59 protein-coding genes, 1 pseudogene and 1 riboswitch (2 of these 61 cut by a window edge) are annotated in these 57,671 nt (G+C 26.1%); of the genes and pseudogenes, 13 read left to right on the top strand and 47 right to left on the bottom strand.

Annotation, left to right across the window (positions count from 1 at the left end; translation table 11 throughout):
* The 6 genes from J2Z25_RS12835 to J2Z25_RS12810 all read right to left on the bottom strand — a co-directional run.
* Nucleotides 1–482 carry the 5' portion of a hypothetical protein gene (locus J2Z25_RS12835; protein WP_008677783.1) on the bottom strand. 175 nt of this gene lie to the left of the window's left edge, so only the first 482 of its 657 coding nucleotides appear in the window; its start codon is at nucleotides 480–482; its stop codon lies beyond the left edge, outside the window.
* A 150-nt stretch (nucleotides 483–632) separates the two neighbouring features.
* The gene (locus J2Z25_RS12830; RefSeq protein WP_209740888.1) at nucleotides 633–1,976 is read right to left on the bottom strand and encodes a vWA domain-containing protein; all 1,344 of its coding nucleotides are present in this window, start codon (nucleotides 1,974–1,976) and stop codon (nucleotides 633–635) included.
* A gap of 13 nt (nucleotides 1,977–1,989) precedes the next feature.
* On the bottom strand, nucleotides 1,990–3,075 hold the full coding sequence (locus tag J2Z25_RS12825; RefSeq protein ID WP_008677779.1) for an AAA family ATPase: 1,086 nt from the start codon (nucleotides 3,073–3,075) through the stop codon (nucleotides 1,990–1,992).
* 19 nt (nucleotides 3,076–3,094) lie between these two features.
* Nucleotides 3,095–3,868 carry a hypothetical protein gene (locus J2Z25_RS12820; protein ID WP_195624127.1) on the bottom strand — a complete coding sequence of 258 codons (774 nt, stop codon included), beginning with the start codon at nucleotides 3,866–3,868 and terminating at the stop codon, nucleotides 3,095–3,097.
* A 222-nt stretch (nucleotides 3,869–4,090) separates the two neighbouring features.
* Nucleotides 4,091–4,885, bottom strand: coding sequence for a rhomboid family intramembrane serine protease (locus J2Z25_RS12815; RefSeq protein ID WP_142691045.1), 795 nt, complete (start codon nucleotides 4,883–4,885; stop codon nucleotides 4,091–4,093).
* 19 nt (nucleotides 4,886–4,904) lie between these two features.
* Nucleotides 4,905–5,465, bottom strand: coding sequence for a TetR/AcrR family transcriptional regulator (locus tag J2Z25_RS12810; RefSeq protein WP_099346849.1), 561 nt, complete (start codon nucleotides 5,463–5,465; stop codon nucleotides 4,905–4,907).
* Between the two features lie 231 nt (nucleotides 5,466–5,696).
* Between J2Z25_RS12810 and J2Z25_RS12805 the strand changes: the two genes are divergently transcribed.
* Nucleotides 5,697–6,518, top strand: a complete 822-nt coding sequence (locus J2Z25_RS12805; RefSeq protein WP_209740887.1) for an N-acetylmuramoyl-L-alanine amidase family protein — start codon at nucleotides 5,697–5,699, stop codon at nucleotides 6,516–6,518.
* A 176-nt stretch (nucleotides 6,519–6,694) separates the two neighbouring features.
* On the opposite strand, the gene J2Z25_RS12800 is transcribed toward J2Z25_RS12805, so the two are convergent.
* The 7 genes from J2Z25_RS12800 to J2Z25_RS12770 all read right to left on the bottom strand — a co-directional run bounded on the left by J2Z25_RS12800 (nucleotide 6,695) and on the right by J2Z25_RS12770 (nucleotide 14,888).
* Entirely contained in the window at nucleotides 6,695–8,257 is a 1,563-nt protein-coding gene (locus J2Z25_RS12800) for a ClC family H(+)/Cl(-) exchange transporter (RefSeq protein WP_425340184.1), read from the bottom strand.
* A 2-nt stretch (nucleotides 8,258–8,259) separates the two neighbouring features.
* Nucleotides 8,260–9,024, bottom strand: coding sequence for a 5'/3'-nucleotidase SurE (gene surE, locus J2Z25_RS12795; RefSeq protein ID WP_209740886.1), 765 nt, complete (start codon nucleotides 9,022–9,024; stop codon nucleotides 8,260–8,262).
* A 173-nt stretch (nucleotides 9,025–9,197) separates the two neighbouring features.
* Complete coding sequence (locus tag J2Z25_RS12790; protein ID WP_209740885.1) at nucleotides 9,198–10,196, bottom strand: LLM class flavin-dependent oxidoreductase; 999 nt, start codon at nucleotides 10,194–10,196, stop codon at nucleotides 9,198–9,200.
* Between the two features lie 137 nt (nucleotides 10,197–10,333).
* Nucleotides 10,334–12,325, bottom strand: coding sequence for an ABC transporter permease (locus tag J2Z25_RS12785; protein ID WP_209740884.1), 1,992 nt, complete (start codon nucleotides 12,323–12,325; stop codon nucleotides 10,334–10,336).
* Nucleotides 12,315–13,085, bottom strand: a complete 771-nt coding sequence (locus J2Z25_RS12780) for an ABC transporter ATP-binding protein (RefSeq protein WP_209740883.1) — start codon at nucleotides 13,083–13,085, stop codon at nucleotides 12,315–12,317. The genes J2Z25_RS12785 and J2Z25_RS12780 overlap by 11 nt, the downstream gene beginning before the upstream one ends.
* A gap of 115 nt (nucleotides 13,086–13,200) precedes the next feature.
* Nucleotides 13,201–14,217: a sensor histidine kinase gene (locus tag J2Z25_RS12775; RefSeq protein ID WP_209740882.1), complete on the bottom strand. Its 1,017-nt coding sequence runs from the start codon at nucleotides 14,215–14,217 to the stop codon at nucleotides 13,201–13,203.
* Nucleotides 14,208–14,888: a response regulator transcription factor gene (locus tag J2Z25_RS12770; protein ID WP_209740881.1), complete on the bottom strand. Its 681-nt coding sequence runs from the start codon at nucleotides 14,886–14,888 to the stop codon at nucleotides 14,208–14,210. Before J2Z25_RS12770 ends, J2Z25_RS12775 begins: the two co-directional genes overlap by 10 nt.
* A gap of 317 nt (nucleotides 14,889–15,205) precedes the next feature.
* Between J2Z25_RS12770 and J2Z25_RS18820 the strand changes: the two genes are divergently transcribed.
* Nucleotides 15,206–15,337, top strand: coding sequence for a hypothetical protein (locus J2Z25_RS18820; RefSeq protein WP_280916474.1), 132 nt, complete (start codon nucleotides 15,206–15,208; stop codon nucleotides 15,335–15,337).
* 90 nt (nucleotides 15,338–15,427) lie between these two features.
* On the opposite strand, the gene J2Z25_RS12765 is transcribed toward J2Z25_RS18820, so the two are convergent.
* From J2Z25_RS12765 to J2Z25_RS12755, 3 genes are all read right to left on the bottom strand, one after another.
* Nucleotides 15,428–16,192, bottom strand: a complete 765-nt coding sequence (locus J2Z25_RS12765) for a hypothetical protein (protein ID WP_209740880.1) — start codon at nucleotides 16,190–16,192, stop codon at nucleotides 15,428–15,430.
* Between the two features lie 177 nt (nucleotides 16,193–16,369).
* A complete protein-coding gene (locus tag J2Z25_RS12760) occupies nucleotides 16,370–16,585 on the bottom strand; it encodes a metallophosphoesterase family protein (protein WP_209740879.1) in 216 nt (71 codons plus the stop codon).
* Nucleotides 16,586–16,619: 34 nt separating this feature from the next.
* Complete coding sequence (locus tag J2Z25_RS12755; RefSeq protein WP_209740878.1) at nucleotides 16,620–16,820, bottom strand: metallophosphoesterase family protein; 201 nt, start codon at nucleotides 16,818–16,820, stop codon at nucleotides 16,620–16,622.
* 116 nt (nucleotides 16,821–16,936) lie between these two features.
* Here J2Z25_RS12755 and J2Z25_RS12750 point away from each other — a divergent pair, with 116 nt between their 5' ends.
* The gene (locus J2Z25_RS12750; protein ID WP_035285684.1) at nucleotides 16,937–17,350 is read left to right on the top strand and encodes an EamA family transporter; all 414 of its coding nucleotides are present in this window, start codon (nucleotides 16,937–16,939) and stop codon (nucleotides 17,348–17,350) included.
* Nucleotides 17,351–17,479: 129 nt separating this feature from the next.
* Here the strand turns inward: J2Z25_RS12750 and J2Z25_RS12745 are convergent, their stop codons facing one another.
* From J2Z25_RS12745 to J2Z25_RS12735, 3 genes are read right to left on the bottom strand one after another with little or no spacing between them, the layout of a single operon-like run.
* Entirely contained in the window at nucleotides 17,480–17,698 is a 219-nt protein-coding gene (locus J2Z25_RS12745) for a hypothetical protein (RefSeq protein WP_209740877.1), read from the bottom strand.
* A gap of 31 nt (nucleotides 17,699–17,729) precedes the next feature.
* Nucleotides 17,730–18,938 carry a sensor histidine kinase gene (locus tag J2Z25_RS12740; RefSeq protein WP_209740876.1) on the bottom strand — a complete coding sequence of 403 codons (1,209 nt, stop codon included), beginning with the start codon at nucleotides 18,936–18,938 and terminating at the stop codon, nucleotides 17,730–17,732.
* Nucleotides 18,931–19,611, bottom strand: coding sequence for a response regulator transcription factor (locus J2Z25_RS12735; protein ID WP_209740875.1), 681 nt, complete (start codon nucleotides 19,609–19,611; stop codon nucleotides 18,931–18,933). Before J2Z25_RS12735 ends, J2Z25_RS12740 begins: the two co-directional genes overlap by 8 nt.
* Before the next feature lie 521 nt (nucleotides 19,612–20,132).
* Here J2Z25_RS12735 and J2Z25_RS12730 point away from each other — a divergent pair.
* Nucleotides 20,133–20,495, top strand: coding sequence for a multicopper oxidase domain-containing protein (locus tag J2Z25_RS12730; protein WP_209740874.1), 363 nt, complete (start codon nucleotides 20,133–20,135; stop codon nucleotides 20,493–20,495).
* A 146-nt stretch (nucleotides 20,496–20,641) separates the two neighbouring features.
* Here the strand turns inward: J2Z25_RS12730 and J2Z25_RS12725 are convergent, their stop codons facing one another.
* The 10 genes from J2Z25_RS12725 to J2Z25_RS12685 all read right to left on the bottom strand — a co-directional run bounded on the left by J2Z25_RS12725 (nucleotide 20,642) and on the right by J2Z25_RS12685 (nucleotide 29,674).
* Nucleotides 20,642–21,388, bottom strand: coding sequence for an ABC transporter permease (locus tag J2Z25_RS12725; RefSeq protein WP_209740873.1), 747 nt, complete (start codon nucleotides 21,386–21,388; stop codon nucleotides 20,642–20,644).
* Entirely contained in the window at nucleotides 21,381–22,079 is a 699-nt protein-coding gene (locus J2Z25_RS12720) for an ABC transporter ATP-binding protein (RefSeq protein ID WP_209740872.1), read from the bottom strand. Before J2Z25_RS12720 ends, J2Z25_RS12725 begins: the two co-directional genes overlap by 8 nt.
* Before the next feature lies 1 nt (nucleotide 22,080).
* A complete protein-coding gene (locus J2Z25_RS12715) occupies nucleotides 22,081–23,010 on the bottom strand; it encodes an ABC transporter substrate-binding protein (protein WP_209740871.1) in 930 nt (309 codons plus the stop codon).
* Nucleotides 23,011–23,146: 136 nt separating this feature from the next.
* Entirely contained in the window at nucleotides 23,147–25,321 is a 2,175-nt protein-coding gene (locus J2Z25_RS12710) for a HAMP domain-containing sensor histidine kinase (protein WP_209740870.1), read from the bottom strand.
* Nucleotides 25,296–26,000 carry a response regulator transcription factor gene (locus tag J2Z25_RS12705; RefSeq protein WP_097034048.1) on the bottom strand — a complete coding sequence of 235 codons (705 nt, stop codon included), beginning with the start codon at nucleotides 25,998–26,000 and terminating at the stop codon, nucleotides 25,296–25,298. The genes J2Z25_RS12710 and J2Z25_RS12705 overlap by 26 nt, the downstream gene beginning before the upstream one ends.
* A 124-nt stretch (nucleotides 26,001–26,124) precedes the next feature.
* On the bottom strand, nucleotides 26,125–26,739 hold the full coding sequence (locus J2Z25_RS12700; RefSeq protein ID WP_209740869.1) for a lysophospholipid acyltransferase family protein: 615 nt from the start codon (nucleotides 26,737–26,739) through the stop codon (nucleotides 26,125–26,127).
* Nucleotides 26,720–27,970 (bottom strand): glycosyltransferase, encoded by a 1,251-nt coding sequence (locus J2Z25_RS12695; RefSeq protein ID WP_209740868.1) that lies wholly within the window; start codon nucleotides 27,968–27,970, stop codon nucleotides 26,720–26,722. Before J2Z25_RS12695 ends, J2Z25_RS12700 begins: the two co-directional genes overlap by 20 nt.
* An 11-nt stretch (nucleotides 27,971–27,981) precedes the next feature.
* On the bottom strand, nucleotides 27,982–28,497 hold the full coding sequence (locus J2Z25_RS12690) for a DedA family protein (protein WP_209740867.1): 516 nt from the start codon (nucleotides 28,495–28,497) through the stop codon (nucleotides 27,982–27,984).
* A gap of 242 nt (nucleotides 28,498–28,739) precedes the next feature.
* A complete protein-coding gene (locus J2Z25_RS18815) occupies nucleotides 28,740–28,862 on the bottom strand; it encodes a hypothetical protein (RefSeq protein WP_268875695.1) in 123 nt (40 codons plus the stop codon).
* Between the two features lie 134 nt (nucleotides 28,863–28,996).
* A complete protein-coding gene (locus tag J2Z25_RS12685) occupies nucleotides 28,997–29,674 on the bottom strand; it encodes a TVP38/TMEM64 family protein (protein WP_209740866.1) in 678 nt (225 codons plus the stop codon).
* 415 nt (nucleotides 29,675–30,089) lie between these two features.
* On the opposite strand from J2Z25_RS12685, the gene J2Z25_RS12680 reads away from it, so the two are divergent.
* The gene (locus tag J2Z25_RS12680) at nucleotides 30,090–31,202 is read left to right on the top strand and encodes a DEAD/DEAH box helicase (RefSeq protein ID WP_209740865.1); all 1,113 of its coding nucleotides are present in this window, start codon (nucleotides 30,090–30,092) and stop codon (nucleotides 31,200–31,202) included.
* Nucleotides 31,203–31,616: 414 nt separating this feature from the next.
* Here J2Z25_RS12680 and J2Z25_RS12675 read toward each other — a convergent pair whose 3' ends face one another.
* The 13 genes from J2Z25_RS12675 to mgtA form a co-directional block, all read right to left on the bottom strand.
* A complete protein-coding gene (locus J2Z25_RS12675; RefSeq protein WP_209740864.1) occupies nucleotides 31,617–33,878 on the bottom strand; it encodes a glycogen/starch/alpha-glucan phosphorylase in 2,262 nt (753 codons plus the stop codon).
* A gap of 314 nt (nucleotides 33,879–34,192) precedes the next feature.
* The gene (locus tag J2Z25_RS12670) at nucleotides 34,193–35,005 is read right to left on the bottom strand and encodes a nitroreductase family protein (protein ID WP_209740863.1); all 813 of its coding nucleotides are present in this window, start codon (nucleotides 35,003–35,005) and stop codon (nucleotides 34,193–34,195) included.
* 156 nt (nucleotides 35,006–35,161) lie between these two features.
* On the bottom strand, nucleotides 35,162–35,875 hold the full coding sequence (locus J2Z25_RS12665) for a Crp/Fnr family transcriptional regulator (protein WP_209740862.1): 714 nt from the start codon (nucleotides 35,873–35,875) through the stop codon (nucleotides 35,162–35,164).
* 169 nt (nucleotides 35,876–36,044) lie between these two features.
* Nucleotides 36,045–36,851: a DUF438 domain-containing protein gene (locus tag J2Z25_RS12660; RefSeq protein WP_209740861.1), complete on the bottom strand. Its 807-nt coding sequence runs from the start codon at nucleotides 36,849–36,851 to the stop codon at nucleotides 36,045–36,047.
* A gap of 32 nt (nucleotides 36,852–36,883) precedes the next feature.
* The gene (gene ric / locus J2Z25_RS12655) at nucleotides 36,884–37,585 is read right to left on the bottom strand and encodes an iron-sulfur cluster repair di-iron protein (RefSeq protein ID WP_209740860.1); all 702 of its coding nucleotides are present in this window, start codon (nucleotides 37,583–37,585) and stop codon (nucleotides 36,884–36,886) included.
* A gap of 262 nt (nucleotides 37,586–37,847) precedes the next feature.
* The gene (hcp, locus tag J2Z25_RS12650; RefSeq protein ID WP_209740859.1) at nucleotides 37,848–39,500 is read right to left on the bottom strand and encodes a hydroxylamine reductase; all 1,653 of its coding nucleotides are present in this window, start codon (nucleotides 39,498–39,500) and stop codon (nucleotides 37,848–37,850) included.
* A gap of 143 nt (nucleotides 39,501–39,643) precedes the next feature.
* Entirely contained in the window at nucleotides 39,644–41,542 is a 1,899-nt protein-coding gene (locus tag J2Z25_RS12645) for an FtsX-like permease family protein (protein ID WP_209740858.1), read from the bottom strand.
* The gene (locus J2Z25_RS12640; protein ID WP_209740857.1) at nucleotides 41,542–42,294 is read right to left on the bottom strand and encodes an ABC transporter ATP-binding protein; all 753 of its coding nucleotides are present in this window, start codon (nucleotides 42,292–42,294) and stop codon (nucleotides 41,542–41,544) included. Before J2Z25_RS12640 ends, J2Z25_RS12645 begins: the two co-directional genes overlap by 1 nt.
* Nucleotides 42,295–42,390: 96 nt before the next feature.
* On the bottom strand, nucleotides 42,391–43,407 hold the full coding sequence (locus tag J2Z25_RS12635) for a sensor histidine kinase (RefSeq protein ID WP_245173344.1): 1,017 nt from the start codon (nucleotides 43,405–43,407) through the stop codon (nucleotides 42,391–42,393).
* A gap of 8 nt (nucleotides 43,408–43,415) precedes the next feature.
* Nucleotides 43,416–44,087: a response regulator transcription factor gene (locus J2Z25_RS12630; protein ID WP_209740855.1), complete on the bottom strand. Its 672-nt coding sequence runs from the start codon at nucleotides 44,085–44,087 to the stop codon at nucleotides 43,416–43,418.
* A gap of 179 nt (nucleotides 44,088–44,266) precedes the next feature.
* Nucleotides 44,267–45,289 carry an ROK family protein gene (locus J2Z25_RS12625; RefSeq protein WP_209740854.1) on the bottom strand — a complete coding sequence of 341 codons (1,023 nt, stop codon included), beginning with the start codon at nucleotides 45,287–45,289 and terminating at the stop codon, nucleotides 44,267–44,269.
* Nucleotides 45,289–45,921: an HAD family hydrolase gene (locus J2Z25_RS12620; protein ID WP_245173335.1), complete on the bottom strand. Its 633-nt coding sequence runs from the start codon at nucleotides 45,919–45,921 to the stop codon at nucleotides 45,289–45,291. Before J2Z25_RS12620 ends, J2Z25_RS12625 begins: the two co-directional genes overlap by 1 nt.
* A gap of 149 nt (nucleotides 45,922–46,070) precedes the next feature.
* Nucleotides 46,071–48,761, bottom strand: a complete 2,691-nt coding sequence (gene mgtA / locus J2Z25_RS12615; protein ID WP_209740852.1) for a magnesium-translocating P-type ATPase — start codon at nucleotides 48,759–48,761, stop codon at nucleotides 46,071–46,073.
* 359 nt (nucleotides 48,762–49,120) lie between these two features.
* Nucleotides 49,121–49,279, bottom strand: a riboswitch (M-box (ykoK) riboswitch).
* 267 nt (nucleotides 49,280–49,546) lie between these two features.
* Here mgtA and J2Z25_RS12610 point away from each other — a divergent pair.
* Together J2Z25_RS12610 and J2Z25_RS12605 are read left to right on the top strand one after the other, a co-directional pair.
* Nucleotides 49,547–50,497 (top strand): alpha/beta hydrolase, encoded by a 951-nt coding sequence (locus J2Z25_RS12610; RefSeq protein ID WP_209740851.1) that lies wholly within the window; start codon nucleotides 49,547–49,549, stop codon nucleotides 50,495–50,497.
* A 181-nt stretch (nucleotides 50,498–50,678) separates the two neighbouring features.
* Nucleotides 50,679–50,822 (top strand): hypothetical protein, encoded by a 144-nt coding sequence (locus tag J2Z25_RS12605; protein ID WP_209740850.1) that lies wholly within the window; start codon nucleotides 50,679–50,681, stop codon nucleotides 50,820–50,822.
* A gap of 51 nt (nucleotides 50,823–50,873) precedes the next feature.
* Here the strand turns inward: J2Z25_RS12605 and J2Z25_RS12600 are convergent, their stop codons facing one another.
* Both J2Z25_RS12600 and cplR read right to left on the bottom strand, forming a co-directional pair.
* Nucleotides 50,874–51,437 (bottom strand): beta-class carbonic anhydrase, encoded by a 564-nt coding sequence (locus J2Z25_RS12600; RefSeq protein ID WP_209740849.1) that lies wholly within the window; start codon nucleotides 51,435–51,437, stop codon nucleotides 50,874–50,876.
* Between the two features lie 76 nt (nucleotides 51,438–51,513).
* Nucleotides 51,514–53,160, bottom strand: a complete 1,647-nt coding sequence (gene cplR / locus J2Z25_RS12595) for an ABC-F type ribosomal protection protein CplR (RefSeq protein WP_209740848.1) — start codon at nucleotides 53,158–53,160, stop codon at nucleotides 51,514–51,516.
* Nucleotides 53,161–53,389: 229 nt separating this feature from the next.
* Between cplR and J2Z25_RS12590 the strand changes: the two genes are divergently transcribed.
* On the top strand, nucleotides 53,390–53,710 hold the full coding sequence (locus tag J2Z25_RS12590) for a hypothetical protein (protein ID WP_008677695.1): 321 nt from the start codon (nucleotides 53,390–53,392) through the stop codon (nucleotides 53,708–53,710).
* A gap of 181 nt (nucleotides 53,711–53,891) precedes the next feature.
* On the opposite strand, the gene J2Z25_RS12585 is transcribed toward J2Z25_RS12590, so the two are convergent.
* Both J2Z25_RS12585 and J2Z25_RS18810 read right to left on the bottom strand, forming a co-directional pair.
* On the bottom strand, nucleotides 53,892–54,035 hold the full coding sequence (locus J2Z25_RS12585) for a hypothetical protein (RefSeq protein WP_209740847.1): 144 nt from the start codon (nucleotides 54,033–54,035) through the stop codon (nucleotides 53,892–53,894).
* A 31-nt stretch (nucleotides 54,036–54,066) separates the two neighbouring features.
* A complete protein-coding gene (locus J2Z25_RS18810; protein ID WP_008677692.1) occupies nucleotides 54,067–54,195 on the bottom strand; it encodes a hypothetical protein in 129 nt (42 codons plus the stop codon).
* Nucleotides 54,196–54,489: 294 nt separating this feature from the next.
* On the opposite strand from J2Z25_RS18810, the gene J2Z25_RS12580 reads away from it, so the two are divergent.
* A complete protein-coding gene (locus J2Z25_RS12580; RefSeq protein ID WP_008677691.1) occupies nucleotides 54,490–55,005 on the top strand; it encodes a DUF5698 domain-containing protein in 516 nt (171 codons plus the stop codon).
* A gap of 427 nt (nucleotides 55,006–55,432) precedes the next feature.
* Here the strand turns inward: J2Z25_RS12580 and J2Z25_RS12575 are convergent.
* Nucleotides 55,433–56,059 (bottom strand): annotated as a pseudogene (locus tag J2Z25_RS12575) (pyridoxal phosphate-dependent aminotransferase).
* A gap of 22 nt (nucleotides 56,060–56,081) precedes the next feature.
* Here J2Z25_RS12575 and J2Z25_RS12565 point away from each other — a divergent pair.
* The 4 genes from J2Z25_RS12565 to J2Z25_RS12550 all read left to right on the top strand — a co-directional run.
* Nucleotides 56,082–56,303, top strand: coding sequence for a PDC sensor domain-containing protein (locus J2Z25_RS12565; RefSeq protein ID WP_209740846.1), 222 nt, complete (start codon nucleotides 56,082–56,084; stop codon nucleotides 56,301–56,303).
* Nucleotides 56,303–56,551 (top strand): PDC sensor domain-containing protein, encoded by a 249-nt coding sequence (locus J2Z25_RS12560; protein ID WP_209740845.1) that lies wholly within the window; start codon nucleotides 56,303–56,305, stop codon nucleotides 56,549–56,551. The genes J2Z25_RS12565 and J2Z25_RS12560 overlap by 1 nt, the downstream gene beginning before the upstream one ends.
* A 3-nt stretch (nucleotides 56,552–56,554) precedes the next feature.
* Nucleotides 56,555–56,839, top strand: a complete 285-nt coding sequence (locus J2Z25_RS12555) for a PDC sensor domain-containing protein (protein WP_209740844.1) — start codon at nucleotides 56,555–56,557, stop codon at nucleotides 56,837–56,839.
* Between the two features lie 87 nt (nucleotides 56,840–56,926).
* Nucleotides 56,927–57,671, top strand: the 5' portion of a protein-coding gene (locus J2Z25_RS12550; protein ID WP_209740843.1) for a methyl-accepting chemotaxis protein. 125 nt of this gene lie beyond the right edge of the window; only the first 745 of its 870 coding nucleotides appear in the window; the start codon lies at nucleotides 56,927–56,929; its stop codon lies off the right edge, out of view.

The following is a 57,671-nucleotide window of genomic DNA, read 5'->3' as shown; positions in this document are numbered from 1 at the left end:
ATATTACTCATAGCTTCAAAATTATCTAATGTTTCACCGTCTAAGATAATCTTCTCATTATGATTTTTCATTTCAAAACTTAAGTATTCAAATAGTAAACTTTCAATTCTAGAATAAACTTCATTAGGTATTTCTTTTGATATCTTTGATTTTTTCTTTATAGATATAATTTCTTCTTTTCCATAATCTCTATAGTTTGCCCATAAACTTGTAAACTCTTCAGATATTGAACTATAGCTTTTATATAATGTTAATAATTCTTCATTACTAATGCTTCTTGCTTTAATACATTGATTTAATGTATTTAATACGCCTTCATTTCTACTTCTTATCTCTTCAACACTTTTATAAGTTTCTTTTCCTATTAATACTTTGTAACGTGAATTCATTATCGATGTGTAAACGTTTATCAAAAGGCTTACAACCAATACAAATACTATCAAAAGAATACTATTATTTTTACTTATTTTATAAGATTTCATAATGCACCCCCACAAATTTGTATTATATCATAAATTATTGACTAATACCAGTACTAGGAGCTTTTTGCCAAGCAAAATAATGTAAAATGAAAATTGGAGTAAGTCTCTCTTCATTCTCCACAATTTTCATTTTACATTTCACTTCTTCATTTAAAAGTATCTTCCATGTTCTTGTTGATACTCCTTAATCATATCTAATCCAGCAGTACCACCTTCACCTTTTTCTACTATACCTTCTATTCTCTTTATTTGTCCATAAGGATTTGATAAAGATAATTCTTCATCTCCTATTAATACCCAAATTGTATTTGGATTTAAAGGCTTAATTTCTAACTCCTTTTCACCTACCCCATCGGTAAAATATATAAGTACATGATTTCGTAGTTTATTATCTCTTATATATTTAAATACTGGTGAAAATCTAGTTGATCCAATATTAGATACCCTTTTCTTAATATCATTCTTAGACCTCATTTCATATACACGTCTAATTTCATTATCACATTCTATTACAGTAATTTTATTAGTTCTAGTTTTAGTTATTTCTAATATTTCAATCATTACTTTATAAACTTCTTCTTCACTCATAGATGCACTTATATCAATTGCTACTATAACCTCTGGAATATTATTGGGAAGAGTTCCTCTTATATCCAACCTTTCTGGCTGCCTTCTATTTCTTCTTGTTATTGTCTTCTTTTCTCCAGCTCTAAGAGATGGTATCAATTTTTTTAATAATTGTTGCCATGATATTTCTGCTTTTTCTGTATATGATTTAATAATTGCTTCTATATCCTTTGGAGCTTTGCCCTTAAAAGAGCTTATTGCTACTTTTTTAGTCATATCCTTTATTGAATCATAATTTAAAGTACTTTCTTCCCAGACATCATGTGCCTTTGAAATATCTATTATATCTCCAATAACATCACTTTTATCAGCTTTTGTACTTTTAGATAACTTTGACTTTATTGCTTCTTCAATTTTTTCAGCATATACTTCAATTGCATTATCTTCTTTAAGACTTAAATTATATTCCCTATTAACTGTTTCAATCTTAAAACTATCTGTAGGTAAATTTTTTATAAATTGATTTATAGAAATATCTAATGCTAAATTAACAGCTGTAGTAGTATATTTATTTTTTAGCTCTCTTTCTCTTTGATGATGACCATACATTATATGATATATTTCATGTTTAAAAAGAGCCTGCATTTCTTTTTTATCACACAACAAAAATAGTACTGGATTAAAATACATTTTAAAGCCTTGCATTTTGGGAATAGTAGCTAATGGCCATGTAATATTAAATCTTATATTTCTTTCTATTTTTACTAAGAATTGACCAAAAAAGCTATCCTCACCTTCTAGCATTCCTATAACAACTGATTCTACCAAAGAAAAGAATTCTCTTTCAAAATTACTATCTATTCTAGCATTTTCCTTTATATCTAAAGCTTGCTTTAACAAACTGTTACGCTTATCTTCAAATAACATATATCATCATTCCTTATTCAAAAATATTAAAGAATGCATCTAAGAATGTATCTTCATTTAATAAATCATTATATAAAACTTTACTAGAATCACTTTTAACTTCCTTCATTATACCAAGTCTTAAATCCCTTGGATAACAAGTTAATAGATCTCCAAATAGTTTTCTATTATTTTCTGTATTATTTTCTTCTAAGTATCTTAAGGAATTCTTAGCTAAAATATATAACCTCGAATGGCTTTCTTTTCTTATTTCATCTTTTAATTCTATAGGTAAAATAATGTATGAGAATAAATCTTCTGGTTTAATTAATGGATTCTTTATATTCTTAATGTAATTAATAAAATCTGTAGCAATACTCACTCCTAAATTACCTTTTACAACATTATAAAATATATCTACAGAGTAATTATTACCGTTTTCCACATAAATATTATATGCCTTAGCAACCCTTTCCCAACTTCTTGGAGTTGCTTTTATAGTTTCTTTAGAATTTGGAGTACTTAAATATTCTGGGAATGTTGATAAAAACTCAATTATATGATCATTAATGTTCCCATCATCACTCATTGCCCATTTAATCCATTCCTTTATATCCGAGTCTAATTCTATCCATACAAATCTATCTTCTTGAGCTTTATCCATATCAACAACTTGATAATCACTGTCTTCAAAACCATCATATTTATTAGAAGGATTCATAGCAGCCACTATCTTAACATTGCCCGCTAACTTATATCCATTTATTTCTCTATTTAAAATTAAATTCATAAGTTCTTGTTGAACTGCATGCTCACATCTATTTAACTCATCTATAAATAATAACACTCCATCATAATTCTTATTTTCTATAGCTTCTTCCATTTCAATAAGCTTATAATGAGTTGCATATTTTGTTCTTCCATTTTCAACTACTGGTAATCCACCTATTTCACCTTCTTTTAAAAGGTTAGCATCTATATTAACTAAATAATAATTATCACTTTTACATATTCTTTTTACTAATGAAGTTTTACCTATTCCAGCTTCTCCTATTATTAATGGAACACTTCCTGATTCTAAAACTAATTCTATAGTACTTATAGCTTCTGAAAATTTCATATTATCACCTCTTTTTGCCTTATCTTGAAAGTTTATAATCTACTAATAAAATTTTAGCCTTTTTACTTCCATATTCTCTTATAAAATTAACTTTGTCCATTTCTAAAATTTCAAGTTCTAGAAAGTCTTTAATATAACTTTCATCTATAAGGTCTTCCTTTACTTTCTCTATTACAACATTAACTACAAAATCTACATCTATAGAATCATAAACGTATTTTACGATTTTTATATTATCTCCAATTAATATTCTTAATTCATCTAAATTAAAATCAATATAGTTAATAGCCTCTTCATTTCCTTTAATAGCTTCTCTTCTAGCTTCTAAAGTAGGATTATCTATAAATTTTATTGCTGCCCAATATTTTTTAATTGCTTCAATTTGAACCTTAGCAGAAGGGCTTTTTATATATTTTATTGCATCATAATCTTTAGATACAGCTTTTATTTGTACTTCTTCACTTGGATCAGCAATAAATTGAATAGCCCATCCTTTTGCATTAATTGCTTCAAATTTTACCTTTTCACTAGGATTCTTTATATATTTAAGTGAATTCCATAATAATCTAACTGCTAGTATTGCATTTTCTTCACTTAGTTCTTCTATATATTCAACTGCAAGTGGATTATTCTTAATTGCTGTTTCTTTCATTTCATTTGTTGGGTTTTCTATATATCTTATTGCTAACCCGTTCTTTTTAACAGCTTCCAGTATTAATTCTACACTTGGATTTTTTATATATCTTATATATAAAGGGTTATCATATATCTTTTTTAAATCATTATTTTCCATGCCTTTTCCTTCCTTATCTCTTAAGATCAATTTAATTAAAATCAATTTTTCCCAATTAATGTGTATTCCCTATATTACTTATATTATACTATATTTAACCGATAATTACTATTACTATTATTTAATAATTATTGTTAATTAAATGGTAATAAAAAAATTGCATCTTAATTTATAAATAAAAAAGGTAAAAGTATATTAAAATACCCTTACCTTTAAATCATTTTATTTATGTTCATGATCTCTTATATGATTTATGCAATAGCACTGCTTTCCTGAACATTTTGAACAATATCTGAATTCCATACTTGGATCATCTTTTTCAGTTATTCCACATACTACACATTTATGAAGAATTTCTCTTTGTTTTACTTGAGATTTAAATTTTTGATTTCTATGATAATTTACTGCTCCACTCTTTGTTCCTGCTACTATATCTCTTCCAAAGAATATTAAGTAATTAATAACTGGAATTAATACTAATATCATACCTCTTAATGATCCTGCTGTAATAAAATTAAAACCTATTATAATCCAGTTGAATATTGCTAGATATTTAACTTTTATTGGTATTATATAAAATAATAATATTTGAAAATCAGGATAAATTCTAGCAAATGCTAAGAATAAGGAAAGATTAATAAAGGCCCCTGTTGCTGGAAGTCCTGTTAATAATGATACTACTATAGTAGCAATCATCCCTACAAGATAATATACATTTAGTTTAAATCCGCCCCATTCATGTTCAAGACCCGTCCCTGCTAAATAGTAAAAATATAATGAAAACAGTAAAGAAATTATACTACCTACTTCTGGAACAAATATAAATGTTATAAGTCTCCACACTTCTCCTTGCATTACTCTTTGTGGATTTAATAAAATATTATTAATTAAAGTGAGATCCCATCCATTCATCATTGTAAGAGCAAATACAAAAGCATTTCCTACTACAATAATAAGCATTAAATTTCTAATATAAAATTTTCCAAACTTTCTTTCTAATTTATTTAATAAATTCATAGCCTCAAGCTTGCTCCTTTTATAATTTATTTGTAACTATATAAATTAAATCATCAATTGAAAATTCTTTATTTTTCATTGTTATTGTAATCATATTACTTATTAAGAATGAAGTTAATTTTCTAGTCTCTATATCGATAGTTATATCTTTATTTTCTTTATGTAGATCTATTATTTCATCTACAATTATATATAAAGGATCTAAAACATCATATCTCTTACATCCATGAGATTTTTTACTTTCTGTTTTCTTTTCACTTTTAGTTAGTTCAAAAAATACTTCTTTATGATATATTAAAAACTTTTCTATACCTAAATATATTAACTTTATTTTTTCTTCAAATGATATTTCTTTTTCTTTAACTTCTTTTAATTCATCTAGTATTTCTATCCATTTATTATTAAATATTTCACCAACTAATGCCATCTTATTTTCAAAATAATTATAAACTGTTCCTAAAGCTATTCCACTTCTATTGGCTAATTCTCTCATACTAAAGTTGCTATACCCTTGATCTTTTAAAAGTGTATAAGCTTCTTTTAATATTGTTTCTCTTGGATTTTGTAATATTTTTGGCATGAAACTCCCTCCCCTTATAGTATAGTTTATATTAATATTCTTATATTATCAACCAAGTAACTTCTACTTATTTTATTCCATTTATTTACAATTGTTATTATGTAAAGTATAATACTATTATATAAGTTGCTGTATAAATTTCATCTAAGAAAAACTTTTTATAGCTAATAGACAATTTATTAAAAGAAGCTCTAAAAATAAATTATTATACTTTAATAAGAGGTATGTATTATGGAAAATCAAAAATTCGATATCGCATACAAAAGAAAACTTCTCTATAAACGAAAGAGAAAAATAAAATTAATATTACGTATTTCTCTTGTATTAAGTGCCTTTTTTTCCCTATCATTCATTTTATTATTAAATAATAAATTTAACAACAGTAATAATTATGTCAACAAAAAAGTAACAACTACATCTTCTAATGAAGATGAATTTATAGTTTGTATAGACCCAGGTCATGGTGATTGGGATGTAGGAACAAAGGGAACTACTGGAGTTCTTGAAAAAGATATAGTATTAAATATATCTTTAAAGCTTGGTAAATTATTAGAATCTAATGGAGTAAAAATTATCTATACGCGAACTAACGATTCACTTCCATGGCTTGAAACAGCTAATGATAGTTTAAAAGAAAGAATTAAGATACCTGAAGTATTTGATGCAGATTTATTTATATCATTACATTGTAATAGTAATTATGATGATTTAGATGCTAAAGGATTGGAATCTTGGTATAAACCTTCCAGTGAAGCTAGCAAAGACTTAGCACTAGCTATACAAAATTCTTTATTAAAATTGAAATATACAGATGATAGAGGGCTAAAAACTTATAAAAATAAAGATGACGCTCTTGCTGTTTTAGAGCTTAACTCAAGTATTCCAGCATTAATAGAACTTGGTTTTTTAAGTAATTACGCCGATGAAAGATATCTTAAATCAAATAGAGGACAAGATGCTTGTGCAAAAGCTATAAATGAAGCAATTTTGAGTTATATGGAAAATAATAAAGAGGAGTTATTAAAAGTTCGAGAAGCTAAGAAAAATCAATAAATTTTAAAACAATTTATTAGAGAAAGAATGAAAAAATTAAGAAATGAAAGAATTGAGGTTGTTTTGCTACGCAAATTAAAATACATAAGTGTCAATCACTTTCTATTAAAAAATCCTTAAAGGATTTTTTTCCTCAACTCTTTCACTTTTTCACTATTCCCTTTTCACTTTTCTTACTATACTAAGGTCAAACTGTTAATCTCCTCTATTACCATAGCCCGTTTATCTATATTTACTAAAACTACTATATAGTCACCACTTATTAATTTTACAGATCCCCTTGGAATTATCTCCTTATCACCTCTTTTTATAGAAACAAGTAAACAATCCTTAGGCCAGTCGACTTCGCTTATAAATTTTCCTTCTACTATACTTTCCATTTCAACTACAAACTCTAATATAGCCTTCTTATTATCATTTACTTCTTTGCTTACTCCAACCCTCTTAAGTAACCTTTCTAATAAGACTTCATATATCGGCTCATTCCTTAATAATTCTGAAGTAATAAATGATATTATTACTACAACTGATAATGAAAGTAAATGACTAAATGAACCTGTCATTTCCATTATAAGAACAATTCCTGTTACCGGAGCTTTTACTACTGATACAAAGTATCCAGCCATACCTAATGCTATAAAATTAATTATAAATGAACTATTAACGTCTAATAATTCTATTGATAGAACTCCAAAAACATCCCCTATGATTGCTCCTAAAAGCAGCATAGGAAGAAATATACCTCCTGGTACTCCTGAGCCAAAGCAAACTAATAATAAAAGAAATTTTAAAATATATATTATAATTAAAAATAAAATTGACTGCCCTCCTTCTGTTAACTCTAATATAAGTTCATGTCCGCCACCCAATAACATAGGTGCTATTAAACCTACAATAGCTGTTATTACAAAAGGTATCATAACTTTAACTTCCTGAGGTACCTTTTTTAACTTAGAATATATATCTTGAAATAAATATATTCCTTTTGAAAATAAAACACCTAATATACCTGTAAATACTCCTAATATTATTAGTATCCAATAATATTTTAAAGGTATTGCATTCATTTCACTAAAATTTAATGCTGGCTCCATCCCTAAAAAGTTTTTTGATATAAAATCAGCACTTATAGCAGCTGCCATAGCTGGTAATAAAACTAGTGGTGAGAAATTTCTATGAATTTCTTCTAATGCAAATATAATTCCTGATAAAGGAGAGTTAAACGCAGCAGAAAGCCCAGCAGATGCTCCAGCTGTTATTAAAAACTCTTTTTTAACAGGCATTTTTTTGTACGTTTTCTCTGCAACTCCTTCTCCTATAGAAGCACCAATTTGTACTGATGGACCTTCTCTACCAAGAGATAAACCAGCTGATAGAGCTAATAATCCACCTAGAAACTTATAAATTAGTATTCTTAACCAGTTCATTTTAAGCTTATTTATAACTCTACCCTTTACCTGTGGAATACCACTACCTGAAATCATACCTTCTCTCTTAACCATAAGTCCTACTAGTAATCCTATGAGAGCTAAAGCTATTATTACTAAAATAGCATTTACTATTCCTTTATTTCCCCAAGCATAAAATTTAATAAAAACTGAATAGAGTTTATTTATGCCTAATCTATTCAATACAATTACTCCACCTGTAATTAATCCTATGATAATTCCTTGAATGATTAATCTAAATTTCATATTCTTTCTTTGAAGTAATATATCTTTTATTTTTTCTTCTTCCACCCTTACATCACCTTATCTTCAAATATATCTTTTACTTCATCTAATATTTTAAAGTTTGTAAAATCAAAATGTAGTGGTGTTAATGTTACATAGCCTTGTGATAAGAAATATAAATCAGAATCATCTTCTAAAATATCATTTCTAGTACCTTTAGTTACATAAACCTTATCTTCATTTTCCTCTACTAAAATATAATTTGTTTTGTATGTGGATTTTCCTAATCTGCAAACTTTTAATCCCTTAATATCTTCTTCATTTATATTAGGAACATTAACATTTAAAACTACATTTTCTTTCAAATAATCTTTTTCTGCTACATCTAATATTTTGCTTATCCATTTAGCAGCTTTAGAATAATCTTCATCTTCTTTGCTCCAATCTACATCCATAGAAATAGCAATTGAAGGCACACTATATATTGCTCCTTCTACTGCTGCTGATACTGTACCTGAATATAAAATATCTGTTCCACAATTCAAGCCTCTATTAATTCCTGAAATAACTATATCTATATCTCCTCCAAGCAAAGATAAACCCGCTTGAGTACAGTCAGCTGGTGTCCCTACTAAACTATATGCTTTAAAATTTTCATCTAATTTTTCTTCTCTTATTCTAATGGGATTATGAATTGATATAGAATGGCTAGAAGCACTTTTTTGCTCTCTAGGTGCAACTACTATAATTTCATGATTTTTTGATATTTCTTTTGCTAAAGCAATTATTCCTCTAGCATTTATTCCATCATCATTAGTAATTAATATTTTCATATAAGTCCTCCTCCAAATATTATTATTTTTACTCTAAATTTAATAGTACTTATTATTTATATTATTATTTTTTCCTTATATATTATATACTACCATAAAAATAAATAAGATAAAAAAAGAAGTAATGGGGTTTAAATAAATCAAACTACATTACTTCTTAAATTATTCTATTTTTATTTAAAAGCTTCTATTATTAACTTATACGAATTTATCTTAGAATTTAAATCTGTATTTAAATTTATAAGCATAAACTCATCTGTTTTATATATTTCACTCATATTTAATATTTGTTCTTTTATTTTATCTGGTGTTCCTATTAACATCCTTTTTCTGTTTCTTTTTACAATTTGCATTTCTGTATCAGAATATTTATAAGATAAAGCTGTATCTAAAGAAGGTATTCCTTGAGTTCTACCAGTTTCTACGAGAACTAAAGCTAAGTCCATAATAGACGCTTGCCTATTTACCTCCTCTTCAGTTTCAGCACAAATTGCAAAACTACATATTATTGTATTAGGTGCAGATGAAATTATTGAATTTTTAAAGTTATCTCTATACCAATTAACTGAACTAACTCCCATTCCACCTGTAATAAATTGAGCATATGCATATGAAGCTCCAATTTGAGCAGCCAATCCCGCACTACCTCCACTTGAACCTAAAATATGAATTTCAGGAACTGTATCTATAATAGGTGTAGCTTTTAAATCCTTAAATGCATGATTTTCTGGCATCATATCATAAATATATCCTACTAAATCTAATACCTTATCTGCATAATCATCAGAATAAATATTTTTCCCTTGCTGCATAGCCCTACTTACTAAAGGCATTCCTCCTGGTGCTCTACCTAAACCTAAATCTATTCTATTTGGATATAATGCTTCTAAAAGCTTAAAATTTTCTGCAACTTTATATGGACTATAATGTGGTAGCATAACACCACCTGAACCAACTCTAATTTTTTGTGTTTGAGCAGCAATACTAGATATAAGAATTTCTGGACTAGATCCAGCTAAACTCTTTGTATCATGATGTTCTGATACCCAAAATCTATGATATCCTAGCTTTTCTAATTCCTTAGCTAAGGTTATTGTATTTTTTAATGCTTCTTTTGCATTTGAATTTTCTCCAATAGGAGATTGATCTAATGCACTTAATTTTATTTTCACTTAATTTGCCTCCCATTATTTTTAAAATATATTTATTTTCGAACTATATTTTTATCTTTTCCTATAACTTTACTATAAATACTTTTTTAAAATTTACAAGTAGGCACTTTTAAGAAACTATTACTTAATAATAATTATTATATTCTTTGATTTATATTTTTCTTTGCTCCAATATACGTTGCAATAAAATATCCTCCATATATTACTAGCAATACACATAAAGATATTAATATATTATTCATTATGCTAACACTACCAAATACTGTTATTATCCTTTTAGAAAACTCTAATCCAACAATGGAATGTATTAGTGCTAATGATAAAGGCATCATAAAATATATTCCTATTTGACTTAATAAGGATCTATTAATAATCTCATCATCTACACCTATTTTTCTAAGTAATTTATATCTTTCAATATTATCTGTTGATTCAGATAATTGTTGAAGAGCTAATACTGCTGCTGATATTAGCAAGAATATTCCCCCAATATAAATTCCTAGATAAGCTATTATAGCTCCTGCACTTGATGTATCAGCTAATATTTCTTCCTTAGACATATAATACAAAGTTTTATATTTGCTTTCTATTATAGGGTCTACTTCAGAACTAATTAGATTTTGAATATCACTATTTCCATCTTTATAATTTAAGTTTAAAAATGAGTTTTTAGGTACTAATCCACTTATAAGACTATCGTCAACTACAATAGTACATATATTACTTTTCATCATATTATCATAAGCTACAATTTCTATAACCTTCTCTACACTTGGTTTAAGGATAGTCCCATTTATATTTATTTCCTTATTATCTCTTAAAACTTTATCTAATACTTTTACTGAATCATCTATATCTGTAAATATTGCATATTCATTATCTCTTAAACTTATCCTTTCTCTATTTGCCATATTCATAATTTCATTAAACTTTGATAACCCTATTATTTGAACTGGCTGATTAACTGAAACAGGATAGTAATCTTTAAGTTCTTCTCTTCCCTCTTCTGATAAAATATCATTATATTTAAGATTACCATTATAATTTATATAACTAACATACTCATCAGAATATTTACTTAAATCTACTTCATTTTCTTTTAAAACTTTTTCTATATCCATCCCTTCAAAATTCCAAAAGGTTAAATCATATTCTGTTAGATCCTTTATATCTTCATTCATTGCACTACTAATTCCAAGTCCACCTGAAAGCATACAAATTCCAACAAACAGCATTAAGCATATAAAAGACATTGATATAAATACTGTGTTTATTTTACTATTTATTTGCCTTAATACAAACATATTTAAATCTTTTAAATAGTATTTTTTATTAGCTTGAACAAGCTTTAATAAAAAACCCGATAATGAAAAGAAAAATAAGAATGTTCCTACAGAACCTAATAATATACTTAACCCATTAATACTCATTTCTAAAGTGGCTACTCCCCCATTAAGAACAGTATGATAAGCATATCCTAGCATAATACAGCTTATAATAAATATTATTACTGAAACCCAAACATTCCTTACTTTTATAGCTTCATTTTTTCTTGATGATGTTAATAAATCAATAAGGCTAATTTTTCTTATAGACATAGAGTTAAACATTAGAACCAGTAAATAAATAGCTCCAAAGCAGACTATAGTTTTTATCATTGAATTATATGAAAATATAAACTTAAATTTTATAAGATTAACTTGAAACATTTTAGCTGTTAATACTGACAGTCCTTGTGATAATAATATTCCTAAACCTAGTCCAATAGCTAAAGATATTATTCCTACTAATAAGGTTTCTATAAAAATTATTTTTGATAAATTTCCCTTTTCCATTCCTAAAGTCATATATATTCCAAACTCTTTTTTTCTTCTTTTTATTAAATAATTGTTTGCATATATTATTAAGAATGCTAATATGAAAGATACAAATATTGAAGCATACCCCATTATATTTTCTACTTGCTCAAAGGCAGATGCTTGCATATCATTTAATTCCATCATAATACTTTGAGATTGTATTGAATTAAAAGTATAAAATATACATACACCAAATACTAATGTTAGAAAATAAATAGTATAATCTTTAAAGCTTCTTTTTAAATTTCTAAAAGCTAACTTAGAATACATTATTTTGGTCACCTCCAAGAAGTGTTATAACTTCAATTATCTTTTCAAAGAACTCTTTTCTTGAATCATTTCCACGAACTAACTCATTAAATATCTTGCCATCTTTAATAAACAAAATTCTCCTTGCATAGCTTGCAGAAAAAGCATCATGTGTAACCATCATAATAGTTGCATTTAAATTTTCATTTAACTCTTCCATACTTTCTAATAACATTTTAGCTGATTTAGAATCTAATGCTCCTGTTGGTTCATCTGCTAATATTAATGAAGGGCTTGTTATTATTGCTCTAGCAGATGCAACTCTTTGTTTTTGTCCTCCTGACATTTCATATGGATATTTATTTAAAATTTCCTCTATATTTAATTTTCTTGCTATATCCTTAACTCTTTTATCTATTTCTTTATGATTTATCTTTAATATAGTCAAAGCTAATGCTATATTTTCATAAGCAGTTAAAGTATCTAGAAGATTAAAGTCTTGAAAAATAAATCCTAGTTCCTCCCTTCTAAATTTTGCTACCTTTTTTGAATTTAATTTTGTAATATCATTTCCCGATATATGAATATGTCCACTAGTCACTTTATCTATAGTTGATATACAATTTAATAGTGTAGTCTTACCGCTTCCAGATGCCCCCATTACACCAATAAATTCTCCTTCTTCTACTGAAAAACTAATGTTATTAATAGCTTTAGTTATATTCCCTTTTCTTCCATAATATTTTTCTATATTACTTACTCTTAACACTTCTTTTCCCATATTATTATTCCTCCTACTTGATACTATAGGATAATTCTAATGTTTAACAGCTATTTAATCCATTGAAAAACATAACAGGAAACTTACACTTTTGTAATATAATAATATTTTAAAATTAATTTTCAAAAATCATCATTCTATTTATAGGAAATGTTATTGATACTTTAGTTCCACCATTTTGCTCTGAAGTTAAGTTTATCCCAAGTCCAAGTTTCATTACTAGCTTTTTGCATAAATATAGCCCTATCCCAGTTGACTTTCCAAATTTCCGTCCATTTTCTCCTGTATATCCTTTTTCAAAAGCTTTACTTACATCACTTTCATTCATTCCAATTCCAGTATCTTCAATATGTAAAACAATATTCTCTCCTAATTTATTTGTATAAAACTTTATTTTACATTCATTACTTCCAATATATTTTATAGAATTAGATACAATTTGATTAATAATAAACTCAATCCATTTACTATCTGAATACACAGTTACATCTAAATCCTTAGTTTCAATTTTTATTTTTCTTTCTATTAAGATATTAGCATTTCTTTTTATGACCTTATTTACAGAATTTTTTAAATTTAATTCTTTTATTATATAGTCTTTTTCTAAAGCATTGCTCCTTGTATAAAAAAGCACTTGCTCAATATAGTTTTCAACTTTATCTATTTCCTCATCTATACTTTTAGTTAATTCAGATTTATTATTTTCTATAAGTAATTTACAACTTGAAATTGGAGTTTTTATTTCATGAACCCATAGCTCTATATATTCTCTGTACTCATTATTACTTATTTTTAAAGAAGCTATTTCATCATTCATTGATTTTGCAGCTTCCTTAATTGCATAATATAAAATTTTGCTATCTAAAAAACTTCCTTCTTCTAAAATTTCTGAAATTAAATATTTTTTATCTAGCGTATCTAAATTAGAAATTAATTCATTATAATACTTTTTTTTATTAAAATAATCATATATGTGAAATATTAATATTCCAATAGAATTAAGAATGAATATAAATACAATAGCATATAAATCTACACTCAAAGCACTAAGTAATATTGAACTAAAAGCTAATATTACTATACTTATTATAATAAATAGTATTCTTTCTTTAATGAAATCAATTAATCGCATATCAATATATATCCTTGTCCTCTCTTAGTCTTTAAATAATCTATTGCACCTATTTCTTCTAGTTTTTTTCTTAATCGATTTATATTCACTGTTAATGTATTATCATCAACAAACTCATCAGACTGCCATAATGATTCAATTATTTCATTTCTTGATACTATCTTTTCTTTATTCTTCATTAATACATACAATATTCTGCTTTCGTTTTTACTTAATTCTATTCTTTTATTATCGAACTCAGCTTCACTTGTAGATAAATTATGTATCAAGCCTCTATACTCTAGTACTTCTGAATCAGAATTATTATAAGCTCTTCTTATTATTGAAGAAATCCTAGCTAGAAGTATTTGAGTGTTATATGGCTTTGTTATAAAATCATCTGCACCTAAATTCATACTCATCAATTCATCTACTTCACTATCTCTACTAGTAACAACTATTATTGGTATAGAACTTCTTTTTCTAATTTCTCTACATATATAATAACCATCATAATATGGTAAATTAATATCTAATAACACTAAATGATATTTATCTTTCATGAATTCTTCTAATATATTTTCAAAATCTAAAGAATATCTAGTTTCATACCCATATTTATTTAAAAATGTACATAATTCATTTCTTATTTTTTCCTCATCTTCTATTATAAAAATTTTCTTTGTATCCATATTTCCTCCAAATTATAAATCCATTTTTTCTTATTTTCACTATATTCAATTATATATCAAATTTATATACTTAATAAAATTAATTATTTACATAATTTTCATTGATATTACTTTAAATAGTCAACAAAATGATTTAATTAAAATACGAAATTAAATTTATACAAATATCTTAGTTTTAATAAAAATTGATTGATTTATAAATACTATTGAATTTAAATAGTTCAAGAAAGCCATTCTAATATTCTAAATTATAAAATAATATTTTCTATTAATAAGGGAATTCTATTATTGATAATAATAATTTAGGAGGACTTAAAATGAAAAACAAAGATTCTAACGATGTTACTAACCCATCATCACCTAATTATGATAAGAGAATTAAAAATAAAGCTAATGAAAAAACTCCATATGGTGAAAATGAACCATCTACCCATACAACATATAAATAAATTTTAATAATCAAAGAAAATACCGTTTATAAAATAAACGGTATTTCTCATTAATCAACTATATACATATCTCTAACATTTATTATTTTTCTATCCTAATAATCTATTTACTATGTCACTTGCATCTTGTGCTATTGGTATTATATTTTTAACAAAGGAAATAGTAGTATTAATACTTGTAAGCAAACTTAAAACCTTTTTTATATTTTCTTTAAACCTTTGATTTTTAGATGCCTCTTCACAAATATTTTTATTAAGCATTATGCTTCCAAGTCCTTGTTCTATAGAGGTTTTTAATCCATCTATTCCGTATATTTTATACTCTTCTATTTTATAATATAAATCACTAAGTACATTATTCAAAAATAACTTTAGTTCCCCATTTACTTCTAATTCTTCTAACTCTTCTATTAATACCTGTATCTTTTCTTTAAATTTCATTAAATTCTCTTCTTCAATATTTCTATATTGATTGCATACATCTAAAGCTAATGCTATGCCATTTATAGATATCAATATTTCCTTTGTGATTATAACATCTAACTTGTGTATATCATCTTCTAATCCTATAGACATAATTTTCTTTTCAAAATTAGTAAGTGATTTTACTAATTCATCTTTTGAATTGCTTTCAATCTTATTAGTCAGTTTTTTTATATTTTCTATCATTTCAATAATTTGTATTATAGATTTAAATATTTTCTCTTCATCGTTTATATCTAAATCGAAAACCTGAGCAAGAACTGATTCTACCGTTCTAAATCTACTTTGTTTGTTCGCATTACTACTACAAAACTCTTTTGATTTACTTAAGATCTCGTATAGCCTAACTGCCGGATTAGTTGATAATACCATACTACCCCCTCCACAAAATTTGATACAGTTACTATTTCTATACTCTCCTACCGTTCTCCTCTTTTTTTCTTTAATCTTAATAGTTTTTTAAGTATTAAATATTATTAAATTATAATTAATATTTAAATATATCTTTACTATATATAATGCTTTAAATTTATATTATATGTATGTTTTTTAATTATTTATATCTATTTTTTCTATTTGTATTTTTCCATTTATAATATTCATAATAGCCATAGTTAAAGACAATGAAAACCTCTTTCTTCCACAACTTTCTGGATTAAGATATATAATATTCTCATTTATATCTAAGCTATATTTATGTGAATTCCCATATATTATAATATTAACTTCTTCTAAATTAATATTTATATTATTTTTCTCATGCACAATATAGTTTCTTTCCCTCTATTTCTAATAGTTCCTATTTACTCAATATATCTTCAAAAATCTTATTATCATTATTACCTTTCACAACAACTGTTTTGTCAATATTATTAAGTTTTAACAATACTTCCTTATTACAAATATCTCCTGCATGTATTATTAAGTCACAGCTATTTAAATATCCTATTACTTCTTCTCGTAATAAATTATGTGTATCTGAAATAATTCCTATTTTCATATATTTATCATCACCTTTTTGTATATTTAATGGTATTATATAATTAAATTATAACTATATATTTCATGGAGGATTTTATATTGCTAAAAAAATTTAATATTAAAGGAGTTGCTAATATGTGGGTTATTTATGCATTACTATCAGCTTTTTTTGCTGCACTTACATCTATTTTAGCTAAAATAGGAATAGAAAACATAAATTCAAACTTAGCTACTGCAATACGTACTGTTGTAGTCTTAGTGATGGCTTGGGGAATAGTTTTTATTAATGGTAGCTTAAATCAAATTAATAACATAAGTCAAAAAAGCTGGATTTTCTTAATTTTATCTGGTATAGCTACTGGCCTATCCTGGCTATTCTATTATAAGGCTCTTCAAATAGGAGAAGCTGCAAAAGTAGTTCCAATAGATAAATTTAGTGTTGTAATAACCATGATATTAGCTTTTGTAATTTTAAAAGAAGCTCTTACAGTTAAAACAGTTTTAGGTGGAGTATTTATTACAATTGGAACTTTTATAATGATCTTATAGAGATTATTATTCACTATTAACTAAAAAACTAACTGTAAAAACTTAAAATTAACAAGAAAACTCAGCTAAAGCTGAGTTTTTTCATTAATTGTACATTATCTATTTTAAATTATTAATTAAAATTTAATTCTACTTATAATTCTCAACTACATTTTTTATAATTTCTTTAATTTCACTTAAAGATAAATCCAGTGTTTCAAGACCTCCAATATCACACCTTGCTGTAGTTTTTATACTGTTAAATATCCTTGCGTATAATTGCTTTTTATTATCAAATCGCTCATTATCTTGTAATATATAACCATAAACTAACTTTGTTTCTTTTTCTATATAATCTCTATCGTTCATAGTAACATTTCTCCTATTTTAATTATAAATTTCATTTTTCACTATTTAATTCTATTATAAATGTAGTATCTTTACCTACGTTACTTTCTGCATATATTTTTCCATTATGACTTTCAACTATAGATTTAGCTATTGATAATCCTAATCCATACCCTCCAGTTTTTCTTGCTCTTGAAGTATCTACTCTATAAAATCTTTCAAATATTTTATTTAAATCTTCTTTTTTTATACCTTCACCTGTATTTCTAACTTTCAATCTTATTTTATTTTTATCTAAATTAAGCTCCACATATATTTTACCATCTTTATTAGTATACTTTATTGCATTGTCTAATAATATTATGAATACTTTTTTTATACTTTCTTTATCACCCTTTAAAAATACATTGTTTAAAATATTTGTCTCTAATTCAATTTTATTTTCAAATATAACAGCTTCAAATGTTAATAATATATTGTTTAATAGTTTACTTAAATCAAATGTTGAAAATTCTATAAGTTCTTTACCTGTATCAAGCTTAGCTAAAGATAGCATTTCATCTATTAATTTTGCCATTCTTTCAGTTTGATTATTTATATAATTTATCCATTTAATTTGATTACTTACAATATCTTCTTTATTAGATAAAATTACAGAAGTATTGGTTCTTATAATTGCTAGTGGTGTTTTAAGCTCATGTGAGGCATCTGCAATAAATTGCTTTTGCTTTTCAAAGCTATCTTTTATAGGTTTTATAGTTTTATTAGTTAAATAAATACTTATAAAAAGCAATCCTATCAAGCTTATACTCCCAATAGTTAAATATGATCTTAAGAGGCTTGATAAAGCATTTATTTGAGGTTCCCTACTCATAAGCACTATCTTCATACCTTTATTTATAGTTTCTTTCATATATCCATAACTATTTCCGTCTAATTTTACTTTATCAAATTGTTTATCGCTTTTTATTATTTTATATACAGTATCCTCTAAAATCTCCTTATCAATTTCCATAAAAGTTAATACATTAGCTATATTATTGTCAGTATCTAAATCAATAATTATACTTCCAGCCATCATTGGGGAATCCGGTCCTGCAGGCTTACGAGGATTAAACATTGCACCTCTTAATTGATGTTCTAAATCTCTATCCATACTAATAGCAGTAGAAATATATATTGTCCCAAAAATTAATATAAAAACTAAAGTTAATAATGACATATTTATTAATATAAATTTCTTCTTTAATTTATCAAACAATGCTATCCTCCATCCTGTATCCTACTCCCCTTATAGTTACAATACTTACATTAGATTTTAAATAAGTTAATTTTTTTCTTATAAATGAAATATATACTTCTATATTGTTATATTCAACCTCCGAATCAAATCCCCAAAGTTTTGTTATTAAATCATCTTTGCTAACAACACATTTAGGCCTTTCCATAAAATATTTAATTATCTCGAATTCTTTCAAAGTCAGTCTTATATTCTCATTATTTACATCTAAATCATAAGTATCTAAATTTAAACTTATATCTCCATATGTTAATATATTATCATTTACAACATTCCCTTTTCTTCTAGTTATAGATCTTAATCGCGCTAGTAACTCTTCTGTAGCAAAAGGCTTTGTTAAATAATCATCTGCCCCTAAGTCAAGACCTCGAACTCTATCTTCAATTTGACTTTTAGCTGTCAGCATAATAACAGGTGTAGAAATACCTGATTTTCTTAATTGCTTTAATAAGCTTAATCCATTTAATTTAGGTAGCATTATATCCAGAACTATAACATCGTATACTCCTGTTAAAGCATAATCAATTCCATCCTCTCCATCATAAACAGCATCAACTGAATACTTATTATTTGTTAATATTTGAAATAATGCTTCTGAAAGCTCTCTTTCATCTTCTACCAATAATAGTTTCATATTCATTCTCCCTTACTTTTGTAAAACTATAATTTATTTATATATAAAATTCACTTTTCTAGATTATATCCCACTTTTTATTCTTTATATAAGTTATTGTTAGTTTTAATAAGATTTTATCATATAAACCTTAAAATTAAATTAAATTCTAATTAACAACACTATTAATTGTTTTTTAGAACTAATTTAAGTATTACCAATTATCAAAGTTTCTTTCTAAATAAATATATTATTACCATAGTAATTTAATAGGAGCTTATTATAGTAATAACACCCGACATAAAATATTTAGAATATGTCTATAAAGATGGCGTTAAACTTTTTACTTTAGTTTCAGAAGTAGTTAACCTGGAGCTTATACCTGGACTTTTTGTACGAGCCTTATGATATAATATGGTGAGGATCCCCAAAATAAGAAAAGAAAAAATTATAAAGATTATCTAGTAGCTCTTCAAGAATGGGCAGTTGATGAATTACCTTGGGGAGATATAACTAAAGGTACTTATAACTTAACATTTAAAATGCCTCATTCTAATTTCTTTACTATGAATGGTAAATGTTATCCTTCAACTAATCCACTTGAAGTTTGCTATGGTGATACTGTAAAGGTAAGATTTTGTAATATTCAAATACACCATCATCCAATTCATCTTCATGGCCATCAATTTAAAGTTGTTGGTGCCGATGGATTCCCAATAAGAAAGGAAACTCAAATATATAAAAATATAATTTTAGTTACTTCGGAAGAAACATGGGCTATTGAATTTATAGCTAAAAATCCTGGTATTTGGCCAATGCATTGCCACATGCCTCATCATGTAACTAATAATGCTGCACCAGGAGTTGGTGGCATGTTTACTACAGTAAACTATATAGATAAATAATATAACAGAATTCTACTTAAATAATTATTGACATATTTATTACTTTGTTAAATCAAATAATTTATACAATCATTGTTTATAATAAAAACCTAATTAGTTATAAATATACTTAAGAAAGTATGTTCTATATACTAATTAGGCTTTTATTAATTCCATGGACATATTTTCTTTTCTAATAAATCTATAATTTTAAATATAATAAGAGACATAATGCTAAGAGCTAATACTCCAGCAAACATTCCTTTATAATCAACCATTGACCATGAATTCATTATATAATATCCTATTCCATATTTAGTTGCATAATTTTCACTAAAGAATAAAGCAGAAATTGCTATTCCTATACTTACTCTTAAAGCAGAAAATACTTTGGGTGCTATTGCAGGCATCACTACTTTTAATATAGTATCACTTTTACTAAATTTCATAACTCTAGCAGATATTAATACATCTTTGTCAATTTCTTTAACTGCATCTCTTGCAACTATTAAAATTTGAAAAACTATTATAGTTACCATAAGTATTATTTTAGATTTATCTCCTATTCCAAACATAACCATAAATATAGGTAAAAAAGCTATTTTAGGTATAGGATATAGTAGATATACTACTGGTGAAATTATTTTATCTACTAAACTACTAAGTCCAAGAGCAATTCCAACTGGAATCCCTATAATTAATGATATTAATATAGCTCCCAATATTCTATACATGCTATATAAAATATGATATATAAAATCATTTTGTAATAATCTTATTAGCTCATATATAGTAGTTTTAGGGGATGGTACCATATTAGTACCTATTAACATACTTAGTAAATACCATAAAGCAACTACAATTATTACTCCATAGAGTCCTTTTATTATTTTTAATAGTAGCTCTTTAATCATATAGTTTACCTCTTACTTCATTACATATTTCTATGTACTCTTGTTTCTTTCTTATATCTTTATCACCAAAATATCTATTATTAATTATGCTATGTATTTTACCATCCTTCATAACAACTATATACTCACCTAAAAAAACAGCTTCTTCAATACTATGTGTTACTAAAATCATCGTATTGCTTCTCTTATCTTTTATATCTAAAAGTAAATCCTGAATTTTTTCCTTGTTTATTGAATCTAGTGCAGAAGTTGCTTCATCCAATAGTAGCGTTTCTGGGTTGCTTATTATTGTTCTTGCTATAGCTACCCTTTGCTTTTGTCCTCCACTTAATTCCTTTGGATATTTATTCTTAAAACTTAGTAAATCTAATTCTTTTAGTACATCATTAACTAATTTTTCTTTTTGTTTTTTTGTAAATTTATACTTATTTAATCCAATCTCTATATTTTTATATACTGTAAACCAATTAAATAATCCTAAATTTTGTAGTATTAAAGAAGTTTCTCCTTCTATTTCTAATTTCCCTTCATAATTAGAAATAAGCCCTGCTATAGTATATAGCAGGGTTGTTTTTCCACATCCTGATTTACCTATAATTGCATAAGTCTTTCCTTTTTCTATAGATAAACTTAAGCTATCTATAGCTTTTTCATTCTTATACTTCACGGTTAAATCACTTATTTTTATCATACTACTTTACAAATTTTCCTTCTAATAAATCAGCTGGCTTTACTGATAAATCTTTATTTAAAGTTTTTTCAGTCCAGTCTATTACACTTTGTAAATACTCATCACTTGGAAGGGCTGCTTTTTTATATGTAGGTAATACCATAATATCTTTTACCGCAGGATTTGTATTTGGTATTTTTTCAATTAATATATCTTTTGCTATTTCAGGATTTTTGTTTATTTCTTCTACAGCTTTATTATATGCTTCATGAAAAGCCTTAATAGTATTTGGTTTTTCAGATATAGCTTTTCCAGTAAAAACTAAACAATCTGCTGAAAATTCATCATCCATTCCATAAACATTTTTCTTTAATCCTTGTAATTCTCCATTTGAAGCTACTGGTTCTGGGAATAAACTCATATCAACTTCACCACTTTTTAAAGCAGCAAGTCTTGCTGGTATTTCATTTATAAATACCTTTTCTACATTATATTTATCTCCAAGCCACTTATCGATTAAGTAATTAGAAACGCTTACTTCCATCATTCCAACTTTTATGTCCTTTTTATCAGTTGCCCCTTCAGTAGCTAATACAGGGAACATTCCATCTGTCATTGTTGTTGCTTTTATATCAAACCCACCATCTACATTAGTAGCAACAGCTATAAAGTCAGTCATTGCTCCATCTATAGCATTACTTTGAAGAGCACTTTGTCTATTTTGAGCATTATTATAAATTTCTATTTCTACCTCTATACCTGCATCTTTAAAGTACCCATTTTTTTCTGCAATAAGTATTGGTGCTGTATCAACAGCTGGCATTAAACCAATTTTTAATGTTGCATCTTCTATAGAAGCCTCTTCATTTTTTTCATTTGATCCACATCCAATTAAAATAACTGAGAACATTGATATCAAAATAAGTGATAACAATTTTTTAAAATTTCTCATTTGTTAATCCTCCTACAATCTTTAAATCCATTTTTATTATAGTTAAATAGACAAGCTATTTCAACATTTCCGGTAAACTTTTTCTATAAATTATAAAAAATCACTAATATCTAAGGGATATTAGTGATTTTTTTAATTACTTTTTAAATTTTAATACTACTTTAAATAAATCTCCATCTATTTCTATATCTAATGTACCGCCTTGTAATTCAACAAAACTTTTTGCTATTGCTAAGCCAAGCCCTGATCCTTCTGTATTTCTAGACTTATCTCCACGAGCAAATCTTTCTACTATTTCTTCTGCTGTAAAATCTATTTCATTTGCTGACATATTTTTTAATGTTACATAAACTTCTTCGTTTCCATCTATTATATCTATAAATACTCTTGAGTTTTGCATTGAATACTTAACTATATTAATTAATAAATTCTCAAATACTCTAAAAGTCTTTTGACTATCTAATGGAACTATCACTTTATTTCCCGGGAAATTCCACTTAAATTTTAGTGATGATTCTTCAATTTTATCACTTAATTCAAATTGAGTTTGCTTCATAAGTGAAACTATATCCACATTAACTATATTTAGTTGAATATTTTTACTTGTTGCCTTACTTACTTCAAATAAATCTTCTATCAAGTTCTTCAGCCTTTGGGATTTTCTATCTAATGTATCTAAATATAATTTTCTATTTTCTTCACTTATATTTTCATCCTTTAGTAAATCTATATAAGTAATTATTGATGTTAACGGTGTTTTTAAATCATGAGAAACATTAGAAATAAGCTCTGTTTTCATTCTTTGACTTTTTACTTCTTCATTAACTGCATTTTTAAATCCTTTTTGTATTTTTTGAAGTTCATCTTTTAATGGTTCGAAAACTCCAAGTTCTTCTTCTATAGTAACATCTAAATTACCTTCTGCAATTTTATTTGTAGCTTCTAATAATATTTGATACTTATTCCTTATATCATTAAAATACTTTCTTAAAACAAAATATAAAAATACTGTATATATTATGGCTGCACCTACGCCTAAAAACCATATGATACTCATAAAAGCAAGAGCTATAAAGTTAACTGCTAATATCTTTATTATTATTTTATTAGATTTATCATTTAAATCTATATTTGTAACTTCATCATATATTTTTATCCATATTCTTTTTATTAGCCTAAATATTTTATATATTATTGTATTTTCTTTTATATAGTTTTTTAACCCTTTATTAAATATATATTTAATTAACACTACTGATGTAAAAGCTGTTATTAATAGTACAAACCAATAAGCAATATTACCTATCATTAATATTGAATTTGTAAACTCAAATGGTATTCCAACTCTTACTAGTGATTCCTTAACCCATTCATTGTTTACGGTCCAATAGGATATATTAGGTGAAAACGCAACTAAAGTTGTTATTAACGTAATTAAAATTACACTTATTTCAAAAGGAATCTTAATAATTCTTTTAACTCCTATAATATCCTTTGATTTTCTAAATGGAATAATTAACGATATAAACATTATAGCTATATAAGCTATTAATATATAAACCAGTATTATATCCCCATATGCATAGCTCTCTGCTCTATCAACATAATTGCTTATTCTATCAACATATTTAATATCATTTGGTACACCATAAACAATAGTTATATTTTTAGGATTTGATAAAACAAAATCACTATCTCCATTAATTAAATTTCTCCACTGAAAATCTAAGAAAGTACTTATTACATTTTCATTTGCACCTTTTATTTTATTTATACTAATTTCTCCATACTCATTATAATCAATAACCATGTAATAGCCATAATAATTATCTAAATCATTTAAAACTTCTTTATTATCTTCATTTAAAATTAAATCACTTAATTTTTTTTCCGTATTTGAAGAAAAAGTATTAGTTTTTTTATCAACTATATAATAATCTAAATTCTTTAATTCTCTTTTTAATACTTTATTCCAATTACCTATTTCATAATTAATATTTCTCTTTATAAAGCTATAATCAGTCATATCATTTTCACTATAGCCTTTATATTCTTTAAAAAAGATTTCATCAGCAGGAATATCTTTATTTTGCTCCTTTTCTAGAAGATCCTTATACAATACAAAACTTCCTTTATATAGATCCATTTGAAAATTATAATCTTCAAAATATGAAGGCTTTTCTTTTTCATTTGCAAGTTTTGATATTCTAGGGTAAGATGCCACTAAACCTATTGATGTCATAATCACTAATATATATACTATTGCACTAAAAAAATAATTATATTTACTGCTTTTCAATTTTGTATCCAACTCCCCACACCACCTTTAAATATTTTGGATTTTTAGGATTAATTTCAATTTTTTCTCTTATATTTCTTACATGAACCATTATTGTATCAGTATTAATTGCTTGTTCATTCCATACTCTTTCATATATTTCTTCAGGAGAAAATACTCTTCCTGGATTTTGCATAAGCAAATGAAGTATTTTAAATTCAATTGGAGTAATTTTTACTGGGTTTCCATCAACAGTTAATTCAACTGTATCAACATTTAATTCAAGTCCTCCAATTACAAAACTATTAGATTTTTCTTTTTCTACCCCTACTAAACTTAGAAATTTTGAATATCTTCTTAGCTGGGAATTAACTCTAGCTAGTAATTCTAAAGGTGTAAAAGGCTTAGTTACATAATCATCCGCACCTATGTTTAAACCCATTATTTTATCAACTTCTTCTGATTTTGCTGAAAGCATAATAACTGGAAAATCATATTTTTCTCTCAGCTTCATAGTCATGGCTATTCCATCCATCCTTGGCATCATTATATCTACTATTGCTAAATGAATTTCTTCTTTACTTATAATTTCTAAACCTTCTATTCCATTGTATCCTTTAAAAACATTATATCCTTGATTTTTTAAATATATTTCTATAGCATCTGCTATTTCTTTTTCATCTTCTACAATTAAAACATTATATGACTTCATAATTTAACTCCCTCTTTTTCTGTAATAATATAAATATTATACAATAAAAACTTTAAATTAATCTTATTAACTAAAGTATATCTTCTAATACTAAAGATATACTTTAGTTAATTCTAAAGATTTTCTAAAGAGCTTCTTTAATTTTCTCACTATAATATTTAAAATTCTTAAGGTCTTCTAATGTAACCATTCCAAAGTCATTAATATTTATTTTTATAGTTGTAAATGGTAGTGGAATTATATATTTATCCCACCTACTTTTTAAACTTATCTTTCTTGAGTAATCTAATTTAACTCCAATAAATTTTTTATTAGCTTCTCTTGATAAAGAAAATCCTATTTTTTTAGGAATATGATATGGTCCTAATGGTCCATCTAATGCTATTGCAACTGATTCATTTTCTTTTTTACTAACTAACTTAAGATCCCTTAAGAAGGATTTCATTTTAATTCCATCTGGCATTCTCAAAGCTTTAACTTTATATTTTTTCAGGACATTTTCTATATAATTTCCTCTCGCATCAGCTGTAACAATTACATTTAAACTAAATTTCTCACTAATTAACTTCTTTATAACTAAATTCATTGAATAACTATCTCCATGCCAAAATCCAATGATACTATTATTAATATCAAATTTAAATTCAGTTAAAACTATATTACTTGTTTTAAAAACTAACTCTAGATACACTATAAATAATTTACTTATTATAGTTTCCTTAATTTGCCTTAAGTTCATATTTAAATCCTCTGTTATAATATTCTTTTATTGTATGTGCATAATTATATTCAGCTTTTTTCGCTATATTAGAATTTAGATATTTTAAAGCTTCATTATACGCCCCATATCTAAGTTCATTCATTTTCTCATAGTTATTTACAATATCCTTTACTTTTTCTGACCATTCATCTATATTTTCATCAGTCATATACCCATTTTTATCATTTACTACAACATCAACTACTCCACTTGCTTTAATTGCGACTACTGGAAGTTTTGCTGCCATAGCCTCAAGTAATACAATTCCTTGAGTTTCAGATTTCGATGCAAAAAGGAATAAATCACAAGCATTATAATAATTTCCTATTTCTTTATTATCAATTTTATTTAAGAATTCTATATTTTCCTCTAAATTCAGTTCTTTAACTCTTTTTATTAAATCTTCTTTTTCTGGTCCTTCTCCTATTATTAAAGTATTAAATGAGTTTCCAATTTTATCTTTCAATAATTTAATTCCATCTATAATAAATTCAATATTTTTTTCCTTACTTAATCTTGATACTGTACAAAAAAGATACTTTTTTTCACCTTTATATTTTTTTCTTATTTCTTTTACAGTTTTATTTTCTTCTTCAAAGTAACTTTCATTTAATCCAGTAGGCATAACTTCGATTCTTGTTTTAGTATTATTTTCTATTAAATACTCCTTCATCATATTTGTTGGTGCAAATACTAAATCACACTTATTTGTAAAATACTTAACAAGTCCAGGAACTAGTTTTTCTTTAGTAAAATCTAAAATTAAATCTTCAAACTCACCCAAATAGTTTTTCTCATTCTTTTTAGAATTTTCTTCTAATGCTCTATAAGGTTTTATATAATGTAAGTATTGCTCATATCTCGTATGATAAGTATAAGCCACTGGAATATTATATTTTTTTCCTAAATATAAGGCAGTTTGTCCCATAATCATTGGATGATGAACATGTATTATATCTATTTTTAATGATTTGAACTTTTCTTCTATTTCTTTATCAAACATATTGGGAACCACTATTCCACCTGAAAATTTATGATTAGTTGATTTATATCTTATAACATACTCTTCTTCTACTTGATTTTCATAAGTTGGAGCAAATATATAAACTTCATGTCCGAGTTCTCTAAGCCCATTAGATAATCTTTCTATAGATATAGGTACTCCACCAACAAATGGTTTATAATTATTAGTTAACATTGCTATTTTCATTTTTATCCCCCCTATAAAAAAGTTAATTTTTGAAATACTGCTTCTCCAAATACATATCCAGCGCCAATAAATACAAAGTTCCATATAAATATTCCAAGTGTTGAGCTTACTGTATATTTAACAAAATCTAACTTTAAAACTCCTGCTGGAATTGAAATTAATGTTCTTGCCATTGGTATAAGTTTGCTTATAAATACTCCCATAGAGCCCTTTTCTCTTAATATCTTAAAATTTTTATTGATAGCTACTTCATGCTTAGGAAATTTCTTCAAATACTTTTCTAGTATAAATTCTCCAAAAAATCTACCTAGAAAATATAAAGCCCAACTTCCTAAAAGACCTGCTAAAACAGAAAGTGATATTACTAAAATAATATTTACTCCACCTTTTGAAGCCCATACACCTGCAAGTGGCATTATTATCCCTGCAGGAAAACCAGGTAAATTTAAATATTCTAAAAATACAATTATAAAAACAACTATTATTCCATATTGCGAAAAATATTGATTTAAAACTCCTACATCCATTTGCTATCTCTCCCTTGTTCTTATTGATTTTAGTTTAAGCTTAAAATCTTAATATATTTTTGATATAAATCTAAAGACTTTCTAAATATAACTTAAAAAAATCTGTATTCATTAATTTGAATACAGATTTTTTATTTATAATATTTTATCTAATTCTTTAATTACTAACTTGATATTATAGATATTAATTAAATTAACAAATAAATAAATCATTTTTTTGTTGACTATTTGTCTATTTAATGTTATTCTAATTGAGCAGTTGGTACGTAAGTGCTAATTACTTGAGGAGCTTGGGTTGTCTTTCGCCGGATACCAAGCTCCTCTTCATTTTTATAGTTAAAATTATTAAACTTACCTAATAACATGTTATTAAGTAATATAAAATTAAAATTAATTACAAATTACAATAGGAGTTGTATTATTGAAGTATCCCCAAATATTAGACATAAATATCTAACATCTGAGATTCAAATCATCATAACAACTCCTATATTTATATTTATTTTATTAACTGAGTTAATTTTCCTTCTATTTTACTACTATTAATTACTATAATTGCAGATATTAATAGTACTCCTCCCCATCCCCATAAAGGTATTGATATACTTGCCGAACCTAATGCACATGCTATTAAAATTTCCCATGGTCTTGTAAGTATTAATATAATAAAATATCTTTTAAAACTCATACTGCTAAGCCCCACTAGAAAATTTATTATATCATCAGGGAAAAATGGAAGTAATAGCATTAAAAATATTATTATTTCTCCCTTTGGAGAATTTATTATTTCTTCGTATTTTTGTAAAACTTTCGGACTGAGAAACCTTTCTACAAATGTCTTTCCACATATTCTTGATAAGTAAAATATTATTGCAGATCCACTAATTATAGCTAAAGTAGTTATTATAAAAGACACCCACATTCCAAAGACCATTGCACCTGCCACAGCACTTAAATTACTAGGTATAGGCGCAATAATAATGGATGCCAATTGTAATAAGAAAAATATAATGTAAGCACTATTTCCGAACCCTTCAATATAGCCTTTAAAATCTTCTAATGATGACATATATCCTAAAATCCCACTTGATTTAAAATAAATAATTATAGCTATAAGTGATACTATTGCTATAATTAAATATATCCATTGTTTTGTCTGTATCTTATTTTTACTCATTAATTCTCTCCTTTTATAAATTAATCTATATAATTTAAATAAGCATCTATAAAAATACTAGTCTTAAATTACTCAGTACCTTTTATCTACTCCATATTTTTTATTAACTTCAGTATAAGTTTAAAATCTTAATATATTTTCATATAAAGCTTAAGATTTCCTAAATATAAAGTGAAAAAAATCTGTACATATAACTAAAATACAGATTTCTTGTTTAATAATATCTTCAATTAATGATATAACTAAATAATTCATTCATTTTAAATGAATTATAACTTTATATTGATTATTAATATATTAAATGTTATTATTAAGCCATTAATAGATACGTAATATAATTGTGGAGCTTGGATGTCTTTCACCGGATACCAAGCTCTAATTTACTTTATATGACCTCTAAAGAAAGGATTTAATTATGAATTTTAAAGATTTAAAAATAAATACAAAATTAGTTGATGAATTAAAGAAAAATGGTATTACAACACCTACCAAAGTTCAAGTTAATGTTATACCTGAAATAATTAATAAAAATGATGTAATAGGAAAATCAAAAACTGGCTCTGGAAAAACACTAGCCTTTTTATTACCTATACTTCAAAGAATAGATAGTAATTCTAAAAGTACTGAAGTGCTAATTTTATCTCCAACTAGAGAATTAGCTATCCAGATAACTGAGGAAGCAAATAAATTTAATATAAATGATATTGGAATTTTAGCTGCTTACGGTGGAAAAGATGTTGGTTCTCAATTAAAGAAACTTAATAAAGGCATTAATTTAATTATTGCAACTCCTGGAAGGTTACTTGATCATTTAGAAAGAAAAAGTATAAATTTAAGTAAGCTAAATACTGTTGTTATAGATGAAGCTGATCAAATGCTTTTAATGGGATTTAGAAATGAAATTGAAAAAATAATGTCTTATGCTCCTAAAAAGCTTCAAACTCTTTGCTTTTCTGCAACTATAGATTCTAAAGTAAAAAAACTAGCTTATAGATATATGAATACTCCAGCTATCATTGATATTACAGAAAATGAAGAATCTGAAATTCCTAATATTAAACAAGAAGTAGTTAAAACTACAGATAGATGGAAAGTTGATGCTTTAGTTAAGATTCTAGAAGAAGATAATCCTTTTATGTCTATTATCTTTTGTAGAACTAAAAGAAGAGCTGATGAACTAGAAGTAAAACTTGCTGCTAAAGGTATAAAGGCTGCTAAAATACATAGTGATGTTCCTCAAAATAAAAGAGAAAAAATAATGAAATCTTTTAGAGATTGTGAAATTCAATTTTTAATAGCAACTGACGTAGCTTCAAGAGGAATAGATGTTACTGGGGTTACTCATATATATAATTATGATGCACCAGAAAGTGTTGAAAGCTATATTCATAGAATAGGAAGAACAGCTCGTGCTGGAGATAGTGGCTATACATGCCTTATTACAGATCCTAAAAACTACACTATATTAGAGGAAATTGAAAATTACTTACAATATACAATTCCTGAGCGTGAAGTTAACTTTAAGTAAAAAAGTGCTTATATTAAATGTGCTTATTCCATATTTCTTAGCAAATTAACACCAAGTTACAGATATTAAATTAAAAAACTGATAGTTATAATTTAAAAATAATTTTAAAAATGCATATTTATATATTGTAGCAATTCATATATTATGGTTTAAAATTTATAGAAATTTCAGTATAAGCAAATGATATAACGAAACGTTATATCATTTGCTTATATAAAAATAGACAATAAATATAATATTTTAATAAATAAAAAGTTAATAGAAAAAATTCAAGGGAGTCGCGAAACGCGACTCCCTTGAATTTTAATTAGTAATAATTCTTTATATAATTAATCATAGAAAAAAACAATAGATAGATTTGTTTTACCAAAACCTATCTACTGTCTCTTTGTAGTTGTAATTTATAATGATCTTCTACTTTAATTTCCAGATTTCCTTATTGTATTGTTCAATAGTTCTATCTGATGAGAAGAATCCCGCTTTACTAATATTAAATAAAACTTTTCTATTCCAAGTTTCTCTATCTTCATAATCCTTAAATACTATTTCTTTAGTTTTAATATAATCTTCAAGATCTAGTAATGTCATGAACCAATCTTTATTAATTAATTCTTTATGAAGTCTTGTTAAGTTTTCTTCATCTCCAACTGCTATCATTTCATCACTAACTATAAAATCAACTAATTCCTTTATTGCAGGTTTTTCATAGTATTTCTTAGAAACATAGTCTGCTTTTTTATAGTGTTCAATAACAGTTTCACTTGATTCCCCAAAAATATAAATATTATCATCTCCAACTAATTCATGTATTTCAACATTAGCTCCATCTTCTGTACCTAAAGTTAATGCTCCATTTAACATAAACTTCATATTACCTGTTCCAGAAGCTTCTTTAGATGCTAAAGAGATTTGCTCTGAAACATCACAAGCTGGAATTAATTTAGATGCTTTTGTTACATTATAATTTTCTACCATAACAACTTTTAAATACTTGTTAACTTCAGGATCATTATTTATAATTTCTTGTAGACATAAGATAGTATGGATTATATCTTGAGCTATTATATAAGCTGGTGCTGCCTTAGCTCCAAATATCATTGTTATTGGAGTTTCTGGGATATTTCCATTTTTGATATCTAAATACTTATGAATTATATAAAGAACATTCATTTGTTGTCTCTTATATTCATGAAGTCTCTTAATTTGAATATCAAATATTGAGTTTTCATCTATTTCAACACCTTGAGTTTCTTTTAAATAATTCTTAAGAGCAATTTTATTATTCTTCTTAATTTCTCCTAATTTTTTTAAAACCTCTTTATTATCTATATATTTTAATAAGTTTTCTAATTTAGTAGCATCCTTTTTATAATCATCTCCAATTAGCTCACTTATATACTTTGCAAGTTCATTATTGCAATGAATTAACCATCTTCTAAATGTTATCCCATTTGTCTTATTATTAAACTTCTCTGGATAAATATTGTAAAATGGTTTTAACTCTTCTTCTTTTAATATCTCAGTATGAAGTGCGGCAACCCCATTTACACTAAATCCATAATGAATATCCATATGAGCCATATGAACTCTATTATCTTTATCTATAATATATACTTTTTCATCATCATACTTAGCTTTTACTTTATTATCTAATTCTCTTATAATTGGCATTAATTGTGGAACAACCTTATCTAAATATTCTATTGGCCACTTTTCTAATGCTTCTGCTAATATTGTATGATTTGTATATGCACAAGTCTTTGTAACTATTTCAATGGCCTCTTCCATTCCTATTCCTCTTTCTCCTAAAAGACGAATTAATTCAGGAATAACCATTGATGGATGTGTATCATTTATTTGAATAACTACATGATCATATAATTTATGCAAATTATATCCATTTTCTTCAGCTTCTAATAAAATTAATTGAGCTGCATTACTTACCATAAAGTATTGTTGATATATTCTTAATAAATGTCCTGCTTTGTCGCTATCATCTGGATATAAGAATAAAGTTAAGTTTTTCTTTATTTCTTCCTTATTAAAATTTATACCATCCTTTACTAGTGTTTCATCTATTGTGTCTATGTCAAATAAACGAAGCTTATTGCAAGCCTTATTATAACCTGTAACATCTATATCATAAAGGCTTGATATAACCTTAAATCCTCCAAATAAAACTTCAAATTTTATATCTGATTTATTTAACCAACTTTCACTAGTTATCCATGGATTTTTTACTGCCTTTTGTTTATTATTTTCAAATACTTGCTGGAATAATCCAAAATGATAGTTTAAACCTACCCCATCCCCATTTAATCCTAAAGTTGCAATTGAATCTAAGAAACATGCAGCTAATCTTCCAAGTCCACCATTACCTAATGATGGTTCTAACTCTATTTCTTCTATTTCAGTTAATTCCTTACCATTATCAGATAATACTTCTTTAACTTCTTCATAAAGTCCAAAATTAATTAGATTATTTGATAATAACTTTCCAATTAAAAATTCAGCTGAAATATAATAAAGTTTTTTATCCCCCTTATTAGTACCCTTTTTATTAATTGTTCCTTTTGTTAATTCTAATAAAGCTAAATAGATTTCTTCGTTGCTTGCTTCTTTTATTGTCTTGTCAAATCTCTTTTCTAGAATTTTTGTTAAGTTTTCTTGTACCATTGTTCTATCCCACCCTTAAATAATTAATTTACTTTTTAATAATATTATTTATATTCCTTTAAATTTCATAGGTTCATTAAACCCTTTACACTTACTATAATATCAACTTTATATATATGAATTTGTAAATTCATTCTTTTATTTGTATATTATTTATATGACTTTATAAGTTTTTTTATTTTCCTAGTTTTTTAACACTAACATAATAAGAAATTACACTTATTCAATTATTTAGTTTGAAGATTATATGACCTTTTATAATTTCCTAGTATAAATTAAAAGGAGATGCCTCAATACATCTCCTTTTAAAAAATCTAATTATCTCTTACCCAAGAAATAACATATACATATTTACTTTTAATAACTGGATTTTCAAATTTAAATTCTCCTTTTATTCCTTTTTCCTTCATATATAAGTCCAGATGACAAAGTGCTATACCTATATCTATTTGGCTCATAACAGTACTACCATTATTATATATATGAATATCGTCCTTTACCTTAAGCAATCTCCATGGTTGATTATTCATAGATGATGGTGCTAATCGTACCATCTCAAATACTTCGCCATATTCTTTTGCCTCTTCCTTTGAAATTGGACTATCAAAATTTCCATTAAAGAATAATTCATAATAATCTTTTCTTATATTTTTATGATTTTTCATAAAAGAAGCAAGAAATGATTTCCTCCCGCCTTCATATCCAACTGGCGATACTGCTGGTAATATTTCATTACTTTTTAAATTAATAGTCTTTCCAAAATCACCTTTACTAAATGTTCCTCCAAGCCAAACTGTACCTAACCCTAGTGAAGTACAATATAAAATCAATTTTTCAAATGTATATCCTAATGCTTCTAATGCAAAATCTTCATTTTCGCATGCAGCTACTAAATAATAATTTGCTCCTTTTATAACTCCATATGTACCAAGTCTAATTACATCCTTATAAGTTTCCTTTTTAATTAATTGTATTCTTACCTTTATATTAAAAGGATTATCTAATTTACCTATATAATTATCTATTTTGTTTATTAATTCCTGAGATAAAGGCCTTTCTTCATAATTTCTAACAGAATATCTAGCTCTTATTATCTCCGCTAAAGGTTTATTGAACGTTAACCCCATATGAAATATCTCCCCCTCTTTTATATCATATTAAATAAACATTATCTATCTCCTTTTAAATAAACTATATAAATTCCCCTTGTAAAGGACCAGTGGGAGAATATTTGCTTTTGTGTAAAAACAATATGTATATCTAATATCTAATAATATAATATTCTAGAATATTGATTCTTCTAATAAACTTAAATTATTAATTATTATTTTCTTTGTACCAACAGCTTTAATAATATTTTCATTTTCTAATAAAGTTAGTTTCCTACTTAATGTTTCTCTTGCTATGCCACAATAATTAGCCATTCCTTCTCTATTTAAAGGCAAATCTATTTCTATCTTTCCATTTACAACTTTGCCATATTTCTCTGAAAACTCTAAAAGCATACAACATATTCTTGCTTCTGGATTATTATTAGATAAATTCTTTGAAAGATTTTCTACTTCTATTAGTCTTTTATTTAATTCAGAAAGAAGTTTTAAACAAATAGACGGATTCGAATATAATATATCTTTTAAATCCTCTCTAGAAATAGTGCATAATTCAGTGTTCTTAACTGCTATTGCAGATACGTTACTTTCAAGAGTATCTCCTAATATATTGCTTTCTCCAAGAAAATCTCCAACAGTTAATATATTTATAATTTGCTCCTTACCAGTTGCAGTACTTTTACTTATTTTTATCATACCTTCACTTATTATAAATAGCTTAGAAACTTTATCGCCTTCTAAAAATAAGCTTTCTCCTTTTTTTAAAACCATATGCTTTCTTACTGATATTATTCTATCTAATTCCTCTTCAGAAAGTGATTCAAATATAGGTACTTCTTGTGCATATAATCTACTTGCACATTTTTCACAACAACAATCACAATTCAAAATAAAATACCTCCTAACCTAAATCATATAACTTAATTTAATTATACTATAAAATTCACATTTATAATTAAATTATATAATTTACAAGGAGGTATTAATTAATTTATATATTGATTTTAAAAATTCTATTTAATTTTAATTTACATTTAGTTTCTTAAATATAAGATTATTACTTACAATCTTCAGGTGTAAATGTACAATAACCTATATTATCACATTCTTTTTTCATATTAGCCCACTTAGTATCACCTTCTATACTTTCTAATGCTGTAGGATATAATATATAATTTTCCTTAAATATATGATCTTTTAATTCAAAGCAAATAGCATTTGAAAGTTTCTTTAATTCAATTTTATATTCATTAAAATCTAAATCTGCAACTGACTCACTTAACTTCTTTAATGCTCTTTTCTTTTTTCTTAAGTCTTCATGCTCAAGTCTCATTATTCTAGTTGGCCCTGTTATCCCTCTTGTTTCAAGCTCTGGAAATAAAACATCTTCTTCTCTTTTATGGTGAGGTTCAGCATCTAAAATACTAATAATAATTTCAGTTACTCTTGTAAATTCTTTTCTATTCTTATCATAGCTTTCCATTTCTAGTATTGCATTTGTTACTTCTTCTAATTCCTTTAAAAAACTTAAAAGTAATTCATGTTCTTTAATAAGTGTATATAAAACGTGTCCCTTAGATATATTACTTTGTAATTTTTCAAGTTCACCTTGTAAAATCATCATATGAATTTCACATAAATGTCTTAATTCCCTTGGGTCCATTCCTTCTTCTACTAAACTTTGTTCTGCCATAGAAAGCTCTAATGGACTTATTGACTTAACAATCTTTAGCCCTTTTTCCTTTAACTCTTCTGTTAATCCTTTTTCATTTAAATTTTTTAAAAGTGCTGTTAATTCCTTTATTTTTCCTTCATTAACTGCTCTATTTACACCATTATCTAAAATAAATCTTTTCTTTTCCAAATTAATCACCTCTATATTTTTTAATAAACTTTCTATTGATATCTCTTAAATAAAATATTGTTTTCTTTATGAATATGAACAAATAAGTCTTTCTCAAGATCATGCATCTTCATATATAATAATTTGAAGCTTGTACACGCCCATTCTGGAGCACTATAATCATCTGTAATATGAGCTAATTCTTTAAGTATATCTCCTGCCGCTTCATGTTCTCCTATAAAGCTTTCTATTTCTACTTTTAAAATATCCTTCTTTCCTTTATCATTAGTATTTTCAAATTCAATTATCTTTGGAAATAATATTTTTTCCTCTTTTATTAAATGTTCTTCTAACTCACATTTTAATGCTCCAAAAAGTTTATGAACCCTTGTTAAAACATCTGGTAAATGATTATAATGAACTTTAAACACCCTAACTAATAATGGATCTATATCTCTTAGTAATTCAAATGTCCTTGCATGATGAGTATTTACTATATGCTGAATTAATTCTTCTGAATTTCTTTCATTCCAATTTATATATGATGAATTATCAAATATAAATTCTTCAAGTTCTTCATTTATATCTTCAATAAATTTATCTACGTTAATATTTTTTTCTTTTAATGCAATTTCTAAATTTTTATTTCCACCACAACAATAGTCTAATCCAATATCATTAAATTTTTCAACAACAGCAGGATAAATAATAACACATTCACCTAAACTTAAATTTTTATTTATACTCTTTTCCATATCAATCACTCCAACCTTGTTTTTCTTATCTATGAGTAAATTATAAGAAAATTTTAAAAATAAAAATGTGATTCAAATCAAATTTTGAGAAATTATAATCTTAAATTAAAAATTGCATATATAACATCATATAATCATTTTAATCTTTAATCATTAAAATAATAAAAACTTTATATCATAACCTTTTCTAGAATTTCAAAGTATAATACGAATCAAAAAAATAAGAAGATATAGCATAACTATATCTCCTAAAATATTTATATTATACTAATTGTTGAAGACATGTCTTTAAATCTTCTTCTGGTGTACTAATAGGTTTAAGATCAAATGTATCTACTAGGTATTGTAAAACATTTGGTGATATGAATGCTGGTAATGATGGTCCTAAGAACATTCCTTTTATTCCAAGAGACAATAATGCTAATAAATCTGCAACTGCTTTTTGCTCATACCATGATAAAATTATAGATAATGGTAATGAATTTACATCTGTATCAAAAGCATCTGCTAAACTTGTTGAAATTTTCACAGCGGAGTAAACATCATTACATTGACCTACATCTAAAAGTCTAGGCAATCCATTTACTTCTCCAAATTCTAACTTGTTAAATCTATATTTTCCACAAGCAAGAGTTAAAATAATACAATCCATTGGGACTTGTTCAGCAAACTCTGTATAATAATTTCTTCCTGGTCTTGCTCCATCGCATCCTCCAATTACAAAGAAATGTCTTAGCTTACCTTCCTTAACTGATTCCACTATCTTATCTGCATGACTTAAAGTTGATTTATGAGCAAAACCTACTAATATTTCGTGTTCTTCTTGATCTTCTTCAAATCCACCTAACTCAAGGGCTTTATCAATTATTTCTGAAAAGTCCTTATATCCATTTTCATCTCTTCCTATATGCACTATTCCATCCCATCCAACTACTGAAGTACTATAAATTCTATCTTTATAGCTTTCTCTTGGCTTCATTAGACAATTAGTTGTCATAAGAATACAACCTGGTATATTATCAAATTCCTTTTGTTGATTTTGCCATGCAGATCCAAAGTTTCCTACTAAGTGCTTATATTTTTTTAGTCCATCATAACCATGGGATGGTAACATTTCTCCATGTGTATATATATTTATTCCTTTTCCTTCACTTTGCTCTAATAGCATTTCTAAATCTCTTAAGTCATGACCTGAAACAACTATAAATGGTCCTTTTTTAATATTTACATTTACTTTGTGAGGTGTTGGATTTTTATATCTAGTTGTATTAGCATCATCTAGAACTCTCATAACTTCTATAGCTATTTCTCCAGTTCTCATTACCCAACGTATTAATTCTTCAACTTCAACATTATCATTTGTCATAATTTCTAATGCTCTAAAATAAAATTGATCAACTTGATCGCTATAAAAATCAATAAATCTAGCTTGATGACCGTAAGCAGATATTCCTTTTAATCCATAAAGAATAGTTGATCTTAATGATCTTATATCTGCATCTAACTCTTGATCATACATTATTCCAGCTTTAACTGCATCCTTTAGCATTTCCTGTTTAGTAGCACTTAAGTTATATGTAGCTGGATTAGGGTAATCACCTTTTGGTGCTTTACTTCGTAATGATTCTTTTATTTTTTGTGAATCTTTAAGCATTTGTATATGTACTTCTACATCAAAGTTAACATTAGTTAGTGTTGTAAAAAGTCCATTTTCTACAAACTCAACTATTGTTTTATCTATAAGCTCACCTTTATCAATTAATGGTTTAGCATAACATGATATTCCCTTTAGTTGATAAATCAATAAATCCTGAAGATTTGCAACTTCTGGTGTTTTACCGCAAACCCCCATTTTAGTACACCCCTTGCCCCCCATAGTTTGCTCACATTGATAACAGAACATTGCATTATCCATATTTTTATCTCCTTTCTATATAAACCTATTCTTAGTTATATAACCTTATTATCAGTTATATAAACTATTTTTATTCATATATAATACTCTTTTAAAAAGCAAAAAATTCACGATTGCTTTGAACAATCATGAATTTTATATTCTTAATTTTTCTTTATTCCTATTATTTTTTTAAATCCTATGATTGAAATAATGCAATTAACTATAAATATAACTATGCAAATTACTAAGCTCAGTAAATATACTGAATTTAAATTTTCTTTCATAAAATCAGCTAATGCATTAATTGCAAAATAACTATGAATTGCACCAACTGCTAATGGAATGAAATAAAATAATGCAACTTCTCTTCCTATAGATTTACTTATATCTTTTTTTGAAGCTCCTATGCTTAAAAGAGTTCTATATTTTTGCTTATCTTCATTTGCATCACTATAAATTTTTATATAAATAATACTAGCTTCTGCTAATGCCATTACTAAAAATAAGAATCCTCCAATTGCATAAACAAATTTTACCCATTCTATTTTTTGCAATTCAAATTGTCCATAATATCCATGTGTAGTTTCTAAATTAAGATTTTTTCCTATTTCATCTATTACATTAATTATATTTTCTTCATTTTCCATTTTAATACCATAGAAGTTTATCTCAGTTGCTGTTTCTTTTAGTCTTTGATATTCATCATTATTTACAATTACAGTAGCATAATTTAATGCTTCACCAAAAACTCTAATTCTAGTACTTTCGCTTACATTAAACTTAACATCATTTAATGTAATATCATTGGTATTAGCTAAAAAGCTCATAAGAGTACCTGGTCTTTCAATGTATATAACATTATTACCTTCTACCATTTCCTCATTAAACTTATCTAAGTCTTTCTCATCACCATTTGCTTTCAATATATTAGATAAATTATCATAAGATACTACTATATATTCATCATTTTGATATTCCGGAACATCTTTTAATGTACTATTAACCTTTAGTACTTTAGTATTTAAGGAATATTTTTCTTCTCCAACTTCTTTTAATTTATCAGCTATTTCTTCTGAATTAAACTCATCTGTAGATGAAATTGCTAAAGAATATAAAGTAATATTTCTTTGGCTATTTTCATATGTTGTCTTCATTGAAAAGGCTGTTCCAAGAACTGTAGTAGTTGTTGCTGTTAGTATAGCTATAGTAGCATAAATAGTATAGTTTTTCTTAAATCTATAAGCTAAATTATTTATAGTTACAATATTTGATCCTTTATATAATATAGATTTTCTATTAATTAAGAAATTAAACACTATTGGGAAAACAGCTCCAAATAATCCATATGTTCCTATACAAACTAATACTAAAGTCTTAAGAGCATTCATTGCTTCTTCATTTACTAAGTAATATCCATATCCAATTAGAAATAAAGAAATTATTCCAATTATATATATAATAAAATTAACTTTAGGCATCTTTTCTTGTTTTTTATTTGCATTTAAAAGATCTACAATTTTGCTTCTGACTATACTTATAAATCCTTTTATACTCATAAATAAAAAGATACACATAAAAATTGCTACAGTATAAATTATTGAATTTAAGCTTACATTAAACTTCACATCTATATTAAAGTCTGCAATTTTAAAAACTACTATTTGAAAAAACTTTGATAAGACAACTCCTATAGTTGTTCCAATTATTGATGCACTTACTCCAATTAACATCATTTCAATAAAATATATCTTTCCTATTACTGATGAATCAAGACCCATAAATGCATAAATACCAATTTCCTTTTTTCTATTTCTTAAGAAGATATTTGATGCATACCAAATAAAGAAAAACATAAATATAACTAAAATGACAGTTATAACTTGCAAAATAAGCTTGCTATATTCTTCATTCATATCACCAAGGACTTTCATTGCCTCTCCATCCATCATAATTAAGAAATTACTTAAAATAACCACCGAAAAAATCATTGAGATAAAGAACATAGTATATACTTTTATATTATTTTTGAAATTATTATAAGCTATATTGAATACGCTCATTATTTAGCACCTCCTAAAGATGCTAACATATCAATTATCTTAACATAAAACTCTTTTCTATTATCTCCTTTATTTAATTGACACTTTATTTCTCCATCACTTAATATATAAACTTTATTAGAATAACTTGCAGTAAGAGCATCATGAGTAACCATAACAATAGTAGCATTTTCTTCCTTATTTGCTCTACTTAAAGATTCTAGCAGATCTGATGATGATCTTGAATCTAATGCTCCAGTAGGCTCATCTGCAAAAATTACTTTTGGATCAGTTATTAAGGCTCTAGCTGCTGCCCCTCTTTGCTTTTGTCCTCCAGATAATTCATATGGATACTTCTTTAAATGCTCCTTAAGACCGAATATCTCTGCAATATTAATTACTTTGTTTTCTATATCTTTAGTTTTCTTTTTTCCTAATGCTAATGGCAATGCTATGTTATCCATTAAATTCATATTATCTAACAAATTATAATCCTGAAATATAAAACCTATTTTATCTCTTCTTAAATTAGATAAATCCTTATTCTTAATCTTTGTTATATCTTTTCCATCAAGAATTATTTCACCTTTTGTTGGTTTATCTAAGCTTGAAATTAAATTAAGCAAAGTAGTTTTTCCTGCTCCTGATGGCCCCATTATAGAAATAAAATCACCTTCATTTACAGTAAAATTTATATTATTTAAAACCCTTGTTCTAAACCCTCTAACTCCATATTCCTTAGATACATCTTTTAACTTTAAAATTTCTTTCATAACTAATTCCTCCAAAATTAACTTTAACTTTAATTTTATTTTAATAGTTTTTTAATTTGGATTCCTTCACTTAACCTTACCTTTTTTATTCTAATGTTACATTTTAGTAACCTTTAAATAATCGGAGATTTTATAAAAGTATATATTAAATAAAGTATATTCACCCTTAATTGATTCCACAGAAATTTCATGTTCTAATTTGTTTAATACCTTCTTAGTAAAATAAAGTCCCATGCCAGTAGATTTATATACTTTATTTCTACCATTACTTCCTGTAAAACCTTTATTAAATATCCTTTCTATATCCTCTTTTTCTATGCCAATGCCATTATCCTTAATACATAGTTTTATATATTCTCTATTATCCTCTGCATAAAATTCTATCTTACCATTTTCTTTTGAATATTTAATAGCATTATTAATTAATTGATCTATAACATAAATAATCCATTTCCCATCACTATGAATATTATAGTTTAAATTACTTGTAACAATTTCCACCTTATTTTTTATTAAAAAAAATGAATTGTTTCTTATAGATTTTTTAACTATATCCCCCAAATTTTCTTCCTTAATAAAAATATCCTCTGAAGCTACAGTAGCTCTACTTCCATAAATAACCGAATTAACTAGAAAATTAATTTTTTCTGTTTCATTTTTTATGCTACTTGCTGCATCATAATCCTCTATATCTTCTGAAATTATATTTAATGCTGTTATTGGCAATTTTATTTCATGAACCCATTTAGAAATATATTCTTCCATATCTCTTAATTTTTCTTCATATTCTTTAGTTTTAAAATCATACTTTTTATCTTTATTGTCTATAAGCTTAAAAATAATCTCCTCTTCTAAAGAATTTTCTTTAACATCTTCTAGAGAAATATCATTTTCATTTAAAATAGATTTATATAAATCGTAATATTTCTTTTTCCAATTAAAATAAGCAATGTATATCCATATTAAATATATAGTAATTATAATGAAATCTAAATAAGTTAAATCACTAGTTCGACCATTGAATGAATTTATTGAAATTAAATATATGTTTATTACTAGTAACAAAGCTATTGAAAATATAATATTTATATTCTTTTCTTTTATAAATCTCATTAAGCCCATTAAATCATATACCCTATCCCTTTCTTAGTCTTTATAAAATCATTTAATCCTAATTCATCCTTAAGCCTTCCTCTTAGCCTAGTTACATTTACAGTTAATGTATTATCGCTTACAAACTCATCATCATTCCATAAACTCATCATAATTTTATCTCTTGAAACTACTTTACCTTTATTTTTAATAAGTATTGATAATATTTTCATTTCATTTTTTGTTAACTCAATAATATTATCTTCATATTTAAATGTACATTTTTCCATATCTAATATAGTATCTTTATAATAAATAACAGAATCTGAAAAAGTATAATCATAGCTTCGCCTTAGTAATGCATTAATCTTAGTTATTAAAACTTCTATAGAAAAAGGCTTTGTTATATAATCATCGCCACCATTATTTATTCCCATAATTAAATCCATATTTGAATCTCTTGAAGATAAAAATATTATAGGCACCTTAGATATTTCTCTAATTTTTTCGCACCAATAAAACCCATCATAGTATGGTAAATTAACATCCATTATTATTAAACTTGGTTTCTTTTCAGTAAATTCTTTTACTATATCACTAAAATTATCTATAATCTCTACACTAAATCCCCATTTCTCTAAAGATAAAGAAAGTTGTTTTGATAAATCTAAATCATCTTCTATTAATAATATTTCTCTCATAATAGCTACCTCTCAGTTATTTTTATGTAAATTATAACATTATGTAAATTTATATGAAACATTATAAAGTATAAAAAAGCTATAACTAATATTATATAGTTATAGCCTTAATTTTATTAAAAAGTACTTTGGTTACGCTAGCCAAAGCTATGACGCCCTCTATACTAATAATCTTATATTTAATTTCTAATTAACTTAACTTCTTTATTTATTAACCTTAATGATTGTTCTTTTATTCCTTCTAATGAATAATTGCAATTTTTTTCTTGTATCAATATTTTCGTTTTTATGCTGAATTCTCTAGTATACATATCAATTATCCTATTTTTGATATAATACTTAAAATTACTTCCACCTAAAACAACTACACTAGGGTTAATTATTGCTGATATTGTTTTAATAGTATTTATAATTACTTGAATGTACTCATCATCATCTAAATTGCTAATCATCATTGCATTTAGAAAAGTATTTCCAACAGGAATGAATCCAATTTCTCCAGCATATCCATTATCACCTTTTAAAACATTTCCATTTAGTACTATTCCAGCCCCTACCCCTAATGAAGTAAAGCTTACATATACAAGACTAATAGGATCACATTTATTTTTTTCTATATAATCATTATAAAATGCTAAAGAAGCAGAATTTATATCATTCTCTAATAGTATCGGAACATCAAATCTTTCTTTAAGATATTTTCTTATTTTTATTTCTTTCCAATCTTCCATTCTAATTCCAGATAAATATCCATCATCAGTCACAACTCCAGGAACGCTAATACCAATGCCTTCTATATTGTTATAAACTCTATATAAGGCTTCTATTGTATTTATTATAATTTCAATATCTTCTAAACTTCCTATTATTTTAGTATTTTCTTCTAAAACTTCTCCTAAAGTGTTTACAATTCTATAAATTATTTTCTCTTCTTCTATTGATATTGCTATTAAATATCTTTTATTAGGATTTATCTTATATCTTTCAGCTCGTCTTCCACCACTAGATTCATCTAATCCTACAGATATTATTTCATTTATTTCCATTAACTCATTTAAAATAACTCTTACTGTTGTATGACTTAACCCTGTATCCCTAGTAATTTCAGCTCTGGTTGCATTCCCTCTAGCCCTTATTGAGTTCATTATTAATGAAGTATTCACATTTTTAAGTTCTGTTGGTTTTCCTACAATTTTTTTCATTATAAGAAATTTAGCTCCTTTAAAATATCACTAGGATTTTTAAAGTTATAATCAGCATCTATTCCCTCTAAGTCATCAGCCCCCCACATAGCTATACCAAAATCCATCCCTGCAGCCTTAGTTGCTTTAAAATCAAATATTGTATCTCCAATATACATACAATCCTTTGGACTTATATTTAATATTTCACTTACTTTTAATAAAGGATCAGGATATGGTTTATGTCTTTTTGTATCATCTGCTAAAACTTCACACTGAATATATTTTTTTAATCCAGTAGGTCCAAAATCTATTTCATATTGGTCTTTCATTTTAGAACTTGCTATAGCACATATGATTCCTTTTGAATTTAGTGTTTTCATAACTTCATCAAAACCCTCATATAATACAGCACCTTCTTCAAAATCATTTACATACTGTACCCACTTCTTATAAGATTTATCTATATCCTTAAAACCAAGATCTTCTAAAGTTCTCTTTCCTGCATATGCTTTATATTTAAGCAAATCTTCATAAGAAATGACTTCACCTAGCTCTTCTTTTATTAACCTTTGAAGTGGAATTAAATTCATTCTCTCTGTATTTAAAATTGTTCCATCTAAATCAAAAATAATACATTTATACTCTCTCATATTTATAATCATACCTCTATACTATACTTTTGAAAGTTTCTTTCAAAAGTATAGTAACATATTTCTATAAATTAATCAATAAAATTAACTTATATAAAATAAACCAAGCCACAATAAAATGACTTGGTTTAAACTTGTATATAAATATATTATAATAATTCACCATATCTCTTTATAAATACCTTTTTTAATATAGTTGCTAATATCATATAAAGTATTATTATTACGATTAAACAAGGAAAATAAATTGCCGGCATAGCAAACATATCCAAAGCCTTTCCAAAAGCTGTATAAGGAATTATAGTTCCCACTGCTATTCCTAATGTTGTTAGAGTTGTAAGTTGCCATGATGCTCTACTTTGAATAAATGGAATGTCTGGTGTTCTAATCATATGAATTACAAGAGTTTGAGACCATAATGATTCAACAAACCATCCTGCATGGAATAATCCCATAAATCCTAATTGTTGCACTTCATTTAATGTATGATATTGTCCTTCAAATACTAATGGACAAATAAAGAAATACATTAAAATATAAGTTGCTATATCAAAAACTGAACTTGTTGGACCAATCCAAAACATAAATTTACTTATTGAGCTTGCATCCCATTTACGAGGTAATTTTAGATACTCTTCATCAACGTTATCCCAAGGAATAGTTATACAAGAAATATCATAAATTAAATTTAACATTAGTAATTGTATTGGTAACATAGGCAAGAATGGTAAAAATATACTTGCTACTAATACAGAAAACATATTCCCAAAGTTTGAACTTGCTGTCATCTTTATATATTTAATAATATTAGCATATATCTTTCTACCTTCTACTACTCCATCTTCTAATACCATTAAATCTTTTTCTAATAAAATTATATTCGCTGATTCTTTTGCTATATCAACTGCTGTATCAACTGAAATTCCAACATCAGATTCTGTCATAGCTGCTGCATCATTTATTCCATCTCCCATAAAGCCAACAGTATGTCCATTATTTCTTAAAGCAGAAACAACTCTTGTCTTTTGATTAGGAGAAAGTTTAGCAAATACATTTGTTTCTTCCACTACTTCACTTAATAATTCATCATCCATTTCTTCAATATCTGATCCAAGTAATAAATTATTTACCTTTATTCCAACTTGCTTACAAACAGAGGATGTTACTGCATCATTATCTCCAGTAAGAATTTTAACATTAACTCCAAAGTCTTCAAGAGCTCTTATTGCATTAGCCGTACTTTTTTTTGGTGGATCTAAAAATGCTAGATATCCTATTAATACCATATCTGATTCATCTTTTACTGAAAGCTCCCCTACGCTTGATGGATTGTTCTTTTGAGCAATTCCTAATATACGCATTCCTTGACTATTGTAACTAGAAACAGTATCTAAAATTTCTTTTTTAATTTCTTCTGTAATAGTTTCAATTTTCCCCTTATATTCTGCATGAGAGCAAACTGATAGCATTTCTTCAATAGCACCTTTAGTTATTAATTGAGTTTTTCCAGCTTTATCTTCAACTACTACACTCATACGACGACGGCTAAAATCAAATGGTATTTCATCTACTTTTTTATAATCATGCCATAATTCAATCATATCTTTTTCATTTGCATGATTTACTATAGCTATATCCATTAAATTCTTTAGTCCTGTTTGGTGATAGCTATTTAGAAAGGCATGACGTAACACTCTGTTATCTTCTTTTCCATGAATATCAAGAGAATACTCTAAAACTACCTCATCTTGAGTAAGTGTACCTGTTTTATCTGTACAAAGAACATCCATTGCCCCCAAATTTTGTATAGCATTTAAATCTTTTACTATTACTTTCTTTTTTGACATAGAAACTGCACCTTTTGCAAGGTTTGCTGAAACTATCATCGGTAACATTTCTGGGGTAAGACCTACAGCTACTGAAAGAGCAAATAAAAATGCCTCCATCCAATTGCCCTTAGTAAATCCATTCATAAATAGTACAAATGGAACCATTACTAACATAAATCTAATTAATACCCATGATACTGAATTTACACCTTTTTCAAAACTTGTAGTTACTTTTTTTCCTACTAATTGTTTTGCCATTGAACCAAATATTGTATCATCACCAACATTAATTACTATTGCTATTGCTGATCCACTAATGACATTACTTCCCATAAAAGCTAAGTTATTTAATTCTATAGGATTTTTACTATCACCAATAATAATTGTGTCTACTTTTTCAATTGGCTCACTTTCACCAGTCAAAGATGATTGACTAACAAATAAATCTTTTGCCTTTAGTATTCTAACATCTGCTGGAATCATATCTCCAGCTGCAAGATGAATTATATCTCCAACTACAATTTCATTAATAGGAATTTCTTTTGCTCCTACGCCTTTACGCTCCACACTTATAGTTGTTTTAACCATTTCGCTAAGCTTTTCAGCTGCCTTATTTGACTTTGTTTCTTGAACAAAACGAAGAATACCACTTACTAAGACCATTGAAGTCACTATAATAACTGATGTTGCATCTTTCTCACTTGGATCAACAATTACTATATCTGTAATGAATGATATAATCGCTAAAGCTAATAAAATTATAGTAAATGGATTAATAAATGCTTCTACTAGTCTTTTTAATAAAGAATCTCCTTTTTGATGAGTAATTTCATTTTTTCCATATTTTTCTCTCATCAATTCAACTTTACTTTCCTCATAACCACTATAACTTGTGTTATACTTCTTTAAAATACCCATTTCATCTTGTTTTGAAGAAAAAATTAGTCTATTAACTCCTGAATTTACCTTTACTTCATCTGTAATTACTTTTCTAAATATCTTCTTTTTCATCGTCCTATCCTCCTAAAAAATTTAAAATATTTTTAGAGGTAAGACATAGATCCAAAAAGAAATATTATCTTTCAATTATTCAATTTTAAATTGTAAGAGGAATGAATGATGTATAAGCCACTGCATCATAGCTCCTCAAATTAATTAAATTCATATTTTTCCCTAGTGGATCTATGCACTTACTACTCTCTTCATCCATTCCTCTCACCTCCTAAAATTCAAATTATCTATATAAACATAAAAATGGATTAAAGCAATAAAAAAACCCTTACCAAAATAACTTAATGGTAAGGGAAATAAACTTACAAGCTTAATACAATCATAATAAAAGACTGCACAAAAAAACATAAAACAGAAAACTGCTTCATCATCGTACAAGCTTCAGCTTCACAAGGCGATGAAATTGCATTAGTCTATGCCTTGGCTTCGACATAGACTGCTAACCTTCTCATAGTGTCTCCACTATTTTGCGGCAGCAACCCTTATCCTTGTGGTAACCTCACCTACCGAAATATTAAATTGTTAATTCTCTTATATCATATGTAATAATTAAAAAATTGTCAACACTTTTCATAAAATTCATATTTATTTTTCACCTTTATATACTCTTACATAATTTTAAATCCTATCTATTTATATACTATATTAATACTATTTCATCATATTATTAATATAAATTTAACCTTTTTTCTACTAATATTCGTTGTAAAATTATTGTTATATTTATTTAGAAATGTTAAAATAACGCTTAATAACTCTTTCATTAATAAATTAAGGAGATAGCTATGAATAAGAAAAAAACAGCATTAATTTCAACTAGTATATTAGGTGCTTTATCTATAGGCGCTTTAGGATTTGTAGGTAATTTCTTTTATAATTTAGCTCTTAATCCAACAGTATCCAAGGATGCTATATTTGGCACTCCAGAAGAAGCAAAGTCAACTAGTGGAGAAGTTGTTGACGATAATGTAGATTGGCTGATTAATAAATCCAACTTTTCTAATGAATACATAACCTCCTTCGATAATCTAAAACTTCATGGTTACAAAATACTAAACGAAATTCCTACTAACAAATGGGTTATATCTGTTCATGGATATACAAGTCAGGGATTAGACATGAGTGGTTATGCTAGAAATTTCTATGAAATGGGATATAATATTTTAATTCCCGATCTAAGAGCTCATGGTAAAAGTGAAGGCGATTATATTGGAATGGGTTGGGATGATAGATTAGATATTATTGAATGGATAAATTTAATTCTTAAGTTTGATGCAACTTCAGAAATAGTTCTTCATGGAGTATCAATGGGAGCAGCCACAGTTTCTATGACTTCTGGCGAAAAACTTCCAAACAACGTAAAAGCTATTATAGCAGACTGTGGATATACATCTGTTTGGGAACAATTTTCACATCAACTCGATGTTCTATATTCATTACCTAGTTTTCCAGTTATGAATGCTTCATCAGTAGTAACAAAAATCAAAGCTGGTTATACTTTAAAAGAAGCTTCTACACTAAAACAAGTAGCAAAATCTAAAACTCCAATATTATTCATTCACGGAGATGAAGATGATTTCGTTCCTTACTCAATGATGGATGAACTTTATAATGCTACAAGTTCAGAAAGGGAAAAATTAACCATAAAAGGTGCCGGACATGCTAAAGCATCTAAAGTAAATCCTGAACTTTACTGGTCCACAATTAATATATTTATAAATAAATATATTAATTAAAAAGTGAAAAATTAAAAAGTGAAAAAGTTAAGGATCTTTTCCTAAACTCTTTCACTTTTCCATTATTAATTTAACTTAGAAGTATAAATTGGCAAAGATACATAGACGGTTGAATAAGCATATAGCCAGCAATTAGAGATACTTGGTGAAGGAAAAACTACTAGGCCTTAATGTTGCTTAATTGTTTGAGCGTAGAGAGTTAACCAAAACTCTTTGCATAGTAGTTTTTTCGAATTTTAATAGGACATATACTTCAGACAAGCTTCAGCAGATGGGCTTTCATACTAAGTCAGCTAGCTTCACTAAGTATTCAATTCCTGAGTAGCTATTTAGCTTATGGACTATATCTAGTTATCATAGACTTTATATTTGCAATTTATTTATTATATCCATTAACTATTAAGTCTAACTTTCCTGTCTCAGGATCTATTGCAAGTCCATGAACAGATATACCTTCTGGCATTAATGGATGTTTCTTAATTAAAGTAACACTATCTTTTATAGATTCTTCAACCGAATCAAATCCATGCAACCATTTTTTAATATCTATTCCAGCATTACAAAGTGTATATAAAGATTCTTTTGAAATTCCTCTATCAATAGCCTTTTGCAATAACTTATCTGTGTCTAAATTACACATTCCACAGCCATGATGTCCAATCACAAAAATTTCATCTATATTAAATTCATAAATTCCAACAATTATACTTCTAATTACACTTCCAAAAGGATGCATAATTGCTGCTCCAGCATTTTTTACAATTTTAGCATCACCATTTTTTAAATTTAATGCTTTAGGCAATAAATCTGTAAGCCTTGTATCCATACAAGATAAGATAAGAATCTTCTTTTTAGGATCTTTTGAAGTTATGTATTGCTCATAATCTTTATGTTCTACAAAGTCTTTATTAAATTCTAATATTTCATCTAATTTACTCATATAGTCCCCCTTTTATGTTTTTAGCCTTTTACTTATTTTATAATAACAATACAATTTTTCATATAGTTTTTATGTATTATTGTTGTACATTTTTAATTCTATCCAGTAAATTTTTATATTCTAAATCCAATTCTTCTTTTTTAACTTTATTTGTTTCTAATGATAATAGTGAAATAACCTCTGTTAATCTATTTTTTAAAACTAGCAATTCCTCTTCACACTTCTTTTTATTAATATCAACACTATCAATATTTTTATGATCTAAATAGAAGCTATAACCTCCATCAAATTCATGTAGTTTATTTTCTTTAATTTCAATAATATAATTACATATATTTGAAACAAATCTTATGTCATGAGATACTAAAATAATAGTCTTATCAGTATTTACTAAAGCATTTTCTAATGCCTCTATAGATTTAATATCTAAATAATTGGTTGGTTCATCTAGTATTAATATATTATTATCTGATAAGATCACCTTACATAGCCCTACCTTTACCCTTTCTCCTCCACTTAAATCAGCGACTTTTTTATATACACTTTTATCTTTAAATCCAAATTCACTTAAATTAATTCTTATAAAAGTTTCATCGTAAGATGAATCTTCCTTTATATTTTCTAAAATACTTTTATTATCTTCTAAAATGTTTTGTCCTTGATCAAAGTACCCTATTTTCACATTACTCGAAATTTTAACTTTATCACTATTTTCATTAATTATATATTTTAATAAAGTTGTTTTACCACAACCATTTTCCCCTATCAAAGCAATTTTTCTTCCTTGTTTTATTTTTAAATTAACATCATCTATTAATAATTTATCTTTCACATAAATTTCTGAATCCTCTATCTCAATAGGAACTTTAGAATTCAACTTCATACTTGGTACAATGTTAATTATAATTTTTTTTGTATCTTTTGGTTTTTCTTTAACCTCTAACTGATCTATTCTGCTCTTAATTGATTTTATATTATTATCTATATTCTTCTTTCCTCTTTGATCACCCATTTTTATAGTTTTAGCTTCTGATGGTCCCATTCCTTTGGGAGCTTTTTTAATTCTATCTCTTAATACTTCCTTTTCTGATATGGCTTTTTCTAATCTAGATTTTTCATGAATATATTTATTATATTCTCTTTCATTAACTTTTCTATTTTCTTCTTTTTGATTAAGATAATCGCTATAATTTCCACTATATATAGTCAGCTTTCCATATTCAATTTCAACAATCTTATTACATAAATCATCCAAAAAATTTCTATCATGAGAAACAATAAGCAATGCTCCCTTATACTTCTTAAACATTTTATTTAAAAGCTTAACGCTTTCAACATCTAAATTAGAAGTAGGTTCATCTGCTATTATAAGACTACTATTTTCTTCAAAAGCCTTGACTATCCTCATTTTAACCTTTTCCCCTCCAGATAAGTAATCATCATATTCATCTGGAACATGAAGCATACCTTTTAATTTCCCCTCCCAGTCAATTTTGCACCACTCTTCTCTTTGACTAATATAAGAATAACTATCTGTAATATAAATATTTCCTTCATCAGCTTTTGTTTCACCTATTAATATTTTTATTAAAGTGGATTTTCCTACTCCATTTTCCCCTACTATTCCAATTCTATCTCCTTCAATTATTTCAAATTTATCTATATCAAGTAATAATCTATCACCATAATACTTCTTTAAATTATTAATACTTCCAAGTTTCATATTAAAGCCTCCATCAATAAAAATATAAAAGAAGGATGTTGCAAAAATTATACTTTACAACTATCCCTCTTAAATTAATCTTTTATAATATTATTTGATTTATCAATTAAATGTATTCTACTATAATTATTTAATTTTATTCTTTAAATAAAATTATTTAATAATATTACTAGCTTTTGGACAAGATATATATTATTATTATAAAAAATACTAATTTGAGGTGGTAACTATGACAGTTTATGCAATAACATTTTATTTAAGTGAAGATTCTCATTCATGTGGTTGTGATTCTCACGATCACAATCATGATCACGAACATCATCACCATCATCGTGATGACTATGATATAATTGCAACAATAAAATCACTTGGAGCTTGGGCTAATTTTATGCCTGATAGCTATTTACTTAAAACTGATGTTTCAGCTAATGAAATTTCAGAAAAGATTAAAGCATTCTTACAACCTAATGATTTGCTTTTTGTAACTAAGGTTGACAAGGATGATGTTGCATCACTAACTCCTGGTGTTGTAGATTGGATAAAAGCTTAATAATATAAATTCAAATGGCTAGATTTATTTTAAATCTAGCCATTTTTACCTTTTAATATATTCCTATTAAGAGTATCAGTCCATTAATCATAACTCTTTAATATTTTATAAAATACGCTACCCAAATTTTTAAAAAATGAATCTTAAATTAGATAACTTTAATTAAAATATAACTTTACAATTAATATATCGGATCTGTAATAACACCAAATGATGTTGCTTTTATTAAAGGATTATTTATAAGTTCAATCAATTCTTCCTTTGTCCCATGAACTACTACTCCTAAAATTTTTGCATCTTCAAATGAAGTTTTTCTTCTTTCCATTATTTCATTATATAAAGTTTTATGCCCTATCCTAGGCCTTTATAAAGCTATCATGAACTATGTCTTCTGCATCATTAATTTTACATCCACTTTTTACTAAATATAGACATATAACATTAAATTGCTTTTTATATAAATTTATAATAAAATCTTTGTCCATATTTCCTCCTTTAGTATTCTAACCCTTTCTTAAATAAGACAATTAAAATAGTAAAATGTGTACATATAAATTAAATTTTTAATTAAGCTTCAAAAACATTTTTAACTTACTATCTAAATAATTTATTATGACTTCAATTCCTAATATAATTAATTCTAAAATAAACTGTTATCTCCTTTATTCTCTTTAAAACTTTCTTATGTTATATATAACTAACATTTTCTTACATGAAATAAATATATTGTTGATTTATAATATAGGAAATTTAAATTTCAATGAAAAGGAGGTATTAAATTGCTAAATGCATTAACCATATTTATTTTACAACTTGTCTATGTTCCACTTTTAACATTAAGAACTACATTTGTTGTTAAAGGTAAGAAAGCTCAAGCTTCAATGTTTGCTTTCCTTGAAGCTATAATTTATATAGTAAGCTTAGGTATTGTTTTTTCTGACTTAAGTAATATCCTTAATATAGGTGCTTATATACTCGGATATGGTATTGGAATATATCTAGGAGGTTTAATAGAAGAAAAACTTGCTATTGGATATAGAACTATTCATGTAAATTTAACTAGTTACAATCAAGAATTAATTGATAAATTAAGAAGTTTAAATTTTGGAGTAACTACTTATAATGGAGAAGGAATTAATAAAGAAAAAAGATATAGACTTGAAATTGTATCTCATAGAAGTAGAGAAAGTGAAGTTATTTCTATAATTCAGTCTATGGAAAAAAATGCTTTTATAGTTTCTTATGAGCCTACTCAATTTAAAGGTGGATATATTACTAGGCATATGAAAAGATAGTATTTGTATATTCTGATTTTTACAGTTGATATTTTGATAATTTGTTATAATTTATAATAATTATATATAAATTCATTTCCACTTAATATATAATATTTATAAATTTATAAAAATGGGCTGCGCTATATGAAATATAAAATACTAAAAGTAAACATAATAAACTATAAATTTTACTATGATGGAAAAGAAATTGATTCCTACATTGACTTAATTAATATGCATTAAAAAGATGGATATTCTTTATCTCAAATTCTATCATTACCTAGTGAAGATGCTTCTACTCAATTAACATTAGATATTATTTTGCAAAAGATAATAATGCTTCTTCATATAATCAAGGATTCTCATATTAATTATAAAAGGAAAGCTATGAAACAAATAGCTTTCCTTTTATTTTCTAAAATTATTAACTTTTTAATCACGCTATTTAATAATTATGCGTTAAAAACTTCTTTATATTATCTATAACTATCCTATTTTGTTCTTCAGTTTCCATTGAAATTCTAACGAACCCGTTCATGCCGATTAGTTTTCCGTCTTTTACTATTATTCTATTTCTTTGTAGGAAATCTACTAACTCACTTGCTTTCTCTCCTAATTTGAACATAATAAAAGATACATATGATTTAATATATTCTATGTTAAGTTCTTTAAAGGTAGTTTCGTACATATGAAGTGCTTCTTTATTTTTAATCCTTACTTGTTCTACATACTCTTTTTCCTTTATAACTCTAACTGCTAAATTTTGAGCATATGAATTTAAGTCAAAATGTCCAATAACAAACTTAAATTCATCAATTATGCTTGATCTAGCTATTCCATATCCTACTCTCACTCCAGCTAACCCGTATGCTTTTGAGAAAGTTCTTAATATTATTACATTAGAAAACTATTTATAAATCTTTAAAGAATCTAATGGATCCTTTTCTAAAAATTCTATATATGCTTCGTCTAAAACTACTTTAACATATGAAGGAACTTTTTCTAAAAATGATACTATATCTTCATCATTTAAAAATGTTCCATTTGGATTATGAGGATTAGATAGCCAAATTAATCTTGTATTTTCATTTATTATGTCTTCATATTCAGATATTCAAAAAAATTTAGTATCTCTTAATGGATATATATCTCAATATAATTTAGATAGAATATTAATTGCTGATAAATCTGGAAACGGCTTAAATAGCGGTGGACAAACTGTTAATATTTCTGATAGAGACTATTTTAAAACGGCTATGTCTGGTACTTCAACAGTTAGTAGCCCATTGACTGATAAAACTACTAAAAAACTCTAATGGCTTATTCTGCTCCAATAAAAAATAATGATCAAATAGTAGAGGTATTATCTTTTGCTAGAGATGCTAAAGAAGTATTCGATAAAATAAGCACAATAACATTTAGAAAAACAGGAAAAACCTGCTTAATAGATGGTAATGGTACAACGATAGGTCATTATGATTATAAAAGAGTCCAAGAGGGAGAAAATGTAATTGAAATAGCTAAAACAAATACTGAATTATCAGAACTAGATAAAAACTTTTAAAAAATGAAAGCTGGTGAAAATGGATATGGTGAATATAAATTTAATGGTGATAAAAGAGTAATTTCTTACTATAGTATTCCTGAACTTAATTTGTCAATAGGCCTTATGGTTGATAGTAATGATCTATTTATGGTAGTAAATACAATCCTAAAAATAGTTATTACTATTGGAATTATATCACTAGTTATCGCAATGATACTAGCTTACAGATTCTCTAATAAACTTAGTAAAAGATTAAAATTAACTTCTAGTATAATTTCAAATTTTGCAAAAGGTGACTTCTCATAAGTATTACCTAATAAAGAATTAAATAAAACATATGAAATAGGAGAAAGACTTTCTTCAATAGATAAATCACAAGATTCACTAAAAGATATGATTTCTTCAATCAAAGATTCATCAAATACTTTAGAAGAAGAAACATTAAGCCTAACCAATATATCTGAGAATTATTTAACTTCATGTAAAAATATTATTGCTGCTACAAAGGAAAGTTCACAAGGAACATATAGCCAAGATAATCAGCTTTCTAATATTACAGCTGATATAGATACATTTGATGCTAATTTAACTTCCACAATTGCATCTATTTCTAACATTAATACTATGGTAACTAATATTAATAATAAATCTACTTCATCTAATGAAGATATAGGTGAACTAGTATTAACTATGAAATCCCTAGAGAAGAATTTCAAAATATTTAGTGATACTATTTCAAGCATGAAGGAAAATATAAATACCATTACATCAATAACTGACGTAGTGAACTCTCTTTCTGAACAAACTAATCTTCTTGCTTTAAATGCTGCTATTGAAGCTTCCAGAGCTGGGGAGGCTGAAAAAGGATTTGCAGTTGTTGCTGATGAAATAAGAAAACTAGCTGAAGAAAGTAAAACTTCATCAAGAGAAATTACTTCAATAGTAAAAAATGTACTTAACCAAACTTCAGTTATTGTAAAAGAAAATGATACAATAAGTTCCTTATTCCAAAATCAAATAACTAAAACAACAAAAGCTATGCTTAGTTTTGATGAAATTATTTCTAAACGAAAACAGAATATAATAGAAAATATAACTAATTCTTCTGCTATTTCTGAAGAATTAAGTGCTGCTACAG

The organism is Clostridium tertium (genome assembly GCF_017873245.1).
Lineage (GTDB): Bacteria > Bacillota > Clostridia > Clostridiales > Clostridiaceae > Clostridium > Clostridium tertium.
The sequence above is the reverse complement of the archived record's forward strand: the minus strand, read 5'-3'. Positions and strand labels throughout refer to the sequence as shown.

Coding starts and splice junctions, on each gene's coding strand:
- J2Z25_RS12810 (WP_099346849.1), bottom strand. CDS start 5,465: ATGCCAAAAATATTACAAAATCCAAGAGAAACAATATTAAAAGAAGCT.
- J2Z25_RS12630 (WP_209740855.1), bottom strand. CDS start 44,087: ATGAGAGAAATATTATTAATAGAAGATGATTTAGATTTATCAAAACAA.
- J2Z25_RS12695 (WP_209740868.1), bottom strand. CDS start 27,970: ATGAAAATAGCAATGTTAACTAATAATTATAAACCATTTGTTGGTGGA.
- cplR (WP_209740848.1), bottom strand. CDS start 53,160: ATGAAACTTGGAAGTATTAATAATTTAAAGAAGTATTATGGTGATAGA.
- J2Z25_RS12825 (WP_008677779.1), bottom strand. CDS start 3,075: ATGAAATTTTCAGAAGCTATAAGTACTATAGAATTAGTTTTAGAATCA.
- J2Z25_RS12780 (WP_209740883.1), bottom strand. CDS start 13,085: ATGGGAAAAGAAGTGTTAAGAGTAAGTAATATAGAAAAATATTATGGA.
- J2Z25_RS12610 (WP_209740851.1), top strand. CDS start 49,547: ATGAATAAGAAAAAAACAGCATTAATTTCAACTAGTATATTAGGTGCT.
- mgtA (WP_209740852.1), bottom strand. CDS start 48,761: ATGAAAAAGAAGATATTTAGAAAAGTAATTACAGATGAAGTAAAGGTA.
- J2Z25_RS12720 (WP_209740872.1), bottom strand. CDS start 22,079: ATGATAAAAATAAGTGATTTAACCGTGAAGTATAAGAATGAAAAAGCT.
- J2Z25_RS12645 (WP_209740858.1), bottom strand. CDS start 41,542: ATGAGCGTATTCAATATAGCTTATAATAATTTCAAAAATAATATAAAA.
- J2Z25_RS12750 (WP_035285684.1), top strand. CDS start 16,937: ATGTGGGTTATTTATGCATTACTATCAGCTTTTTTTGCTGCACTTACA.
- J2Z25_RS12735 (WP_209740875.1), bottom strand. CDS start 19,611: ATGAAACTATTATTGGTAGAAGATGAAAGAGAGCTTTCAGAAGCATTA.
- J2Z25_RS12565 (WP_209740846.1), top strand. CDS start 56,082: ATGTCTTCATATTCAGATATTCAAAAAAATTTAGTATCTCTTAATGGA.
- J2Z25_RS12560 (WP_209740845.1), top strand. CDS start 56,303: ATGGCTTATTCTGCTCCAATAAAAAATAATGATCAAATAGTAGAGGTA.
- J2Z25_RS12635 (WP_245173344.1), bottom strand. CDS start 43,407: ATGAGATTTATAAAAGAAAAGAATATAAATATTATATTTTCAATAGCT.
- J2Z25_RS12675 (WP_209740864.1), bottom strand. CDS start 33,878: ATGGTACAAGAAAACTTAACAAAAATTCTAGAAAAGAGATTTGACAAG.
- J2Z25_RS12770 (WP_209740881.1), bottom strand. CDS start 14,888: ATGGATACAAAGAAAATTTTTATAATAGAAGATGAGGAAAAAATAAGA.
- J2Z25_RS12685 (WP_209740866.1), bottom strand. CDS start 29,674: ATGAGTAAAAATAAGATACAGACAAAACAATGGATATATTTAATTATA.
- J2Z25_RS12715 (WP_209740871.1), bottom strand. CDS start 23,010: ATGAGAAATTTTAAAAAATTGTTATCACTTATTTTGATATCAATGTTC.
- J2Z25_RS12670 (WP_209740863.1), bottom strand. CDS start 35,005: ATGGGGTTAACGTTCAATAAACCTTTAGCGGAGATAATAAGAGCTAGA.
- J2Z25_RS18820 (WP_280916474.1), top strand. CDS start 15,206: ATGAAAAACAAAGATTCTAACGATGTTACTAACCCATCATCACCTAAT.
- J2Z25_RS12690 (WP_209740867.1), bottom strand. CDS start 28,497: ATGGATGTAGGAGTTTTAAATCAATATTTTTCGCAATATGGAATAATA.
- J2Z25_RS12590 (WP_008677695.1), top strand. CDS start 53,390: ATGACAGTTTATGCAATAACATTTTATTTAAGTGAAGATTCTCATTCA.
- J2Z25_RS12700 (WP_209740869.1), bottom strand. CDS start 26,739: ATGAACTTAAGGCAAATTAAGGAAACTATAATAAGTAAATTATTTATA.
- J2Z25_RS12785 (WP_209740884.1), bottom strand. CDS start 12,325: ATGTATTCTAAGTTAGCTTTTAGAAATTTAAAAAGAAGCTTTAAAGAT.
- J2Z25_RS12830 (WP_209740888.1), bottom strand. CDS start 1,976: ATGTTATTTGAAGATAAGCGTAACAGTTTGTTAAAGCAAGCTTTAGAT.
- J2Z25_RS12640 (WP_209740857.1), bottom strand. CDS start 42,294: ATGAAAGAAATTTTAAAGTTAAAAGATGTATCTAAGGAATATGGAGTT.
- J2Z25_RS12620 (WP_245173335.1), bottom strand. CDS start 45,921: ATGAGAGAGTATAAATGTATTATTTTTGATTTAGATGGAACAATTTTA.
- J2Z25_RS12585 (WP_209740847.1), bottom strand. CDS start 54,035: ATGGAAAGAAGAAAAACTTCATTTGAAGATGCAAAAATTTTAGGAGTA.
- J2Z25_RS12705 (WP_097034048.1), bottom strand. CDS start 26,000: ATGAAGTCATATAATGTTTTAATTGTAGAAGATGAAAAAGAAATAGCA.
- J2Z25_RS12725 (WP_209740873.1), bottom strand. CDS start 21,388: ATGATTAAAGAGCTACTATTAAAAATAATAAAAGGACTCTATGGAGTA.
- J2Z25_RS12555 (WP_209740844.1), top strand. CDS start 56,555: ATGAAAGCTGGTGAAAATGGATATGGTGAATATAAATTTAATGGTGAT.
- ric (WP_209740860.1), bottom strand. CDS start 37,585: ATGGAAAAGAGTATAAATAAAAATTTAAGTTTAGGTGAATGTGTTATT.
- J2Z25_RS12745 (WP_209740877.1), bottom strand. CDS start 17,698: ATGAACGATAGAGATTATATAGAAAAAGAAACAAAGTTAGTTTATGGT.
- J2Z25_RS12680 (WP_209740865.1), top strand. CDS start 30,090: ATGAATTTTAAAGATTTAAAAATAAATACAAAATTAGTTGATGAATTA.
- J2Z25_RS12755 (WP_209740878.1), bottom strand. CDS start 16,820: ATGAAAATAGGAATTATTTCAGATACACATAATTTATTACGAGAAGAA.
- hcp (WP_209740859.1), bottom strand. CDS start 39,500: ATGGATAATGCAATGTTCTGTTATCAATGTGAGCAAACTATGGGGGGC.
- J2Z25_RS12765 (WP_209740880.1), bottom strand. CDS start 16,192: ATGGTATTATCAACTAATCCGGCAGTTAGGCTATACGAGATCTTAAGT.
- J2Z25_RS12730 (WP_209740874.1), top strand. CDS start 20,133: ATGCCTCATTCTAATTTCTTTACTATGAATGGTAAATGTTATCCTTCA.
- surE (WP_209740886.1), bottom strand. CDS start 9,024: ATGAAAATATTAATTACTAATGATGATGGAATAAATGCTAGAGGAATA.
- J2Z25_RS18810 (WP_008677692.1), bottom strand. CDS start 54,195: ATGGACAAAGATTTTATTATAAATTTATATAAAAAGCAATTTAATGTT.
- J2Z25_RS12625 (WP_209740854.1), bottom strand. CDS start 45,289: ATGAAAAAAATTGTAGGAAAACCAACAGAACTTAAAAATGTGAATACT.
- J2Z25_RS12820 (WP_195624127.1), bottom strand. CDS start 3,868: ATGGAAAATAATGATTTAAAAAAGATATATGATAACCCTTTATATATA.
- J2Z25_RS12775 (WP_209740882.1), bottom strand. CDS start 14,217: ATGCGATTAATTGATTTCATTAAAGAAAGAATACTATTTATTATAATA.
- J2Z25_RS12815 (WP_142691045.1), bottom strand. CDS start 4,885: ATGAATTTATTAAATAAATTAGAAAGAAAGTTTGGAAAATTTTATATT.
- J2Z25_RS18815 (WP_268875695.1), bottom strand. CDS start 28,862: ATGTTATTAGGTAAGTTTAATAATTTTAACTATAAAAATGAAGAGGAG.
- J2Z25_RS12805 (WP_209740887.1), top strand. CDS start 5,697: ATGGAAAATCAAAAATTCGATATCGCATACAAAAGAAAACTTCTCTAT.
- J2Z25_RS12600 (WP_209740849.1), bottom strand. CDS start 51,437: ATGAGTAAATTAGATGAAATATTAGAATTTAATAAAGACTTTGTAGAA.